The 57,671-nt window shown below is 61.6% G+C and carries 48 protein-coding genes; 22 read left to right on the forward strand and 26 right to left on the reverse strand.

What is annotated here, in order from left to right; all coding sequences use genetic code 11:
• The first annotated feature begins 249 nt into the window (after nt 1-249).
• Both J4G38_RS19935 and J4G38_RS19940 read left to right on the forward strand, forming a co-directional pair.
• The gene (locus J4G38_RS19935) at nt 250-672 is read left to right on the forward strand and encodes a peptidase associated/transthyretin-like domain-containing protein (protein WP_210520771.1); all 423 of its coding nucleotides are present in this window, start codon (nt 250-252) and stop codon (nt 670-672) included.
• A gap of 304 nt (nt 673-976) precedes the next feature.
• Complete coding sequence (locus J4G38_RS19940; RefSeq protein ID WP_210520769.1) at nt 977-1,390, forward strand: hypothetical protein; 414 nt, start codon at nt 977-979, stop codon at nt 1,388-1,390.
• A gap of 77 nt (nt 1,391-1,467) precedes the next feature.
• Here the strand turns inward: J4G38_RS19940 and J4G38_RS19945 are convergent, their stop codons facing one another.
• Both J4G38_RS19945 and J4G38_RS19950 read right to left on the reverse strand, forming a co-directional pair.
• Nucleotides 1,468-5,127, reverse strand: coding sequence for an ABC transporter permease/M1 family aminopeptidase (locus J4G38_RS19945; RefSeq protein WP_210520768.1), 3,660 nt, complete (start codon nt 5,125-5,127; stop codon nt 1,468-1,470).
• 68 nt (nt 5,128-5,195) lie between these two features.
• On the reverse strand, nt 5,196-6,098 hold the full coding sequence (locus J4G38_RS19950) for an ABC transporter ATP-binding protein (RefSeq protein WP_210520766.1): 903 nt from the start codon (nt 6,096-6,098) through the stop codon (nt 5,196-5,198).
• Between the two features lie 262 nt (nt 6,099-6,360).
• Between J4G38_RS19950 and J4G38_RS19955 the strand changes: the two genes are divergently transcribed.
• The 4 genes from J4G38_RS19955 (at nt 6,361) to J4G38_RS19970 (ending at nt 10,383) form a co-directional block, all read left to right on the forward strand.
• Nucleotides 6,361-6,507 (forward strand): hypothetical protein, encoded by a 147-nt coding sequence (locus tag J4G38_RS19955; RefSeq protein ID WP_210520764.1) that lies wholly within the window; start codon nt 6,361-6,363, stop codon nt 6,505-6,507.
• 145 nt (nt 6,508-6,652) lie between these two features.
• Complete coding sequence (locus J4G38_RS19960; protein ID WP_210520762.1) at nt 6,653-6,934, forward strand: LytR/AlgR family response regulator transcription factor; 282 nt, start codon at nt 6,653-6,655, stop codon at nt 6,932-6,934.
• Between the two features lie 81 nt (nt 6,935-7,015).
• On the forward strand, nt 7,016-7,972 hold the full coding sequence (locus tag J4G38_RS19965) for a DUF4249 domain-containing protein (protein ID WP_210520760.1): 957 nt from the start codon (nt 7,016-7,018) through the stop codon (nt 7,970-7,972).
• The gene (locus J4G38_RS19970) at nt 7,972-10,383 is read left to right on the forward strand and encodes a TonB-dependent receptor (protein ID WP_210520758.1); all 2,412 of its coding nucleotides are present in this window, start codon (nt 7,972-7,974) and stop codon (nt 10,381-10,383) included. The genes J4G38_RS19965 and J4G38_RS19970 overlap by 1 nt, the downstream gene beginning before the upstream one ends.
• Before the next feature lie 138 nt (nt 10,384-10,521).
• On the opposite strand, the gene J4G38_RS19975 is transcribed toward J4G38_RS19970, so the two are convergent.
• From J4G38_RS19975 to J4G38_RS19985, 3 genes are all read right to left on the reverse strand, one after another.
• Nucleotides 10,522-13,011: a TonB-dependent receptor domain-containing protein gene (locus J4G38_RS19975; RefSeq protein WP_210520756.1), complete on the reverse strand. Its 2,490-nt coding sequence runs from the start codon at nt 13,009-13,011 to the stop codon at nt 10,522-10,524.
• 344 nt (nt 13,012-13,355) lie between these two features.
• Nucleotides 13,356-13,613, reverse strand: a complete 258-nt coding sequence (locus tag J4G38_RS19980) for a helix-turn-helix domain-containing protein (protein WP_210520754.1) — start codon at nt 13,611-13,613, stop codon at nt 13,356-13,358.
• A 16-nt stretch (nt 13,614-13,629) separates the two neighbouring features.
• On the reverse strand, nt 13,630-14,106 hold the full coding sequence (locus J4G38_RS19985; RefSeq protein WP_210520752.1) for a hypothetical protein: 477 nt from the start codon (nt 14,104-14,106) through the stop codon (nt 13,630-13,632).
• Between the two features lie 158 nt (nt 14,107-14,264).
• On the opposite strand from J4G38_RS19985, the gene J4G38_RS19990 reads away from it, so the two are divergent.
• Both J4G38_RS19990 and J4G38_RS19995 read left to right on the forward strand, forming a co-directional pair.
• Nucleotides 14,265-15,062 carry a 3'-5' exonuclease gene (locus J4G38_RS19990; protein ID WP_210520750.1) on the forward strand — a complete coding sequence of 266 codons (798 nt, stop codon included), beginning with the start codon at nt 14,265-14,267 and terminating at the stop codon, nt 15,060-15,062.
• A gap of 34 nt (nt 15,063-15,096) precedes the next feature.
• Nucleotides 15,097-15,618, forward strand: a complete 522-nt coding sequence (locus J4G38_RS19995; RefSeq protein WP_210520748.1) for a hypothetical protein — start codon at nt 15,097-15,099, stop codon at nt 15,616-15,618.
• 74 nt (nt 15,619-15,692) lie between these two features.
• Here the strand turns inward: J4G38_RS19995 and J4G38_RS20000 are convergent, their stop codons facing one another.
• From J4G38_RS20000 to J4G38_RS20010, 3 genes are read right to left on the reverse strand one after another with little or no spacing between them, the layout of a single operon-like run.
• A complete protein-coding gene (locus tag J4G38_RS20000) occupies nt 15,693-16,745 on the reverse strand; it encodes an NAD(P)-dependent alcohol dehydrogenase (protein WP_210520746.1) in 1,053 nt (350 codons plus the stop codon).
• 52 nt (nt 16,746-16,797) lie between these two features.
• Entirely contained in the window at nt 16,798-17,493 is a 696-nt protein-coding gene (locus J4G38_RS20005) for a DUF1990 domain-containing protein (RefSeq protein ID WP_210520744.1), read from the reverse strand.
• A gap of 19 nt (nt 17,494-17,512) precedes the next feature.
• Entirely contained in the window at nt 17,513-18,094 is a 582-nt protein-coding gene (locus tag J4G38_RS20010) for a DUF1990 family protein (protein ID WP_210520742.1), read from the reverse strand.
• Nucleotides 18,095-18,173: 79 nt separating this feature from the next.
• Between J4G38_RS20010 and nfi the strand changes: the two genes are divergently transcribed.
• Nucleotides 18,174-18,863 (forward strand): deoxyribonuclease V, encoded by a 690-nt coding sequence (gene nfi, locus J4G38_RS20015; RefSeq protein ID WP_210520740.1) that lies wholly within the window; start codon nt 18,174-18,176, stop codon nt 18,861-18,863.
• 436 nt (nt 18,864-19,299) lie between these two features.
• Here the strand turns inward: nfi and J4G38_RS20020 are convergent, their stop codons facing one another.
• Both J4G38_RS20020 and J4G38_RS20025 read right to left on the reverse strand, forming a co-directional pair.
• A complete protein-coding gene (locus tag J4G38_RS20020; protein WP_210520738.1) occupies nt 19,300-20,181 on the reverse strand; it encodes a glutamate--tRNA ligase family protein in 882 nt (293 codons plus the stop codon).
• Nucleotides 20,182-20,202: 21 nt separating this feature from the next.
• On the reverse strand, nt 20,203-20,595 hold the full coding sequence (locus J4G38_RS20025; RefSeq protein ID WP_210520736.1) for a VOC family protein: 393 nt from the start codon (nt 20,593-20,595) through the stop codon (nt 20,203-20,205).
• Between the two features lie 156 nt (nt 20,596-20,751).
• On the opposite strand from J4G38_RS20025, the gene J4G38_RS20030 reads away from it, so the two are divergent.
• From J4G38_RS20030 to J4G38_RS20050, 5 genes are all read left to right on the forward strand, one after another.
• A complete protein-coding gene (locus J4G38_RS20030; RefSeq protein WP_210520734.1) occupies nt 20,752-22,041 on the forward strand; it encodes a serine hydrolase in 1,290 nt (429 codons plus the stop codon).
• Nucleotides 22,042-22,143: 102 nt separating this feature from the next.
• Nucleotides 22,144-23,610, forward strand: a complete 1,467-nt coding sequence (locus J4G38_RS20035; RefSeq protein ID WP_210520732.1) for a complex I subunit 4 family protein — start codon at nt 22,144-22,146, stop codon at nt 23,608-23,610.
• A 134-nt stretch (nt 23,611-23,744) separates the two neighbouring features.
• The gene (locus J4G38_RS20040; RefSeq protein ID WP_210520730.1) at nt 23,745-25,145 is read left to right on the forward strand and encodes an NADH-quinone oxidoreductase subunit N; all 1,401 of its coding nucleotides are present in this window, start codon (nt 23,745-23,747) and stop codon (nt 25,143-25,145) included.
• Between the two features lie 129 nt (nt 25,146-25,274).
• On the forward strand, nt 25,275-26,120 hold the full coding sequence (locus J4G38_RS20045; RefSeq protein ID WP_210520728.1) for a hypothetical protein: 846 nt from the start codon (nt 25,275-25,277) through the stop codon (nt 26,118-26,120).
• Nucleotides 26,121-26,142: 22 nt separating this feature from the next.
• The gene (locus J4G38_RS20050) at nt 26,143-26,802 is read left to right on the forward strand and encodes a M15 family metallopeptidase (protein WP_210520726.1); all 660 of its coding nucleotides are present in this window, start codon (nt 26,143-26,145) and stop codon (nt 26,800-26,802) included.
• A gap of 126 nt (nt 26,803-26,928) precedes the next feature.
• Here J4G38_RS20050 and J4G38_RS20055 read toward each other — a convergent pair whose 3' ends face one another.
• From J4G38_RS20055 to purH, 7 genes are all read right to left on the reverse strand, one after another.
• A complete protein-coding gene (locus J4G38_RS20055; RefSeq protein ID WP_210520724.1) occupies nt 26,929-27,900 on the reverse strand; it encodes an SdiA-regulated/phytase-like domain-containing protein in 972 nt (323 codons plus the stop codon).
• 195 nt (nt 27,901-28,095) lie between these two features.
• Nucleotides 28,096-28,812: a 3-ketoacyl-ACP reductase gene (locus J4G38_RS20060; protein ID WP_210520722.1), complete on the reverse strand. Its 717-nt coding sequence runs from the start codon at nt 28,810-28,812 to the stop codon at nt 28,096-28,098.
• A gap of 58 nt (nt 28,813-28,870) precedes the next feature.
• Nucleotides 28,871-30,712 (reverse strand): penicillin-binding protein 2, encoded by a 1,842-nt coding sequence (mrdA, locus tag J4G38_RS20065; RefSeq protein WP_210520721.1) that lies wholly within the window; start codon nt 30,710-30,712, stop codon nt 28,871-28,873.
• A 42-nt stretch (nt 30,713-30,754) separates the two neighbouring features.
• On the reverse strand, nt 30,755-31,249 hold the full coding sequence (locus tag J4G38_RS20070) for a hypothetical protein (RefSeq protein ID WP_226163592.1): 495 nt from the start codon (nt 31,247-31,249) through the stop codon (nt 30,755-30,757).
• 29 nt (nt 31,250-31,278) lie between these two features.
• Nucleotides 31,279-32,217, reverse strand: a complete 939-nt coding sequence (gene mreC, locus J4G38_RS20075) for a rod shape-determining protein MreC (protein ID WP_210520719.1) — start codon at nt 32,215-32,217, stop codon at nt 31,279-31,281.
• A 139-nt stretch (nt 32,218-32,356) separates the two neighbouring features.
• Nucleotides 32,357-33,382 (reverse strand): rod shape-determining protein, encoded by a 1,026-nt coding sequence (locus J4G38_RS20080; RefSeq protein ID WP_046244199.1) that lies wholly within the window; start codon nt 33,380-33,382, stop codon nt 32,357-32,359.
• A 281-nt stretch (nt 33,383-33,663) separates the two neighbouring features.
• The gene (purH, locus tag J4G38_RS20085) at nt 33,664-35,199 is read right to left on the reverse strand and encodes a bifunctional phosphoribosylaminoimidazolecarboxamide formyltransferase/IMP cyclohydrolase (RefSeq protein WP_210520718.1); all 1,536 of its coding nucleotides are present in this window, start codon (nt 35,197-35,199) and stop codon (nt 33,664-33,666) included.
• A gap of 303 nt (nt 35,200-35,502) precedes the next feature.
• On the opposite strand from purH, the gene J4G38_RS29230 reads away from it, so the two are divergent.
• The 4 genes from J4G38_RS29230 to J4G38_RS20105 all read left to right on the forward strand — a co-directional run bounded on the left by J4G38_RS29230 (nt 35,503) and on the right by J4G38_RS20105 (nt 38,575).
• Entirely contained in the window at nt 35,503-35,838 is a 336-nt protein-coding gene (locus J4G38_RS29230) for a DUF3592 domain-containing protein (RefSeq protein ID WP_210520717.1), read from the forward strand.
• 147 nt (nt 35,839-35,985) lie between these two features.
• Nucleotides 35,986-37,101 carry an acyl-CoA dehydrogenase family protein gene (locus J4G38_RS20095; RefSeq protein ID WP_226163593.1) on the forward strand — a complete coding sequence of 372 codons (1,116 nt, stop codon included), beginning with the start codon at nt 35,986-35,988 and terminating at the stop codon, nt 37,099-37,101.
• A 207-nt stretch (nt 37,102-37,308) separates the two neighbouring features.
• Nucleotides 37,309-37,998, forward strand: coding sequence for a PIG-L deacetylase family protein (locus J4G38_RS20100; protein WP_226163595.1), 690 nt, complete (start codon nt 37,309-37,311; stop codon nt 37,996-37,998).
• Nucleotides 37,979-38,575, forward strand: a complete 597-nt coding sequence (locus J4G38_RS20105) for an SAM-dependent methyltransferase (protein ID WP_210520713.1) — start codon at nt 37,979-37,981, stop codon at nt 38,573-38,575. The genes J4G38_RS20100 and J4G38_RS20105 overlap by 20 nt, the downstream gene beginning before the upstream one ends.
• Here J4G38_RS20105 and J4G38_RS20110 read toward each other — a convergent pair.
• The 4 genes from J4G38_RS20110 to J4G38_RS20125 form a co-directional block, all read right to left on the reverse strand.
• Entirely contained in the window at nt 38,523-39,755 is a 1,233-nt protein-coding gene (locus tag J4G38_RS20110; protein ID WP_210520711.1) for a glycosyltransferase, read from the reverse strand. The genes J4G38_RS20105 and J4G38_RS20110 overlap by 53 nt on opposite strands.
• A gap of 342 nt (nt 39,756-40,097) precedes the next feature.
• The gene (locus J4G38_RS20115; RefSeq protein WP_210520710.1) at nt 40,098-41,348 is read right to left on the reverse strand and encodes a BamA/TamA family outer membrane protein; all 1,251 of its coding nucleotides are present in this window, start codon (nt 41,346-41,348) and stop codon (nt 40,098-40,100) included.
• 118 nt (nt 41,349-41,466) lie between these two features.
• Nucleotides 41,467-41,787 carry a (2Fe-2S) ferredoxin domain-containing protein gene (locus tag J4G38_RS20120; protein ID WP_210520708.1) on the reverse strand — a complete coding sequence of 107 codons (321 nt, stop codon included), beginning with the start codon at nt 41,785-41,787 and terminating at the stop codon, nt 41,467-41,469.
• Between the two features lie 78 nt (nt 41,788-41,865).
• Nucleotides 41,866-42,255 carry an ArsR/SmtB family transcription factor gene (locus J4G38_RS20125; protein ID WP_210520706.1) on the reverse strand — a complete coding sequence of 130 codons (390 nt, stop codon included), beginning with the start codon at nt 42,253-42,255 and terminating at the stop codon, nt 41,866-41,868.
• 101 nt (nt 42,256-42,356) lie between these two features.
• Between J4G38_RS20125 and J4G38_RS20130 the strand changes: the two genes are divergently transcribed.
• A complete protein-coding gene (locus J4G38_RS20130; RefSeq protein ID WP_210520704.1) occupies nt 42,357-43,049 on the forward strand; it encodes a carboxypeptidase-like regulatory domain-containing protein in 693 nt (230 codons plus the stop codon).
• A gap of 87 nt (nt 43,050-43,136) precedes the next feature.
• The gene (locus J4G38_RS20135) at nt 43,137-44,516 is read left to right on the forward strand and encodes an NAD(P)/FAD-dependent oxidoreductase (protein WP_210520703.1); all 1,380 of its coding nucleotides are present in this window, start codon (nt 43,137-43,139) and stop codon (nt 44,514-44,516) included.
• Nucleotides 44,517-44,602: 86 nt separating this feature from the next.
• Here the strand turns inward: J4G38_RS20135 and J4G38_RS20140 are convergent, their stop codons facing one another.
• From J4G38_RS20140 to J4G38_RS20160, 5 genes are all read right to left on the reverse strand, one after another.
• Complete coding sequence (locus J4G38_RS20140; RefSeq protein WP_210520701.1) at nt 44,603-45,892, reverse strand: M16 family metallopeptidase; 1,290 nt, start codon at nt 45,890-45,892, stop codon at nt 44,603-44,605.
• Between the two features lie 137 nt (nt 45,893-46,029).
• Complete coding sequence (porV, locus tag J4G38_RS20145) at nt 46,030-47,253, reverse strand: type IX secretion system outer membrane channel protein PorV (RefSeq protein ID WP_210520700.1); 1,224 nt, start codon at nt 47,251-47,253, stop codon at nt 46,030-46,032.
• Between the two features lie 49 nt (nt 47,254-47,302).
• A complete protein-coding gene (gene porU, locus J4G38_RS20150) occupies nt 47,303-51,316 on the reverse strand; it encodes a type IX secretion system sortase PorU (RefSeq protein WP_210520698.1) in 4,014 nt (1,337 codons plus the stop codon).
• Nucleotides 51,317-51,462: 146 nt separating this feature from the next.
• Nucleotides 51,463-52,197 carry a CDP-alcohol phosphatidyltransferase family protein gene (locus J4G38_RS20155; protein ID WP_210520696.1) on the reverse strand — a complete coding sequence of 245 codons (735 nt, stop codon included), beginning with the start codon at nt 52,195-52,197 and terminating at the stop codon, nt 51,463-51,465.
• Between the two features lie 104 nt (nt 52,198-52,301).
• A complete protein-coding gene (locus J4G38_RS20160) occupies nt 52,302-52,943 on the reverse strand; it encodes an MBL fold metallo-hydrolase (protein WP_210520695.1) in 642 nt (213 codons plus the stop codon).
• A gap of 170 nt (nt 52,944-53,113) precedes the next feature.
• On the opposite strand from J4G38_RS20160, the gene J4G38_RS20165 reads away from it, so the two are divergent.
• On the forward strand, nt 53,114-54,190 hold the full coding sequence (locus tag J4G38_RS20165; RefSeq protein ID WP_210520693.1) for an NAD(P)/FAD-dependent oxidoreductase: 1,077 nt from the start codon (nt 53,114-53,116) through the stop codon (nt 54,188-54,190).
• 191 nt (nt 54,191-54,381) lie between these two features.
• Nucleotides 54,382-57,651: a PD40 domain-containing protein gene (locus J4G38_RS20170; RefSeq protein WP_210520691.1), complete on the forward strand. Its 3,270-nt coding sequence runs from the start codon at nt 54,382-54,384 to the stop codon at nt 57,649-57,651.
• The last annotated feature ends 20 nt before the right edge of the window (nt 57,652-57,671 follow it).

A 57,671-nucleotide genomic window follows, 5' to 3' on the forward strand; every position in this document is an offset into this window, starting at 1 on the left:
CCTCCACGAACAAGCGCGTGTCCTTGGCCGTCACGCCGCAGGCATTCGCTTGGCCCGGCAAGAGTGGCGAAAGGCGTTGCCAGTGCGGGTCGGTCAGGAATGTGCGGTCTTTTTGCATCTTCAAAGCTACCTTAATTGTTCACACGTCCTAGAATAAAGGTGAATTTATTTTGATAAATAGTTGCAAAGTGACTGAGCGCAACCTTATGTTTGTATCATTCAATTTAAAATACTATTAGTACAATAGACATGGCTTCCCGCCTGACCTCCGCAATTGTTGCATTCGGCTTGCTGTTGAGCGCCTTTCCCGGCCGGGCACAGTATGCTTACACCCACGTAGCGCTTCCGAACGGAGAAGCTGCCGGGCGTGACCCCGAGGAAGGGGCCAAAAACGGAGTGACGTACAAAGTGGTGCATGGCGTGGTTCAGGGCAAGGAGGGCACCTTGCCCGGTGCCACCGTGTGGCTGCACGGCACCCGTACCATCGTGGTTACCAATTCCGAAGGTGAGTTTGAGCTGCGTGTACCGGCCAACGCCAAAGTAGTGGAGCTAACCTGTGGCTACGGCGGCCTGCAGGAAGAAGTGGTGAGCCTGGAGCCTGTTCAAGCATTGGGGTCGGTTTACCTGCTCCGCGCCAAAGGCGAGGGCACGAATCAACTGGCTGGTAAGTAACTAACACCAGCATTTTTATTATCAGAGCACCTTTTTCACACATTTCCGCACGCATCTTTTTTCTGCATTATTTACTTTCCAGCTGAAAAAACCCTGGCCCTAAAGGACCAGGGCTTTTTGTTCCCGCGCAGGTACAGATTATTCATTGCGTCGTTCACTGATTTGGCAGGTGGTGCTGTCCACCGGCTGATTGCCACAGTTGGGCAAAGTAGGCGGTTGCTGGCTTAGGTGCAAGTCTACATTTGTATCGTTCAGCAACACCACCGCTACTTATCATTGATGCGCTCTCGCCACGCGCTTTGCCTTGCTCCTGACGGTTGCTTCTTTTCTCACCCGTACCCTTGGCTTCACCAGTGTCCAGGCGCAGGAATTTGCCAGTAGCGCGGCTTATGCTCCAGGCATCGGCGGCACCACCCCGGCCGCTTCGACGGAAAAAGTGGTGCCTGTGGGCAAAATCAATAATTCCGCCGGCGGGCTGCCTAGTACCGTAGTTATTCTGACGGCCACCAAGCAAATGGCCGTGACCAACGCCAACGCCGAATTCGAATTTACGGTACCAGCCGACGCCGGCGCCCTCGATGCGGTGGTGACTTACGCTGCTGCCGACGAGTCGACGGTAAGCCTCACCAACGCCCGGGTTATCGTGATGTCGCGCAAGCAGCAGCTCAAAAAGGCTCACAAGCAAGTAAAGCGTGAGTTGAAGCAGTTTCGTAAGTAATTTCCTGGCCCTCAAGACCAGTGTGCATAAAAAAGGCCCGTGATACGGGCCTTTTTTATGCACACTGGTCTTGAGAATTACAGGTCCTTGGTATTGTCGTCCAATTGCCGGTCGATTATCATATTATAAGGGTCGACGGCGACGGAGGCGGGCTTTTTATTCACCACGAAGCGCAGCTGGTTGTCGCCGGTGCGGAGGTGGCGCTTCTGGAGCAGCAGCGGCGGCACCGGCTTTTTGTCCTGGCCCATTTCGGGGAAGATGGCCACGGGCAGGGCGTCGCGGGTTTGGTCGGCGGGGCGCTGGTTGCCCAGGCTATCGGCGTAGAACTTGGCCGACTTCACCGTGAAATCGACCTGGTAGCGGCCGTCGGGCAGCTTCTTGCTGGTGGCGGCGGTCACGCGGTTGTCATACAGGGTGATGCGCTCGAAGGCATCCGTCAGGTAAGATTGGAGCGAATCCGGCGCGGCCCGGCGCAGGTAGCCGATGAACTCCGGCGAGTTGGTGTAGGGCGGCTGCTGGAAGGCCACGGCGGCCACGTATTGCCTGAGCGCCGCGTTCAGCCGGGCCTCGCCCATGTAGTCCTGCAAGGCGTACATCACCACGGAGCCCTTGCGGTAGTGGATATACTGCTGGTTTTCAACCAGCGCCAACGGCACTTCCTTCTTTTTCTCGAAGGCGCGACCGGTGAGGTAGCGGCTCATGTCGAACTTGAGGAAGCGCTGCATGGCCGTAGGGCCGTTGTGGTGGCTGAGCACCATCAGGGCCGAATACTCGGCCATGGCTTCCGATAGCAGGGTGCTGCCCTGCACGTTGCCGCCGATAACCTGATGCGCCCACCACTGATGCGCCACCTCGTGGGCCGTCACGTAGTAGGGGTAGTTCAGGTCCTCGGGGTTCTTGTCGTCCACATTGGCGATGAAACCGATGCTTTCGGAAAACGGTACCGTGTTGGCGAAGCTTTGGGCAAAGCGCTGGTACTGCGGAAACTCCAGAATGCGCAGCTGCTGGTGCTGGTAGGGCGAGAAGTTGCGCGAACAGTACGCCAGGGCATCTTTGGCGCCCTCGGCCATGCGCTTGAGGTTGTACTCGTGGCCCGGCTGGTAGTAGATGGTGATGGGAATGGTGCGGTGGCCGGCGGGGTCAACCCATTGGGCCTTATACTGCTTATACCGGGCCGAAAGGAATGTGTAGAAGTTAAGCATGGGCCGGTCCATCACGTAGGTGAAGTAGCGGCGGCCGCCTTCCACCCACTCCTTTTTGAGATAGCCGGGGGCGACGGCCGTCTGGTCGGCCTCGGTGCTGACGGTGGTGCGGAAGCGAATCCAGTCGGCATCGGCGCTGATGTAGGTGTTCTGGCGGGCCTTCAGGTCGTTCACATTGGCCATACGGGGCCGGGGTTTCAGGCCGTAGTTTTTGCGGTCCTGGTCGTCGCTCAGCTCGGCTTCTTCGCGGTAGCCCAGGCCGGGCAGGTAGCTGCTGTTGAAGAAGGTGCCATTGTAGACGATGCTGGTGTTGGAACCGGAGTTGGGAAAGCCGCGCTCCTGGTAAAACATATCGAGCGTGAGGTGCAGCGAATCGCCGGGCGCGAGCGGCCGGGCCAGCCGGTAGAGGCGCAGGCCCAGGGTGCTGTCGTTCATCAGCAAACTGGCCTGGCCGGGCGTGCCCAGCGCCAGGGCCCGCACGCGGGGATGGTCCTCCACGGGCAGGTTCACGATGACCGTATCCAGGGCCCGCGCGTGCTTGTTCACCAGCGTGAGCTGGCCTCGGAGCCGCACGGCCCGCGTGCTGGGGAAGATTTCCGTGTTCAGGTCCACGGCCGTGATGCGCGGCTGGGCCACATCCTTGAGGTGGCGGTATTTTTTCTCATACGTCACCTGCTGCTTTTCATCCTGCCTGGGCGTGCTGTACTTGTTGAGGATGTTGGTGTTGTAGAAGATGAAGTAGCCGGTGCCCAGGCTCACCAGCAGGCCCAGGGCGAGGGTGGCGGTGCTGCTGCTGCTCCAGCGGCGACGCGCTTCGCGCAGGCGGCCGGTGGTATCGGTGCCGCGCACCCAGAGCAGGTTGGCAATCAGAATCATGATGACAGCCACGCCGGCCCAGAGCAGCTTGGTCCACCAGAAGGCCGGCAGGAAATGGCCGTAGCCATTCATCGCCGAATACGGCCCCGGTGAGGGGCTGCCGCCGAAACCGAACAGCCGATGCGTGAGGCCGGCCTGGCTGCGGAAAAGGTTGGCGACGTAATACACCACCACCACGGCAAAACCCATGTACTTGTTGTTCACCACCACCTGGGTGAGCATGGCCAGCACGCACCACAGCAGCAGGTACGGCAGCTGGTACAGGAACAGCGTTTCCAGGTACAGGCCGATTTCGTAGCGGAAGTACCCTTTGAAGGTCTGGATGAGGAGCCCGCAGGCCATCACCACCACCAATAGCACCACCTGCACCAGCCACAGGGCGGTGAGCTTGCTCAGGAAGGGCACCCAGCTGGGCACGGGCACGGCATCGGTAATCTGGGCCACGCCGGCCTGGCGCTCGCGCCACACCAGCTCGCCGCTGTAGAAGATGATGATGGCCAGGAAAAACAGGAAGAAGGAGCCGGTGGTCCAGTCCAGAATCTCGCTAGTGACGGGATAAGTGGGCGTATCGAACACCTTGCCCACCTGCGAGGAATTGGCCAGCAGGAAGATGACGCCCGAGCCGGCAATGGCCGCGAAGTAGCGGCTGCGCACGATGCCCCGAAACTCCAGCCGGGTGAGGCTCCACCACTGGCGGCGGCTCATGCCACCCGAAAACACCTGCGTGACGCGGGGCAGGCGCAGGCCACCGGGCTGGGCCGGCCCCGGCTCCACCTCCGCCAGAGCGGCTTCGGCGCTGGCCCGGCGCGTTTTCTTCGATACTTTTTCCGAAGCGAAGGCCGAGAAGCGGAACCGGGCGTAGCAGAAGGCCAGCAGCCCCACGCCCAGCCCCAGCCACACGGCCCGGTTGAGCAGCACGTAGCTGGACAGGGGCAGCAGCAGGCGGTTTTTCTCGGCCGCCGTCCAGTAGCGGGTGGTGAACTCGATGGCGGCGATGCCAAAGGCGTCGAGGGCCGCCACCAGGTGCTCGTTCTTGAGGTCCTGCAAATAGGCCGAGGCTATCAGATAGGCCACCAGCAGCAGCACGGCCCCGATGTAGGTGCTCAGGATGTTGCGCGTGAGCGTGGCCATCACGAAGAAGATGGCCCCCGAAAAGAACAGATTGGGCAGCACCAGCACCACGTAGGGCCACACGTAGGAGCCCGCCGGGGCGCTGGCCAGAAACCGGTCGGCCGCTACCCAGGGCATGACGCCCGCCAGTGCCGCCCCCACCCCAATGCCGCTGAAAACCAGCACCGCAATCAGGTACGAGCCCAGGAAGCGCCCGCCCAGGTAGCCCCATTTGCTGATGGGCGTGGTGTAGAACAGCGGGTGCGTGCGGTACTCGAAGTCCCGGTACACGGGGTTGCCCATCAGCGAGGAGGCGATGATGACGCCGAACACGCTCAGGATGGTGGTGATGATGTTGAGCGAGAACGGGGAATTGATTTTCACCGTCTGCCCGTCGCCGCCGATGGAAATGTTGATGCCCGTGCCGAAGCCGCCCCCGGCGGCCGTCACCAGCAAAAAGCCCATCAGGAGCAGCAACAGGAAGTATATCCAGGTGGCCGGCCGCTTGAGGCGGTATTTAAGCTCGAAAAGAAGTATGGGTAAGAACATGAAGTTTCAAGTAGGAATTGAGAATGTGGCGGTCCTGCAGGACTGTTCAGGGCTGGTTGCATCGCATGCTAGGCCATTACCGCCCCGGTTTTGCTCCGATTCTCATACTGCTGGATTTCCGAGAAATACACGTCCTCCAAATCCGGATTAACGATTTCAAAGCCGCTGTCGGGGGCCGAGTCGCCCAGGACGTGCACCACGGTTTTGCCCGCGAACAGGCGCGAGCTGATGACCTGCTGACTGGCTTGCAGGGCCGGCAATTCGGCTTTCTCAATCAGCTTCTTCCAGATGCGGCCTTTCAGGTTGTTCATCACCGTGAGCGGGTCGCCGGTGAGCAGCACTTCGCCCTTGTTGATGATGGCCATGTGGCGGCACAGGTCCGATACATCGCTGACAATGTGGGTGCTGAGAATTACCACCAGGCTTTCGCCAATCTCCGAGAGCAGGTTGTGGAAGCGGTTGCGCTCGGCGGGGTCGAGGCCGGCGGTGGGCTCGTCCACGATGATGAGGCGCGGGTTGCCGAGCAAGGCCTGGGCAATGCCGAAGCGCTGCTTCATGCCGCCGGAATAGCCGCCGACGTGCTTCCTGCGCACGTCGTAGAGGTTGGTCTGGTGCAGCAGGGCGGCCACCATTTCCTTGCGCTCTTTGCCGTTGGCGATGCCTTTGAGGGTGGCGAAATGGTCGAGCAATTCCTCGGCGCTCACGCTGGGGTACACCCCAAACTCCTGCGGCAGGTAGCCCAGCACGCGGCGCACGGCCTCCTTATCGTGCAGCACATCGATGTCGTCGAGCAGGATGGTGCCGGTGTCGGCGTCCTGCAGGGTGGCAATGGTCCGCATCAGGCTGGACTTGCCCGCGCCGTTGGGGCCCAGCAGGCCGAACATGCCGTTCGGGATGTCGAGGCTGACGTTTTTGAGGGCCTGCGTCCCGTTGGGGTACGTTTTGGAAAGGTTGGTAATGGTGAGGGCCATACTGAACAGAAAAAGGTGAAGGCGTTTGAAGCGTAAATCGGCGGCGGGCGGCCACCATTACACCCACCAAGCTACGGATGCAACCGCGGCGGCCGGGGTTGCCTGGCGGTCCGTTCCTGGCTCAAAGGTGGGAAGGGAGGGTGGGCCATGTGCTTTTATATGACCAGCGACGCGGAAAAATGGCCACCGCCTGCGCGGCGCGGACCAACGCCGTTTGTCATGTTCTTTCGGGGGGCCTGGGGCCAGCACCTAGCTTTGCGGCATGGAAAATTCGCGTTTCCGGGGGCGGCGCGTGGTGCGCCACGGCATCGGCTGGGCACTGGTACTGAGCTTCTTCGTTTTTCTGGTGCAGCAGTCAGGCACGGGCCAGGTGCGCAGTTCGGCCTGCGCTATTCCGCGGCCCTGCTGAGCGTGCTCGCGCTGGCTATCTACGCTCATTACGAGCTGCTCCGCCTGCTGGAACGCCGCCGCTACCTCAGGTACTGATCGGCACGCTGGCCACGGTGCTGGCCGGGGCGGCCGTGCCCGGCGCGTGGCCGCTCCCACCACCGCCTGTGGCTGAAGCGGCCACGGATTCGATTTTCCTGAAAACCGATGCCGGCACCGAGCGGGTGCGCTTCGCCGAACTACTGTTTGTGGAGGGCTACGGCAATTTCGTGAAGTGCCACCTGGCCTCGGGCCGCGCGCTGCTCACGGCCGAAACCATGAAGCAGATGGAAAGCCAGCTGCCGGCCGGGCAGGTCCTGCGCATCCACAAATCCTGCCTCGTGAAGCTGGCCAGCGTGGAGCGCCTCAGCAGCACCTACCGGCAGGACGTGCTGCGGCACCTGAAGTAGCGCTGAGCAGTATTTCGGTGGGCCTTCATACGATTCCCGCAGCCCGCTCCGTTTGTCAGGCGTCAATTCTACCGCCACCCGATGAAAAAACCACCCCAGTGCTTTAACCGGGCACTTCTACCCGCCCTACTGCTGACGCTGGGCAGCTGCGTCGACCAAATCAGCACGGACCTGCCCGCGCCGCCCAAGCGGCTGGTGGTTAACTCCATTCTCACCCCGGACAGCGTCTTTCGGGTGCAGGTGAGCCGCGTGACCAGCACCACGGATGCTTCTTCGCGGCTGCTTTCGTCGGCCCAGGTTTCGCTGCTCACCGCGGGCGGCAGTACCGAAGTGCTGCGCAGCCAGGGCAACGGGCTCTACGCATCCACCAACCAGCCCGCCAGCAGCACGGCCTACACCCTGACGGTGCAGGCGAACGACTACCCCACCGTGAGCGCCACCGATACGGTGCCGGCCGTGGTGCCCATCCGGGAGGCCTGGTACTCCTTCCCCACCGGCACCGACCGGAATCACGAGCTGCTGGGCACCGTGGTGGTCCGGTTCGATGACCCGGCCGCAACGGAAAACTTTTACGAAATTAGCGTCTACCAGCAGAGCTACCGGGCCGCCCAGCAGAGCAACGGCCTGACGCTGGATGCCCGCGGCAACGCGGCAATTGTGGCCGAGGATGAAAGCGAGTTAAATCCCAAGTCCCTGGTCTTTTCGGATAAGCTCTTCAACGGCCGCTCGTTCGAGCTACGCGCTTCCTTCCTCACGGGCGGGTATAGCAGCAGCAGCACCAACGGCCAGCCCCCCGTTCTCACCATCACCGCCGACATCAATCTGGTGCTGCGCTCGGTGAGCCGGGCGTACTACCAGTACCGCAAAAGCTGGACCCGCCACCTCTACAACCAGGGCGTGAAGGACGAAGGCTACGGCTACGACCTGACCCAATTGCTGTTTCTGGGCGACCCCACGGCCATGTATTCCAACGTGGGCGGGGGCTACGGCGTGGTGGCCGGCTACGCCAAGCAAAGCCTGATTCTCCCGCTCCGCTAATGCGCCGGCTCCCTATCTACCTCACGGCTTCCCTCCTGCTGGGCGGGGCCGCCACCGGGCGGGCGCAGGGCGGGCGCGTCACCTTCAGCGGCACCGTGCGCGATGCCCAAACCGGCGAAAAGCTGCTGGGTGCCGCCGTGTACGTGGCCGGCGGCCAGCTCGGCACCACCACCAACGCGGCGGGGTTTTATTCCCTGACGCTGCCGGCGCAGGATTCCGTCCGGCTGCTGGCCAGCTACCTGGGCTACCAGCGGGCCAGCCGCACCCTGCCGGGCCGGGCCACGGCGGCGTACGCCTTTGCCCTAACGCCGGATAACCAGCTGGGCGAAGTGCAGGTCACCGGCAGCCAGGATGCGCCCCTGGAACGCCGCGTGGAAATGAGCACCGTGCAGATTCCCATCGCGCAGCTGCGCCAGCTGCCCGCCCTGCTCGGCGAGCCCGACGTGCTGCGCGCCTTCCAGCTGATGCCCGGCGTGCAGGCCGGCCGCGAAGGGAGCGGCGCCCTCTACGTGCGCGGCGGCTCGCCCGACCAGAACCTGACGCTGCTCGACGACGTGCCCATCTACTACGTCAGCCACATCGGCGGCTTTCTGTCCGTGTTCGACGCCAACGCCATCAGCGACGTGCGGCTGATAAAGGGCGGCTTTCCGGCGCGCTACGGCGGGCGGCTGTCGTCTGTGCTCGACGTGCGGCTCAAGGAAGGCAACCACCAGAAGCTGAGCGGCAACGCGGGCGTGGGCGTGCTGGCCACGCATTTTTCGCTGGAAGGGCCCTTGAAGAACGGCAAAACCACGTTCCTTGTCTCGGCCCGGCGCGGCAACCTGGACTTGTTCACGCGGGCGGCCAGCTCGCTTTCCTCAAAGGGCAACAGCGTAGTGGGATATTCTTTCTACGACGCCAGCATCAAAATCAGTCACCAGCTCACGGCCAAGGACCAGCTTTTTGCGGCCGTATACCTGGGCGGCGACCGACTTTTCATCACCCAGAAACCCCAGACAATTGCTATCCCGCAGGGCAATTTGCGCTACCAGAGCGCCAGCGACCTGCGCTACGGCAACGCCCTGGCTTCCTTGCGCTGGAACCGGCAGCTCACGCCCCAGCTGTTCGGCAGTCTCACGCTGGCCGGCACCCGCTTCCGCTACGAAAACGGCCAGACCTACCACGCCCAGGACAGTTCCCCGGCCGCCACCCGCAGCGAAGACAGCGAAGCCGGTTTCAGCTCCGGCGTGATGGACGGGCAGCTAAAGGCCGATTTCGACTACTACCCCAGTCCGGTGCACCACTTTCGGTTTGGGGCCACGGCCATTCACCACGTTTTCACGCCCGGCGTCAACTTTTTCACCACGCGCACCAGCACGGCGGCGGCCGACACCACGTTTGGTAGCCAGCGCGTGGCCGCTCAGGAAGTGGCTGTGTACGGCGAAGACGAAATCCGATTCAACGCCCGGCTTTCCGCAAATCTGGGCCTGCGGGCCGTCCGGTACTTTGTCGACGGCCAGTCATTCGGCAGCGTGCAGCCGCGGGCGCTGGTCACTTACCTGGTGGGCGAGCACACGGCCGTGAAGGCGTCGTACGCGTCCATGCAGCAGTATCTGCACCTGCTTTCCAACAACGGCGCGGGCCTGCCCACCGACTTGTGGGTGCCGGCCACCCGGCGCGTGGCCCCGCAGCGGGCGCAGCAGCTGGCCCTGGGCGTGGCCCACTCCATCCCCGCCTGGGGCCTGGAAGTGAGCGTGGAAGCCTTCCAGAAATCGTTGCGCGACCTGATTGAATTCCGCGAAGGCGCCACGTTTTACAACAGCTCGCAGGACTGGCAGGACAAGGTGGTGACCGGCGGCCAGGGCCGGGTGCGCGGCCTCGAATTCCTGGTGCAGAAGAAAACAGGCCGCTTCACCGGCTGGGTGGGCTACACGCTGGCGCAGAATGAGCGGCAGTTCGACCAGCTCAACCAAAGCAACTGGTACCCATACAAATACGACCGCCGCCACGACGCATCGGTGGTGCTCATCTACGCGCTGCGGCCCCGCATCACGCTGTCGGCAACGTGGGTGTACGGCACGGGCAACGCTCTGACGCTGGCCGAGGGCAACTACAACGTGGTGGAGCAAAGCTACGGGCAGGGCCTGCGCTCCAACGTGGCCCCCGACCGGTATTTCTACCGCGAAGCCGAGATTTACGGCACCAAAAACAGCTACCGGATGCGGGCCTACCATCGCCTGGACATCGGCGCGACATTCACCAAACCCGTGCGGCACGGCGAGCGGATTTGGCGCCTGGGCGCCTACAACGCCTACGGCCGCCACAACCCGTACTACCTCTACTACAGCACCGATTCGAAGGGCCAGAAGCAGCTTTATCAGCTGAGCCTGTTCACGGTAATGCCCGCCATCAGCTACGAGCGCAGCTTTTGAGGGGGTTCTCAAACCGTCATGCAGAGCGCAGCGAAGCATCTCGCGTGCCACCACTAACCAACACAATTGGATTACTGCTGCCCGCGAGATGCTTCGGCTGCGCTCTGCATGACGTTCTAGTGGAAACAACGACAGGCCCTACTGCCCGCCCTGCTTGCTGGCGCCGCCTTTCACGTCGTCGTTCGAGATGGACTTGCGCTGCTTGGTTTGCTGCTGCTGGCCAAACCGGTAGCCGAAGCTGAGGCGGAAGCTGCGCTGGAAGGCGCGGTAGGTGCTGGTTTCGTCGAACGAGGGCGTGACGGTGGTGTTGCGGTAGGCCCAGGAGCCGTTGAAGGGCGAGCCGAAGTTGAGGGTCAGGTCGGCCTTTTCTTTGAGGAAGGTTTTTTTGCCGCCCAGCTGGTAGTAGAGGTTGGCCGGGCCGGTGCCCTGCAAATCGGGCGAGGGCAGCGAGCCGAACAGGAAGCCCTGAATGGTGAAGCCCTTGGGCAATTTGTAGGACGTATTGAAGTTCATGCTGGCCGTGAAACCGCGCCGCTCGATGCCCAGCGTGGGGCTGCGGCGCACGATGTACTGCACATCGGGCCCGCCGCTGAGGTCCCAGCCCTTGGCCGGCTTGGCCGAGCCGTAGAAATTGAGCTGGTAGAAGGCATTGGCCGCCACGTTGGCATAGGTCTGGATGGTGACGCCGGGCGTGCTGGTGGACTGGCGCACGCCCTCGATGGCGTTGCCGGTGCGCCGGGCCGAGGCCGCGATGTTGAGCGAGCCGGCTTTGCCGTTGGTATTAAAGCTCAGCTCATAAGAATCCGTCAGCTCGGGGTCGAGGTCGGGGTTGCCGTAGGAAATGTTCTGCGGGTCGCTGCGGTTCACGAAGGGGTTGAGGTAGTCGATGTAGGGCCGGGTGATGCGGCGGCTGTAGGCCAGGCGCAGGCTGTTGTTGTCGCTGAACGAGTACTGCACGTTGCCGTTGGGCAGCGGCGTGGTGTAGCTGTGGGGCGGGATATCCGAGCCGTTGGTGCGGAAGCTGGCCGTGAGGGACGTGCGCTCCACGCGGCCGCCCAGGCTCAGGTGCAGCTTCTTGCTGGGGGCAAACGAGTAGGTGGCGTAGGCGGCCTGCACGCTTTGGTCGTAGCTGAAATCGGTGGCGCGGCGGGTGGCTCGCACGAAATCGCTGTTCACGAGCGGGTTCAGCGTGTCCACGTCGGCCACCGAGCCGGTGTGCCGCCAGATGGCTTTGAGGCCGGTTTCGAGGGTTTGCTTCTCGCCGAAGGGCTGCGTAAAATCGGTCTGGAGCGTGTATTCGTGGCCGGGCGTACGGCCCTGGCTGCGCTCGCGGTAGCTGGCCTGCCCGTGGTCCAGGGTGGTGTAGGAGTTCTGAAACTGGTCGTAGTCGTAGCCAAAAGTGCTGCTGTTGTTGGCGTACTGGCCCAGGATGCTCCACTCGCGCTTGGGCTGGGCGAAGGTCTTGGTATAGGTGCCGGTCAGCTCGCCGTTCACGCCGCTGAAGTTATTGACGGTGCCCCGGCTGAACAGCTGGTTGGCGCTGGTGGGGGCGGTGTAGGTGCTGAACAAATTGCTGGTATTATCCCCCAGATACCCTTGCACCGACCCGGCCAGCGACAGGCTCTGGTGCTCGCTCAGGTCGTAGTCCATGCCCAGCGTGCCGTAGTACCAGTGCCCGTTGCTCTTGCCCGCGCTGTTCTGGGTCAGGGCCGAGCCGTCCTGCTTGCCGTAGCGCGCCCGCTCAAACTCGTTGGGGTTGTACCAGGTGCCCGTGTTGGCCGAGGACGTGAACCCGAGCTTGCCCTTCTTGAAATTGAGCGCGGTATTCAGGCTGGTGTTGCGGTTGCCGCCCGAGGCGCCCACCCGGCCGTTCAGGCCCCGGTCCACGCCCTTTTTCAGCACAATGTTGATGATGCCGGCCGTGCCCTCCCCGTCGTACTTGGCCGGGGGCGTGGTGATGATTTCGACGCTCTTAATCTGGTCGGCGGGGATGCTTTTCAACGCTTCGGCCAGGTTGCTGGCCAGCGTGGGCGAGGGCTTATTATTTACCAGCACCTTGAAGTTGCCCGAGCCGCGCATGGTCACTTTGCCGTCGCCATCCACGGCCAGCAGCGGGGCCTTGCGCAGCACGTCGGCGGCCGTGCCGCCGGTGTTGGTCACGTCCTGGTCGGCGTTGTATATCATGCGGTCGGGGCGCATTTCCACCACCGGCTTCGTCCCCACGATGACGGCCTCATCGAGCGCGGTGCCGGCCACGGGCAGCCGGAACGTGCCCGCATCGGTAGCGCCGGCCGTGATGGTCACGGCCCGCGTCTGGGTGCCGTAGCCCACGTAGCTCACCCGCAGACGGGCCGGGCCGGGGGCCAGTTTAGTCAGCGAAAACTTCCCGTTGTCATCGGCCGCCACGCCCGTGATGGGCTTGTCGTTGGGGGCGGGCGGCAGCAGCACCACCGTGGCGTAGGGCACGGCCTCTTTCTTGAGGGAGTCGAGCACGGTGCCGGTGAGCGAGCCCGTGCCGGAGGAGGCAGCCGGGGCGGCCGGCAGGCTGGGCTGCTGGGCCCGCGCCGGGCAGTACAGGGCGGACGCGGCCAGCAGCAGCGCCGGCAGCAAATGGTAGCGGAAAGTCATGCGCAGAAAGGGAAAGGAAAGGTTTTGTGGGATAAGGAGCCAAAAAGTACCCCTGCGTTGCAGCCCGTGGTGTTACGGCTGGGTTGTATTTGAATGGCGGGCCTGGCTAAACGCAGCTACTTATCGTTTTATGGCCGGAATTATTACAGGGCATCCCGCTTTATTTATTCCCGAATACCGCCGACGGCCCCATTCGTTACAGGCCCGTCGTGAATTTTATTGCGCGGCTGCCTGCGCACACTGGCGGTCCCAGGCCGGGCATGAATGTTCAGGGAGACGACGGCTCAAAGGTTGCTTCGCCACCAGCGCCCAGCGCTCCACTTCACGCTTTGGGACGTCCCAACCTATGATTTGGGCCGTGCTACTGCGCCCGGCGGGTGGCCCGCCAGCTTCTTAAACACCCGGTTAAAGGTTGATTTTGAATTGAATCCGCTCTCCAGTGCCACGCCTACCAGCGAGTAGTGGGCAAATTGTGGGTCGGCCAGCCGGCGGCGGGCTTCGGCTACGCGGCAGGTGTTCACGAAGTCGTTGAAGTTCTGCCCGCAACCCGTGTTGATGACCTTGGACAGCGGGCCGGGCGTGGTGCCCAGCTGTTGGGCCAAATCAGCTAAGCTCAACTCAGGCTCCAGCCAAGGCTGTGCGGCCGCCATGTGGGCCAGCAGCCGCTCCTGGAACCGGGCCAGCTCGGGCGACAAGGGCAGCCTCAGGTGGCTGGCTGGGCAGCGGGACTGTGACAGCCAACGCCCCCGATGCAGGAGCTGCCTCATCGGCATTGTAGGGTTGTCGGGGCATCACCGCAACCGACGCTACTGCTTGGCGCCGCTCCACTGTAGCGGCGTAGCTCGCCTGCAGCCCCACCACCGCCAGCCCCAATACCAGCCCGCCCCGCACGGCAAACGCATACCAGATTTCGGCGTAGTTAAACGGACCAAACCAGGCATCCAGCGCCACATAGCTCAGCCCCAAACCCAGCAGCAACAAGCCGGGCGTGGCCCGCCCGCGCCTGGCTCCGGCCGCCAGCAGCAGCGCCAAGGCGGCCACTAGCCCGGCCAGCGGCAACAGAAAAACAGCATAGAGAAGGGGATAGAAGACCATGGAAACCGAGCCAGGCAAACGGCTCAGCAAAGAAAAGTCCTGGCCAGTAATCCGGCCCGCCGGGCTGGGCTGAAAACGGTGCCCACTGCGCCGGGTTGCCCAACTGTGTCCTGCCGCTGTATCTTCGGTTACCCGAACCGTTTTCGCCCCTTTCTGCCATGCAGCACCTTCACCGCACCCCACTCGACCAGCTTTTCGTTATCGACATTGAAACGGTGCCCTGCGTGGACTGCCACGACAGCCTCGACGAGATGCTGCGCCACCTCTGGGAACACAAAAGCGAGAGCCTGCGCCGCCAGCAGGGCTACACCGGCCGCCCCCAGGCTCCCGAGCCCCTGCCCGACCACCTCACCGCCGCCAACCTGTTTGAGCAGGCCGGCATCTACGCCGAGTTCGGCAAGGTGGTGTGCGTATCGGTAGGCTATTTCGTGATTGACAAGCAAGAAGAATTGACGCGCTTCCGGGTGAAAAGCTTCGCCGACCACGACGAAAAGCAGCTATTGCGCGACTTTGCCGGCCTGCTGGCGCACAAGCCGCATTTCACGCTCTGTGCCCACAACGGCAAAGAATTCGACTTTCCCTACCTCGGCCGCCGCCTCCTGGTCAACGGCTTAAAGCTGCCGCCGCAGCTCGACCTGGCCGGCAAAAAACCCTGGGAGGTGCCCCACCACGACACCATGGAGCTGTGGAAATTCGGCGACCGGAAATCCTACACCTCGCTTAACCTGCTGGCCGCCATCTTCGGCATCCCCACGCCCAAGGACGACATCACCGGGGCCGATGTGGCGCGGGTGTATTGGGAAGAAAACGACCTGGCCCGCATCGCCAAATACTGCCAGAAGGACATCATCACCACGGCCCGCATCCTGCAGAAATTCCGGGGCGAAGAGCCTTTCAAGGACGAGCACGTAGTGTATGCCGACGAGGCGCCCGTACCCATGCGACGCGTAGTATAAACCCCTTGTATTCATCACCTTTCCAAATTCCATCATGCGCATTTCGCTTTCCGTTCCAGCGGCTACCCTGCTGGCAACGGGGCTATTAGCGGTGGCCGGCTGCTCCTGCCCTCCCAGTGACCCGCCTCCGCCCCAGCTCACGCTGGCTTTCAGCACCGACACCCTGGCTCCCGGGGGCGTGGGCTTCCGACGGGCCGAGATGCGCACGGCGTACCTGGTGCGGTACCGGGCCGCCGATTTTCAGCCCCTGCTCGACACTCTGCGGCAACCAACCGCCGCAACGGTGAATTCCGGCAAGCCGATGTTCTCCGTTTTTTACGGGCCAGGGTACGCGCCGCAGTTCGGTTTGAGCGAATTCATAAGCCAGAACGTGTATGCCCGCAGCTTCCGCCTGGTGGTGCCGGCCGCCGGCCGCACCTACGACATCACCAACGTGGTGCTGGAGCAAGCGGCCGGCAGCGGCCGCTGCGCCGCGCCCCACCTCTCGCGCCGCGAGGCCACCATCAACGGCCAGCTGCGCGATGGGCTGAACAATCCGCCCGAGCTGACCAAATAAGCAGCCCAAAAAAGGCCCTGGCAATCTGCCAGGGCCTTTTTTTATGACCCGCCAACCGGTCATTGGCGGGCCGATTAGTTGTTCAGCGTGGCCAGGTCAATCACGAAGCGGTACTTCACGTCGCCTTTCAGCATGCGCTCGTAGGATTCGTTGATGTCCTTGATGTCGATGATTTCGATGTCGGACACGATGTTGTGCTCGGCACAGAAGTCCAGCATTTCCTGCGTTTCGGCAATGCCGCCGATGAGCGAGCCGGCGATGCGGCGGCGCCTGGCAATCAGGTTGAAGGCGTGGACCTGCGGGGCTTCGGGCGGCACGCCCAGCAGAATCATGGTGCCGTCGCGGCGCAGCAGGTTCAGATAGGCAGCCAGGTCGAGCGGGGCCGAGACGGTGTTGATAATGAAGTCGAAGTAGTTGCGCACCGACTTCAGCTGCTCCTTGTCTCTGGTTACCACAAACTTGTGGGCGCCCAGCTCCTTGGCATCGGCCTCCTTGTTGGGCGAGGTGCTGAGAACCGTTACTTCGGCGCCCATGGCGGCGGCCAGCTTCACGGCCATGTGGCCCAGGCCGCCGAGGCCCATCACGCCCACGCGGTGGCCGGGACCCACTTTCCACTGGCGCAACGGCGAGTAGGTGGTGATGCCGGCGCAGAGCAGCGGCGCCACGCGGGCCAAATCCAGCTTCTCGGATACCTTAAGGGTGTATTTCTCATCAACCACAATCTGATTGGAGTAGCCGCCGTAGGTGGGCCGGCCGGTTTCTTTTTCGGTGCCGCCGTAGGTGCCCACTATGCCGGTGGTTTCGCAATACTGTTCCAGGCCGTCGAGGCAGCTGGGGCAGGTGCGGCAGGAGTCCACCATGCAGCCCACGCCGGCGATGTCGCCCACTTTGAAGTTCTTCACATGGTCGCCCACTTTGGTGATGCGGCCCACGATTTCGTGGCCGGGCACCATGGGAAAAATGCCCGCACCCCACTCGTCGCGGATTTGGTGCAGGTCGGAGTGGCACACGCCACAGAACTGAATATCAATGAGAACATCGTGCGGGCCGACTTCGCGGCGCTCGAAATCAAAAGGAGCTAAGGGGACATTGGCGGCGGGAGCCGCGTAGGCTTTGGCAGGGAGCATTCTTGAGGTGATTGGGGTTGAATGGAGTTGATTGGTGGAAAAAACCAGAAGGTCATGCTGAACTGTCCCAACTAGCCGGAACCGTCACGGCTAGCGGCAATGGTGCGCCAGCTGGCTTGGCGGCCACCAGCTCCCGCATGCGCCGCAGCGATTCGCGGGCGAATTTCCGTTGCAGTGCCCGCCCAAAGAGCTTAAAGCCCACCCAATAGAATGGATTCCGAATCTGGCCGGGCTGCGACACGGCGTGAATGCGAAACTGCACTGCCCCGGAAGTCAGGTTTTTGTGAATGGTGAAGTCAATCTGACCGCGCTCAAAATGGCCTTCCAGGGTGCGGTAGCCGTAGCCCCACACGCGCTCGGGGCCGCCGGGGGTGGCGCGGGCGGCCTCATCGGTCACCTCGCTCACCCGCACGCCGAAGTAGAAGTTGAACACCAAAAAGTGCGCCCGCAGCACCATAATGCGGTTTTCAAGGGGACCTTCCGGGTTGAAGATGCCAGTAATGAGGTCGGGCGGCGGGAAGGCGTAGCGGCGCAGCACGTCCTGGGCCGCGGCAAAAGAGCCATCGGTTTCGGGCGCGCCGGGGGCTTCGGCAGGCAGGTCGGTTTCGTAATCGTCGAGGCGCCAGCCGGTGGCGCCGGTGTACTCCTTCTGGCGCGAGAAGTCGTAGTTGACTTTGGCGTTGGTGTAGGAATCGAGGCGGGCGCGGTACTGCTCCCACAGCGGCGGGGTCGTGCTCGGCGGAGGCATATCTGGCAAGGCGGCGGGCTTATTCACAGCGGCTCTGCTGGGTGTGGCCGGCACGGTCGTGCCGGTCGGTTTCAACTACTACATCGGCCAGGGCCTGGCCCCCGCTGGCCGCGGCTACGCGCCGGCAAAACTCCGTCCAGGTGGCTTCCTGCATCAGCTTGCCGCCGCCGAGGGTGTCGTAGGCTAAGGCCACCAGCCCGTCGCGCGAGCGGGCCGAGGAACGGATTTCAAACCGCAGCGCGTCGGGCCGGCCATCCAGGTAGTGCGTTTCGAAGCGGATGCGGCCCGCCTCGGGGTGGCCTTCGAGGGTGATAAATTCAAAAAAAGTCGCGCCCACGTCGGTCACGCGCACGCTGCCGTCCCACGGGCCCAGTATTTTAATCTGGAATTCGTCGCCGATTTTCAGTGGCCCTTCCTGCCCGTCTTTGCGCTTGAAGTCGGCCAGCAGCTCGGGCGAGAAGCTCGGCAGCTTGGTTTGTACCTCGCTCATTAGCTGGGCGGGAGTGCAACGGGGACGGGCCACATCAATGAAGTAGCGCCGCTCCAGCCACGGCCCGGAACCTTGAGTGACTGGCTGTTCGGAATGCTGGTCGTTTGCCATGGTAGTGTTAGTCAGTGGCAACGTATACGCCGGGCGGCCCCGTAAGATGCTGTATTCCGTTCATTCACTTGCCTCTCCAATGGCTTACTACCGCCCGCCCGGCCCCCCACCCGACCCCGCCCTCGTCCGAACCCTCACCCAGCAGCAGCACGAAATGCGCCAGCGCGTGCGCCTCGGGCCGCTGCCCCGGGAGCCGCGCCTCATCGCGGGCTGCGACTCGTCCTTTCCCACGCCCGACGCCATTCTATCGGTGTTTGTGGTGCTGAAATTTCCATCGCTGGAACTGGTTGAGAAAGTCTATAACTATGGCCCCGTCGACATGCCCTACGTGCCCGGTTTCCTCTCCTTTCGCGAAGCGCCGAACGTCATCCACGCCTTCGCCAAGCTCCAAAACCAGCCCGATGTGATTATGGTGGACGGCCACGGCATTGCGCACCCGCGCCGCATGGGCATCGCCGCGCACCTTGGCGTGCTCCTCGACATGCCCACTTTCGGCGTGGCCAAACAGAAGCTGACGGGCGTTTTCACGGAGCCCGGGATGGAGCGCGGCAGCGTAACGCCCCTCACCGATGCCAAAACCGGCGAGTTGATTGGCGAAGTCATCCGCAGCAAAGACAAGGTGCTGCCGCTGTTCGTGAGCCCCGGCCACCGCTGCGACCAGGCCACCGCCACGCGCCTCACGCTGGCCTGCCTGCGCGGCTACAAACTGCCGGAACCCACAAGGTTAGCTGACCATTGGGCCGAACAATTTAAGAAAGAAGTGCGCTAACTACCGAATCAAAAAACTACCGAATCAAAACTGCCATAACGAGCTTGTCTGGTGCGACTCGCGAACCAAAAAGGGCCGACCGGCACGGCCTGCCCTTTTCCAGGTGATGGCGCTGGAGGGGGCGCAGGTGGCGGCACTAATCCCGCTGCTGTCAACATCGGAATGGCATTCAAAGTCTTCGGTACCAGCATACTGGTGGCTACACGCGTGGGCCAGCCGGGGCCCAGTGCCTTCAGCATGGAGGCCAGCCTGGTGCCCGCTACCGAGGCGGCACACGTCATCCTCCACCAGCTGAAAGGGCGGGCCGAGCTGCTGCTCACTGACCTCAACGGCCGCCAGGCCTGGCCTGGCCATGGGTATCTATCTGCTGAAACCCGCACGCGGGAAGGCAGCGCACGATCCCGCCTCGTGAAAGAACAGGCATTTTTCCTACGCATCATCGCGGTGCGGGAAAGTGGTGCACGGCCTGTTGCAGGGTCGCCAACGATTCCGCCACTGGCGTTGCATGGCAGCCCAGCAATTGGGCCACGGCCGCAAATACGGCTTGCTTCCCTTGTGCCTGCGTCAAAATCCCGGAGTCCAACGGCAGCTGCTGCGACTTGGAGAGCTTCTGGCCGGCTGCGTTGGTCAGCAGCGGGTGATGATAAAACTGAACCCGCAAAGCGTTAAATACGGCCGTTTCCGACAGCTGGCTGGCCAGCCAAAGCTGCGCGGCGGTACTGGGCTTCAAATCCAGTCCGCGCACAATCATATTGGTGCCAAGGCGCAGGTCATCCACCACCGAAGCTACCTGATAAGCCGCTACGCCGTCTTTTTTGCGAATCACGAAGTCCGGCATTAGTGAGCCGAGCGGCACAGTAATTTGGCCCTGCCAGGCATCAGGCAAGCTGATTTCGGTGCCTGGCGCAACATGCGCCCGCCACGCCGCGCCGGGCGTTTCGAGGGAAACGGCTGCTTCCGTTCCGTTGGTGCGCGAGCGCGTGCTGGCCCGCACGAGGCCGGGCCGTTGGGCCAGCCGCCGCAGCACGGCGTTGTAGTCGGGCAGGTGCAGCAGCTGCGAGTGGTGGCGCAGAAAATCATCGGGGCCGGTGGGGCCGTGGTCGTAATCGATGCCCAGCCAGTCGATGACGCGGAAAATATTATCGAGGTACGCCGGGCGCAGGCGGGCGCGGTCCAGGTCGTCGATGCGCAGGTGCAAGGTGCCGCCCGTCCGCCGCGTAAGCAGCCAGGTCAGCACAAAATTCACGGCATTGCCGAGGTGCAGAAAACCGCTGGGCGTGGGCGCGAGGCGCGAAACAACGGGCAGCTTTTCCGGCATTTTCAGCAATAACAAGCCCGGCTACAGGCTCCAATCGGCGTATTGAAGCACCACGCGGTAGCCATCGGGGTCTTCAAAAGTACACCCTTGCAGGTTCCAGTAAGGGTTGTACGATGTCACGGGCGAGTAACCGGCTGCTATCATGCGCTCGACGGCGGCGTGCCAGATTTCGTGGTCGGGCAGGTAGAAAACGAGCAGGTTATCCGGCGTTGGGGCCCGGCCCACAGTGTGGCCGGGCTGGTGCGTGAATTCGAGATGGTAGGGCGCTTGCAGCAGGCCCACCATCACGCCCGAAAACCCGTCGTGGTCAGTGAAAGACATCAAGTGATGCAGGCCCAGGCCATCACAATAAAACCGAAGCAGAGCCGTCAGGTTGTCGGTGGGCCGAGCAACGCGGAGCGTGGGGGTAATCATGGCAATTTGGGAAAAAGGCGCCGATTAACCCGCACCTTCCGAGAGCTAATTAAACCAGAGCCTTAGCACCAGGTCTTCCTAATAATACAACAGACCGCCGTGAAAAATTTTATAATGATGAGAAATACTTTACTTTTTCTAGGATTTTTATTTCTAATGCTGCCCGTTCGCGTCGCAAAAGCCCAACCCTCAGCCCTCTACTTTCCGCCCGCCACGGGCACTACCTGGGCCACCACCACGCCCGCCACCCTGGGCTGGTGCCAGCCGCAGCTCGATTCACTCCTGGCCTTTGCGGGCCGCAAAAGCAGCAAGTCGCTGCTTATCCTGAAGGACGGCCGCATGGTGGTGGAGCATTACTACGGCACCTACACCGCCGATTCGGCCTGGTACTGGGCCTCGGCGGGCAAGTCGCTCACGGCCACGCTGGTGGGCCTGGCGCAGCAGGATGGCATTTTGAGCCTCAACGACAGCACCTCGCGCTATCTCGGCCGCTGGACCAGCGCCACCCGCCCGCAGCAGCGCCAGATTCTCATCCGTCACCAACTCACGATGACCACCGGGCTCGACGACTCGCCGCCCGCGCCCTGCGACAACGAGAGCACCACGCCCGGCTGCCTGCTCTACCTCGCCCCGCCCGCCACGCGCTGGGCTTACCACACCGGCGCCTACCGCACCCTGCAGGACGTGCTGGTGCAGGCCAGCGGCGCGGCCAATATAACCACCTACACCAGCCAGCGCCTGGGCACCCGCATCGGCATGACGGGCCTGTGGGCCAACGATGTATTCTACAGCAAGGCCCGCAGCATGGCCCGCTTCGGCCTGTTCATCCTGGCGCGGGGCTCCTGGAACGGCACCCAAATCCTGACCGATACGGCCTACTTCCGCCGCATGACCACGCCCAGCCAAACCATCAACCGCAGCTACGGCTACCTCTGGTGGCTCAACGGCCAGAGCAGCTACCGCCTGCCCGGCTCACAGTTCAATTTCCCCGGCGCGGTTATCCCCTCGGCCCCGGCCGACATGATTGCCGCCCTTGGCAAAAACGACCAGAAGGTGTACGTGGTGCCCAGCCTGGGACTGGTGGTGGTGCGCCAGGGCAATACCGCCGGGGCCAGCCGCCTGGCCGCCTCGTCGTTTGACAACGAACTCTGGACCAAAATCATGGCCGTGTTCTGCCGCCCCACCGCCACTGCGGCTGCGGCCGAGGCCGCCGGCTTCCTGGCCTTCCCCAACCCCGCCACCGAAACCCTGACCCTGCGCCAGCCGGCCAAAACCGCCGCTGCCGTGCGGCTGCTCGACGCCCTGGGCCGCGAAATAGTGCACCAATCAACGACCGGAGCAGAAACGTCCGTTTCGGTCGCCATGCTCGCCCCCGGCCTTTATACCGCGCAATGGCTGGATGGCAGCGGGCGCATCCTGATGAGCCGGAAGGTGGCGCGCCAGTAGAAGTTCCACAAAAAGGGCGGTGCCTTGCTGGTCAGTGCGTAAGTTTGCGGTCAATTTGCGGGCCGGTTTCCCGGCCCCGCTGCTGCCCTCCTGCTATTGCCGATGCTGACTGCTGTCCTGCTTTTCCTCCCTTTGGCCGCCGCGCTGCTGCTGCTATTCGTAAAGGGAGCCGCCGCCCGCGCCCTTGCTTTCGGGGCCTCGCTCCTTGAATTCGTCGTCGCGGCCTACGCCGCTTTCGACTTCACCCGCCACGGCTCAGCCGCCTATAACCTCAATTATAGCTGGATTCCGTCGGCCGGCATCACCTTCCACATCGGGCTCGATGGGCTGAGCCTGTTGATGGTATTACTCACCACGTTCCTGGTTCCGCTGATATTGCTGTCGGCCTTCAAGCGCGACTACGACAACCCGTCGACCTTCTACGCCCTCGTGCTGTTCATGCAGACGGGCCTGCTGGGCGTGTTTCTCTCGCTCGATGCCTTCCTGTTCTACTTCTTCTGGGAAGTGGCCCTCATTCCGATTTACCTGCTGGCCGGGGCCTGGGGCGGCGAGCGCCGCATCGCCATCACCCTCAAGTTTTTCCTTTATACCGTCGTCGGCTCGCTGCTGATGCTGGCCGGCTTCGTGTACCTGTACCTGCAAACCGGCCCCGCCGCCGGCTCGCTGGCCCAGCACTCGTCGGAGCTGTCGGCTTTCTACAGCCTCAAGCTCAGCGCCTCGGAGCAGTCGTGGCTGTTCTGGCTGATTTTCGCGGCCTTCGCCGTGAAGATGCCCATCTTCCCCTTCCACACCTGGCAGCCCGATACGTATACCGAAGCGCCCGCGCCCGCCACCATGCTGCTCTCGGGCATCATGCTGAAAATGGGCATCTACGGCACCATGCGCTGGCTGCTGCCGGTGGTGCCGCTCGGCGTGAGCCAGTGGCAGAAGCCGGTTATCATCCTCTCCGTCATCGGCATTATCTACGGGGCCATCATCGCCATTCGCCAGCGCGATGTGAAGCGGCTCATGGCCTACTCGTCCCTCTCCCACGTGGGGCTGATGGCGGCCGGCGTGTTCTCGCTCACCCAAATCGGCCTGCAGGGCGCGGTGATTCAGATGCTGGCCCACGGCGTGAACATCGTCGGCATGTTCTTCGTGGCCGATGCCATTGAGCGCCGCACCGGCACCCGCCACATCCCCGACCTCGGCGGTCTCACCCGCCGCACGCCCATTCTCTCGGTGTGCTTCCTGATAATGCTGCTCAGCACCGTGGCCCTGCCCCTCACCGGCGGGTTTGTGGGCGAGTTCCTGCTGCTGGCCGGGATGTACCAGTACAACGCCTGGGTGGGTGCCATTGCGGGCCTCACCATCATTTTCTCGGCCGTATACCTGCTGCGCATGTTCCAGCGCGTGATGCTCGGCCCCGATTCGTCCTTCTCCGAAACCATCACCGACCTCACCGGCGGCGAGCTGCTGATTATGGTGCCGCTCATCGTGCTGGTGTTCTGGATTGGTTTGTTTCCGAACACGTTCCTGCACATCTCGGAGCCGGCCGTGACGAATATCCTGGCGCTGGTCGGGCGGTAAAAGAACGTCATGCAGAGCGCAGCGAAGCATCTCGCTCGTATCGTTGAACGATTAAATTACTACCCCGAGCGAGATGCTTCGCTGCGCTCTGCATGACGTTCGCCGTCAGTCGGACGTTCTTATTTGAAGCCAACATGACCTCCATCATTCTCCTCTCCGTCTTCGGCATTCTCAACCTGTTCCTGGGCTTTTTGCGCTCGAATAAGGTGCTGCTGCCCGGCGCCATGCTGCTGCTGCTGGCCGTGTTCGGGGCCAATTATGCCGACTGGAACGTCGTGCACGCCCCCTACTTCAACAACATGCTGGTGGTGGACAACTACACGGTGGCCTTCACCGGCATCGTGCTATTGACGACCATCCTGCTGCTGCCCTTCTCGCGCAGCTACGTGGTAGCGGGCGAGCCGAACCTGGCCGAATACTACGCCCTGCTCCTCTTCTCGCTGGTTGGGGCCATCATGATGATTGGCTACGACCACCTGCTGATGCTTTTCGTGGGCATCGAAATCCTGAGCATCAGCATGTACGTGCTGGCCGGCAGCAACAAGCGCGACTCGCGCTCGAATGAAGCCGCGCTGAAATACTTCCTCATGGGCGCCTTTGCCACCGGCATTCTGCTCTTCGGCGTGGCGCTGCTGTATGGCGCCACGGGCACGTTTGTCCTCTCGCAGCTCGCCACGGCCGTAGCTAATCCGGCCAATGCCAGCCTGCAACCAATGCTCTACATCGGCATTCTGATGATGATTATCGGTATCGGCTTCAAGGTCTCGGCCGCGCCGTTCCACTTCTGGACGCCCGACGTGTACGAGGGCGCGCCCACCTTCTTCACCGCCTTCATGAGCACCGTGGTGAAAACGGCTGGTTTCGCCGCCTTCCTCAAGCTGCTGGCCGTGGCCCTGCCCGCCGCTCAGGGTTTCTGGATGCCCACCATTCAGGCCATGTGCGCCCTCACGCTGCTGCTCGGCAACGTGGGCGCGGCCGCCCAAACTAATACCAAGCGCATGCTGGCCTACTCCAGCGTGAGCCACGCCGGCTACCTGCTCATCGGCCTCGTGGCCAGCAAGGGCGTGCTGACTGGTGATGCTGCCAGCGGCATTTTCTTCTACTCGCTGGCCTATTCCATTGCCACGGTGGCCTCGTTCGGCGTGCTGAAACTGGTGAGCGACCACCGCCGGCACGACGGCTACGCCGGCCTCAACGGCCTGGGCAAAACCAACCCGCTGCTGGCCTTCGTGATGACGGCGTCCATGCTCTCGCTGGCCGGCATTCCGCTCACGGGCGGCTTCTTTGGGAAGTTCTTTTTGCTGGCGGCGGCCGTGGGCCAGGGCTACATCGGCCTCGTCGTGTTCGCCCTCATCATGAGCATGGTGGGCCTGTACTACTACCTGCGGCCAATTATCGCCATGTACATGCAGCCCGCGCCGGAGGATGCCACGCCCGTTCCGGTGGATGGGATTCAGACGGTGACGCTCGTGGTGCTGGCCTTGCTCACCATTGCGCTGGGCATCGTACCGGGCTTTATGAGCGGCATTTTGTAGAATCGAATTTCGATTGAATAAAAAAGGCGACCTATTCGGGTCGCCTTTTTTAATTTGTTTGGGGTTGTTCTAAAGTCCTGGAAGCACCTACCTTCAGACCTGATTTCGACAACAAACCGGCTGCTTCTGATGCTTCGTCTACCCCTTCGCGCTCTGACAGGAATCCTGCTCATCTGGTCGTTAGCAGTTGGCTGCGAAAGCAAGAAAGCTCCGGTAACTACTGAAACACCAGCTTCGGCAGCTGCATCGAAGCTGCTGACCGATACCATTGCCGCTGCTCCCGTCACTACTGCTGATACGGTAACTGAAGTGGCGCAGGAATCCCCTTCAGGCGATGTGCCCGCACTGCATATCCCGTTTGAGGAACGCAAGACGGTAGCGCCGGGCCTGGTCGTTATTGTCAAGTCTATCCGCCCGGCGGATACGGCTATTATTCGTGAGCCGAGCGACTTGAAACTGACTTTTACCATCAAGCGCAATAACAAGGTTGTCTACCGCGACACTGCTAATGACGGCTTGATGTACGATTACTATGCGATGCCGAGCACCAAGAAGCTTTATCCAATCTGGGTATCAACTGGTGAGGGCAATGGTGAACTACTCGTTGCTTTCAACAACCGTCCATCCCTTGAATTAGCCCGACGTTTCTACATTCTCAATGGCCAGGTAGCAAAAATTGATACGCTGCCGGCATTCAATGGTCCTGCTAAGGACTGGGACCAGGATGGTAAGCTGGAATACAATGGAATCGAGGATTCCGGCGAAGTATGGGCCGATGAACAAGGGCACCATCGGATTGCGTACAATCCTGCACTGTATTATGAAATCCGCCCTGTAGGTCTAGTGCTTGATTCGGCCCTTACGGAACGTAAAGCGCGGGCAGACTACGGCGTCTTTCAAGGATTTCATTACGCTGGAAGTCCTGGCGTTTTATTCAGCAAACTGCCCAAGAATAGCCGCTTGCGGCAACCATGAATCAACGGAGAAACAAGCTTAAATGGAAACCAGTCACGCCATTTTTCGACAACTATGGCTGCTGGGCGTCCTCAGCCTCTTCAGCAGCTGTGCTGCCCGGCCGCCGCACGAAACCGGAACATTCACAACTTCGGAGCTGGTGGAATTGCAACGGCTCGACCCCACCATTCGCCTGGATATTCGCTACGCGACCAGCAATAATTTTGCCGGGCGGGCAGTGTATTCTGAAGCGCGGGCCTTTCTGCAGCGGCCTGCGGCCGAAGCGCTGGTGGCGGTGAATGCGGAACTGGCGCCGCTGGGCTATCGGCTGCTGGTATTTGATGGATACCGGCCGTGGAGCGTCACCAAGCTGTTTTGGGACGTTACGCCACCGCAGAAAAAGGAGTTTGTGGCCGACCCCAGGAAAGGCTCGCGCCACAACCGGGGTTGCGCCGTGGACCTGAGCCTTTGGGATGTTGCCGCCGGGAAAGAGGTGGCCATGCCGGGCGAGTATGATGAGATGAGCCCGCACTCCTACGCGGCCTACGCCGGGGGCACGCCGCAGCAACGGGAATTGCGGGATTTACTCCGTAGCAAGATGGAACATCACGGCTTCACGGTGCTCCCGGCCGAATGGTGGCATTTTGACTATCAGAACTGGCAGTCTTATCCCATTCAGAATATTCCTTTCAATAAACTTTGACCAACCCAAAGCGCCCCCGCAACTCAGGTTACGGGGGCGCTTTGGTGTCCGCGAAAGCCCCGCGCCATCTGCACCTTGTCGGGGCATGCGGTTCCACCGCGCGCCAACAAAAAACTAACGGAACGTCTATTGCGGCAGCTGGAAGACGTGGATGCTTTGTTCCTTGTACTGCTGGTAGCTGGGCTGCGAGCTGTCGGCTTTGTCGCTGACGCAGACCAGGGTGCTGGCGTCAATCCAGCTCACGCCTTCGATGTTGCCGTAGAGCACGTTGGTACCGGCGCCCACCGTGCCGGTGCTGCTGCCCCGCGGGAAATCGTAGACGCGGCCGGCATCGGTGAAGCTCCAGGTGGTGCTGCTCAGGGTGCCCACCCACAACTGGCTGCCCTCCTGAGTGGTGATGGCCACGCGGCTGCCCCAGATGTCGATGTCGCTGTAGTCGGGGAAGGCCACGGGCACGGCCAGGGTGGCCTGTGTGACCCAGCCGCTATTGGTTTTCTTTAGGACTTTAATCTGGCCGGTGCCTTCGACGAGGCCCAGCAGGTAATCGTCGGAGCCGCGCCGCACGTAGGCCGCGCCCTCGAAGCCTTTGTTGCTGTTGGCGCTGCTGAAAGCCACGTCGGTCCAGAGGCTGCTTTGGTAGCCCAGGCTGGCATCGTACTGGCGCACGCGGGGGTAGTAGGCCCCGTTGTGCGACACGGTTTCCTCCGTCACGTAGTAGTGCGGGGTGTTGTTGGCATCGTAGGTGATGGCCTCGAAGTTGGACGAGCCCGAGCCGCTGCCGGTGAGCGTATTCTGCGAGCTGTTTTCGGGCAGGCTGCTGGCAATTGAGCCGATTTTGTAGCGGTTGTCGAACACCACGTAGTAGCGCCCACCGCTGGTGTACACGCCGCTGCCCTCAAAGTCATCGGAACTGTCGTAACCGCTGAACAACTTGTAGAACTTCTTCTCGGCCAGCGGGCCAATAAGGGTGCCGGCGGCTGTGGCATTGGCCGCGTGGCTAATGGGAGCGGGTTGCGGGGCGGCCTCGCGGTCGGTGGTGCAGTGGGTAAGCGAAAGTGCCGCACCGGCGCAGGCAGCGAGGAGTAAAGAATGCTTCATTATGGGGGATTGGGTAAGGTTATGCAAAGCTCGCTTTTCCAACATTACCCCTACATAACCAAATCATTACACCGCTCGATAGCATTTTCGGCGCGCCGATAAACCTAAAGCAAAACGTCATGCTGCGACAACGCGCAGCATGACGTTTCAGGCATTTTCAGATGGCTCGGGGTACGCTCCCGCGCCATCCGGTCATTACGGATTGGTGGACCACATGCCCGCTTCTTTAATAAAAATGCGGCGGTTCAGTTTCAGCTGCGACACCATGAACTCGGCCAAATCCTCGGGCTGCATCACCTTGTCGGGGTTGCCGTCGGTGAGGCCGTTGTTCATGGCCAGGGGCGTGGCCACGGTGCTGGGCGTGAGCACCGACACGCGGATGTTGTGCTTACGCACTTCCTGCATCAGGGCTTCGGTGAGGCCCATAACGGCAAATTTGGAGGCGCTGTAGGCGCTGCTGCCGGCGGCGGCGCGCAGGCCGGAGGTGGAGGAAATGTTGATGATGTCGCCGGTCTGGCGCGCAATCATCACGGGCAGCACGGCGCGGGTCACGTAGTAGGTGCCCATCACGTTCACCTGGATGATGTGCTCCCACTGCTCGGGCTCCATCTCCAGAAACTTGGCGAAAGTGCCGATGCCGGCGTTGTTGATGAGGATATCAATCGGGCCGAGTTCCTGGTGGATTTTGGCCACGGCCAGGTTCACGGCGGTGCGGTCGGCCACGTCGGCTACGGCGGTGAGGACGGTACCACCGGCGGCGAAGATTTCGGCGGCTACTTCGAGCAGGTCACTTTCGGTGCGGGCCAACAAGCCAACGTGCACGCCTTCGGCGGCCAGAGCCAGGGCCACGGCGCGGCCGATGCCTTTGCCCGCGCCCGTGACGAGGGCGACTTTTCCTTGGAGGGATTCCATGTGCTTAAGAGGTTGTGAGGCGGTAGAACCGGGGGTGGGGGCGAAAGGTTGGGAGAGGTTACATCGAGTGCAAATGCTTGGTGAAGTCGCCGTACGTCACCCAATCTTCCCAGCGCTTGCGGCTGGGCGCTACTTTGCCGCGCAGGTACTTCTCAATCATGAGGCCGGCGGCGGGGGCGGCGCTGGTACCGCCGAAACCGCTGTTTTCGATGAACACGGCGATGGCGATTTTGGGGTCATTCACCGGGGCAAAGGCGGCGAAAGTGGCGTGGTCGTAGCCGTGAGGGTTTTGCACGGTGCCGGTTTTACCGGCCATCGTGATGCCGTATTGCGAGAGCGAAGCCAAATTGCCGGTGCCGCCGTTGCCGTCCACCACCATCTCCATGCCGGGGATGATGTACTTGAACAGCGTGGTATCCACGGCCGTGTAGTGCCGCTCGCGGTATTGGGGCAGTGGGCCGCCAGCGCCAATGCCACGCACGAAATGCGGCGTATAGTACCAACCGCGGTTGGCAATGGTGGCCAGCACGTTGGCCATTTGCAGCCCGGTAATGCCGATTTCGCCCTGCCCGATGCTGAGTGAATACACGGTTTTGAAGTTCCAGTGATGGTAGCCACGCAGCTTGTCGTAGAAATCAGGCGAGGGAATGAGGCCGCGTTTCTCCTGCGACATATCCACGCCCAACTTCTCGCCGAGGCCGAAGGACTTCACCATTTTCTGCCACTGGCCCAGGCCCAGACGGGCGTCCTCAAACTTATTGGGCGACTGCCCGCGCACCACCGCAGCGCGCAGCACCTGGTAGAAATACGGGTTGCAGCTGTTTTTGATGGCCAGGCTCACGTTGGCTGGGTATTCGTGGCGGTGAGTGCAGTGCACCAGCTTCTGGTTGCATTCAAACCCAGTGCCGGGCGTGACGACGTGGAGCTGCAGCGCCACCAGCTCGTTCACCAGCTTAAACACCGAGCCGGGCGGATAGGTAGCCATCAGCGGGCGGTCGAACAGCGGGCGGTCGGGGTTGTTGAGCAGGGCCATGTAGCGGTTGCCCGAGCCCTTGCCCGTGAGCAGGTTCGGGTCGTAGTGCGGGGCCGAGACGAAGGCCAGAATCTCGCCCGTCCTGGGGTCGATGGCCACGATGGAGCCGCGCCGGCCGGCCAGCAGTTTCTCGCCGTAGGCCTGCAACTCGGCGTCGATGCTCAGGTGCAGGTCCTGCCCGGCCACCGACAGCGTATCGAACTCGCCGCCCCGGAACTTGCCTTTCTCAATGCCGCGCACGTTCACCATTTTGTACTGCACGCCGCGCCGGCCCATCAGCGTGCTCTCGTAATAGGCCTCCAGGCCCGAAATACCCACGTTTTCGCCGGGCTGGTACTTGGCGTACTTCGGTTTTTCGAGGAAAGCCGGCGTAATGGCACCCACGTAACCCAAGGCGTGGGCCAGGTTTTCGGTGCGGTAAGCCCGCGCCATACGGGCCTGAATGCGGAAACCCGAAAAGTCCCCTAGCTTGTCCAGAATGGCCGCCAAATCCGGCGTGGTCAGGTTCTGAACAATGGGCGACGGCTTGATGCGCGAATACTTTTTGGCCGCCAGCAGGCTGGCCCGCAGGTCCTCCAGCGGAATCTGGAGCAGCTCGCAAAAGCGGGCCGAATCGAGCTGTTTCACCTCGCGGGGCACCACCAGCAGGTCGTACACCGGCGTATTCTGCACCAGCAGCTGGTTCTTGCGGTCGTAAATCAGGCCCCGATACGGAATCTGCACGAGGCGTTGCAGCGTGTTTTTATCCGCCGCCAGCTTGTAGGTGCCATCCAGCACCTGCATGAAGAACAAGCGGGTAAGGAAGATGAGGGCCACCAGCAAAAAAATGCCTTGCACAACGTATTTGCGGCCTTCGAGGTATTGCATTTTCTAATTCAGAAATAAGACGGGCAGCTTGACCGTCAACCATTAATTCCGCCCTCTGCGAACCGGGAAAAACAGCAGCTGCACAATCAACAGCGCGAGACCGGTAAAGAGTGCGCTGACCACCATTTTCCCCATGGTCATGCCGAAATGGTGGAAACTGCCCAGTTCCAGCAGGAAAAAAGCCGCGTGGTGCAGCAACACCAGCAGCGTGAGGTACACGCCAAACCACTGCCAGCCCATCTGGTGCACGTTCACGGAGTCGCCGCTGTCGTAGCCATCGCGCGGGGTGAGCAAGCGCAGCACCCACGGCCGCAGAAAGCCCAGAAACACCGCCGCCGCCGCGTGCAGCCCGCCGGTGTCGTAAAAAATATCCATCGTCAGCCCCATCCCGAAGGCCAGCAGCAGCTGCACCACAATGGGCGTGGCCAGCGGCAGAAACAGCAAGAAGCCCAGGTAGAAGAAGCACCAGCCCAAATCAAACAGCACCAATCGGCTGATTATCAAAACGTGCAAGCCGGCGTACAGAGCAAAGCGCAATGCCTGCACAAAAGCAAATCGCAAGCCACTCATGGGCGCTTCCCTCCTTTCGGCAGCATGCCCGTGTGCGCTTCCAGTGTGTCGCGCTCGGCCTTGTTGCGGTTGGTCACCACGTACACATAGGTCAGGTTGGTGAAATTGACGCCCAGCTTCACCCGCACCGTCCAGAAGTTCTTGTCCGGCTCCTTCACAAAAGACTCAATCGTGCCGATAAAAATACCTTCGGGAAATACCGAGTTGTAGCTCGACGTCACCACCGTGTCGCCCTGCACCAGCTTGGTTTCGCGCAGCACGTTGTCGAGCAGGGCGTGGGAGGGGTCGTCGCCCAGCCACCGAACGGTACCAAAGGTGCCATCGCGCTTGATTTTGGAAGCAATGCGGGTTTGCGAGTGCAGCAGGCTGGTGACGGTGGCGTAGTGCTCGCTCACCACTTTCACGCGGCCCACTACCCCGCCGGCCGCCACCACTCCCAGGCCCGCCCGCACGCCATTGGCACTGCCCACGTTCAACGTGAGGAAGTTATCCACATTATACAGGTTATTGTTGATAACTCGGGCCGGAATAAGTGGATAACTCGGGTCGCGGGCCGGCAGGTGCTGCTGGCCCAGCAGCAACGTATCGGGCCGGGAAGCGGGGCGCTGGTAGCGGATGCGCCGCAAGGAGTCGGTACGGGCCGGGGGCAGCGCCACCGAGTCGGCTTCGCGGCGGGTCGTATCGGTCGGGTATAATTGCTGGCGCAGGGCGGCGTTTTCGGCGGCCAGCTGCTGGTTTGTTTCGGCCAGGCGGAAGTAGTCCGTTATCTGCGTGCGGCGGGCTAGCACGGTGCCCGCATACCCGTTGGCCGAATTAAAAAACGCCGCCCGCTGATAGGAATTATTGGTAATAAATAAATACAGGCTAATCACTTCCAACAAGCCAAATACCAGCGCCCCGCGAAAGCGAAATAGAAATAGAAATAAATTCCGCACGGGGGTTAGTTTAATTACACATAGAACGTCATGTCGAGCGCAGCCGAGACATCTCGCGTGGAGCTGGAATTAATTACCATTGCACGCGAGATGTCTCGGCTGCGCTCGACATGACCGTTCTTCTATTTCACGCCTGAAATTACGTCAGCAACACGCCTTTAAACGCCTGAATGTCCTTGATTGCCTTGCCCGTACCACGCACCACGGCACGCAGCGGGTCTTCGGCAATGTGAATGGGCAGCTTGGTTTTAGCGGCCAGGCGCTTGTCGAGGCCGCGCAACAGGGCGCCGCCGCCGGTGAGGTGAATGCCGTTTTCATAAATATCGGCCGACAATTCGGGCGGCGATATTTCGAGGGCTTTTAATACAGCTTCTTCAATTTTGGCCACCGATTTATCGAGGGCAATGGCAATTTCCGAGAACGTTACTTTAATAACTTTCGGAATGCCCGTCATCAGGTCGCGGCCGCGCACTTCGTGGTCGGGCGGCGGCACGTCGAGCTCGGTGAGGGCGGCACCGACTTCAATTTTGATGCGCTCGGCCGAGCGCTCACCGATGAGCAGGTTGTGCTGGCGGCGCATGTAGTCGAGGATGTCCTGGTTGAACACGTCACCGGCCGTTTTGATGGACTGGTCGCACACAATACCCGACAGCGCGATTACCGCAATCTCCGTGGTGCCGCCTCCGATGTCGATAATCATCGAGCCCACGGGCTGCTCCACGTCGATGCCGATGCCGATGGCGGCGGCCATGGGCTCCTGAATCATCCAGACTTCCTTGGCCCCGGCGTGCTCGGCGGAGTCACGCACGGCACGTTTCTCCACTTCGGTAATGCCCGATGGGATGCAGATGACCATGCGGTGCGAGGGCTGGAACAGCCGCGTCCGCGTGTCAATCATCTTAATCATGCCCTTAATCATTTCCTCGGCGGCGTGGAAATCGGCAATTACCCCATCCTTCAGCGGGCGGATGGTGCGGATGTTGTCGTGCGTTTTCTCGTGCATCTGCTGGGCCTGGCGGCCCACGGCGATGACTTTATTCGTGGTTCGGTCTTTGGCGATGATGCTCGGCTCGTCCACCACGATTTTGTCGTTGTGAATGATGAGCGTATTGGCCGTACCCAGGTCGATGGCGATGTCGCTGGTCAGGAAATTAAAGAAACCCATTGAGTTAGCTGCAATAAGGCGGAGCCCGGGTTTAGGGCCGGGCAAAATAATGGGCAAAGGTACGGAAGGTTTGGGCGGAGGACGGATATAATATCCGGGCCGATTGCGGCGGCAGGAGCAAGTAGCACGCGGCAAAAACCGGATACGTAACAAAGCAGCACGTCATGCTGCGTTTGCCGAAGCATTGCTACCGCGAAGAGTAAATCAATTACTTCTGCGGTAGCGATGCTTCGGCAAACGCAGCATGACGTGCTGGTTGCTATTCGTTCAGAACTGCCCCTTTAGTGCTTGAAGTGGCGCACGCCCGTGAGCACCATGGCCATGCCCAGCTCGTCGCAGGCGCGGATGCTGTCGGCGTCCTTAATAGACCCGCCGGGCTGCACCACGGCGCGGATGCCGGCCGCACCGGCAATTTCCACGCAGTCGGGAAAGGGGAAAAAGGCATCGGAGGCCATCACGGCGCCGTGCAGGTCGAAGCCGAAGGTGCGGGCCTTCTCAATGGCCTGGCGCAGGGCGTCGACGCGCGAGGTTTGGCCGACGCCGGAGGCCAGCAGCTGGCCGGCACGGGCCAGCACGATGGTATTGCTTTTGGTGTGCTTACAGATTTTGCCGGCGAACACCAGGGCCGCCGTTTCCTCCTCCGTAGGGGCCGATTGGGTCACGGTGCGGAAATCAGCGGCGGTTTCGGTCTGGCGGTCGGCATCCTGCTCGATGATGCCGTTGAGCAGGGTTTTGACTTGCTTCTTCGGAAACTCCACCGGCTTTTGCAGCAGCAGAATCCGGTTCTTTTTGCTTTGGAGCACCGGCAGGGCATCGGCAGCAAAGCCGGGCGCGATGAGCACTTCAAAGAAGAGCTGGTTTAGCTCAGCGGCGGTGGCCGCGTCTACCTCCTTGTTTACGATGATGACGCCGCCAAACGCGGAAGTCGGGTCACAGCTCAGCGCGTTCACGTAGGCCTCGCGCAGGGTGGCGGCCTGGGCTACTCCGCAGGCATTGGTGTGCTTGAGGATGGCACAGGCGGGCTCGCCGTCGGTGAACTCGGCCATGAGGGCCACGGCGGCGTCCACGTCCACCAGGTTGTTGTAGCTCAGCTGCTTGCCATGGAGCTGGTCGAACAGCGCGGTGAGGTCGCCGTAGAAAGTGCCGGCTTGGTGGGGGTTCTCGCCATAGCGCAACGGCGTGGCGGGCTGGGCGCTCAGGCGCAGGACAGAACCGGCCACAGCGGTGTCCTGGCTCACATATTTGAAAATCTCGGTGTCGTAGTGCGAGGTGGTGGCGAAGGCGGCGGCGGCGTAGTGGCGACGGTCCTCCAAATCAGTGGCGCCGTTTTTGGCGGTGAGCAGCTCGGTTACGGCGGCGTACTGGTCGCGGCTGCTGATTACCAGCACGTCGCGGAAGTTTTTGGCGGCGGCGCGCAGCAGCGAAATGCCGCCGATGTCAATTTTTTCGATGACATCCTGCTCTTCGGCCCCGCTGGCCACAGTCTCTTCGAAGGGATATAAATCAACCACCACCAGGTCGATGGGGGGAATGCCGTGCTGCTCGGCCTGGGCGAGGTCGCCCTCGTCGTGGCGTCGGTGCAGAATGCCGCCGAACACCTTGGGATGCAGCGTCTTCACGCGGCCGCCGAATACTTCCGGGAAGCCGGTCAGGTCTTCCACGGCGGTTACTTCCGCGCCTTCGTCTTCCAGAAATTTCTGGGTGCCGCCGGTGGAGTACAGGGTCACGCCGTGCTGCCGCAGCACCTGCACCAGGGGCGCCAGCCGGTCTTTGTGGTACACGGAAAGCAGGGCGGCGCGAATGGGGCGAGACGACATAAAAGTTTGTTTTTTGCAGGAAAAAGCAGAGCACTATTGCCGCCGCAAAGGTACGACTGCTCCCTGGCGGCATCCCAAAAGCTATGTTACCGAAATGTTATCAGCACTCCGGCGGGTATCAACCCCAGACTCTGGGCGTCCCAAAAACTGCCTTTCGTCGCGTGCCAATGCCAGATAACTGCGGCTTTCCGAAATCTGCGCCAACCAGGAACTGCTCTAAATTGCGCCTCATGGAATACGTAGTAGCTGGCATTTTTCTGGCCGTCTTTGCTCGGGTGGCATCTCGGGTGTTCTACGCTGCACGTGCGCGGCATCCGCACTGCCGGAACCATTGTCGAAGTGGTGCGGGACGCTTCCGGTGAAGGCGGCGACACTTTTAAGCCGGTGGTGGCTTTCACTACGAAACAGGGTACCCAAATAGTGGCCGAAAGCTTCTACGGAACAGCCGAAGCCGGCTCGTATTTCCGCATCGGACAGCAGGTTGACATTCTCTACTCCGCTAGAAACCCCCGGTTTTCGCTATCGCGGGATACGACGTTTCAGCCCTGCTCATCCTGGGTTTACTGGCGGCCGGGGTTTTCGGAGTGCTCTATTATCACAGCATCAAATAGCTCGATACCGCCGAAGCTGAACACCTGACTGCACTTGGGAGTATAGCCTCACACCTAGCGCTTCTTCTTTGTTGCTTACCTAATGGCCCCTTCCTCCTCTCTCGTCGACTTACCACTTTCAGCTATAGCACCCAAGCCTGCGCCGATTAATACGCTTACCGTATTCAATCCGATTTTGTCGGCTGAAGATGCAGTAGCCGTCGCCGCGCAGTTAGCGCCACAGCTTTTTGCCCAAGCGGCCGAAACCGACGTGGAAGGCGGATTTCCCACCCAGGAATTTGGCTGGCTGCAGGCGGCGGGCCTGCTCACAGCAGTGTTGCCGCCCGCGCTAGGCGGCGCAGGACTCGATGCTCCGGCCGCTACGCTGCCGCTGCTGCAGGTATTGCAGCACGTTGGGCGGGGCAATCTGGCCGTGGGCCGCGTCTACGAAGGCCATGTAAATGCCTTGGTGCTCATTCAGCAGCTGGGCAGCCCGGCGCAGGTGAAGCAATATGCGGCCGATGCCCGCGCCGGGCGTCTATTTGGTGTGTGGAACACCGAAGACCCGGCCCAAGGCGTGCACCTCGAAGCCCTGCCCAACGGCCGCTACCGCCTGCGCGGGGCCAAAACCTTTGCCTCGGGGGCCGGCCACCTGGCGCGGCCGCTCATCACCGGGGCCTTGCCCGACGGGCAGGGCTGGCAACTATTCGTGCTGCCCGCCAACCACCAGCCGCCAGCGCTGGACCGCTCCTTCTGGCGGCCGCTGGGCATGCGGGCCACCGCCAGCTTCCGGGCCGATTTGACGGGGCTGGAAATTGGGCCGGAGGACTTGATTGGGCCGCCGAATGCGTATTATCAGCAGCCGGCCTTTAGTGGCGGGGCCATCCGGTTTGCAGCCGTGCAGTTGGGCGGTGCCGAGGCTCTTTTTGAAGAAACCCGCGATTTTCTGCGTGGCCTGGGCCGTATCGATGACCCTTACCAGCGCCAGCGGCTGGGTGAAATGGCCATTGGCCTGGAAAGTGGCCGCCAGTGGCTGCGCGGAGCCGCCGGGCACGCCGCCCGCGCCGGCGCCACCGCGCCCGAAGGGGCCGAAGCCACGGTGGCTTACGCCAATATGATGCGCACCGCCATCGAAAAAATCTGTCTCGATATGCTGCAGCTGGCCGAGCGCAGTGTGGGGGCCCGCGGCCTGCTCCAGCCGCTGCCCTTCGAGCGCCTGCACCGCGACCTGACTCACTACCTCCGCCAGCCCGCGCCGGATGGGACCCTGGCCGACGTGGGCCGGTTTGTGCTGGAAGGCAGGAATTTCTAAGTAGTCGTTCAACAGTAACCAGGTCATCAGTCGCTGGTTGTTAGTTATTGGTCAATGAGTCGTCTAAACACCAACATCTAATAACCAATAACTTAATCGGACTTATTGTTTCATTTATGCTTCGCCATGACTGAAAATGCACCTCCTTTTGCTTCCTGCCCGTTATGCCCCAAAAGCTTCGTAACAGGTTTAGGTTCAACGGTGGTTGTGGCCCCGCACCCCGACGACGAGACCCTGGGCTGCGGCGGGCTCCTGGCGTTGCTGCGCCGGGCCGGCCAGCCCGTGGCTGCGGTGCTGGTGAGCGACGGCAGCATGTCGCATCCTGCTTCGAAATTATTTCCGGCCCCCGCCCGGCAGGCCGTGCGCGAAGCCGAATTTCACCACGCCCTCCGCATTCTAGGCCTTGCTGAGGGTGCACCGCTCCTGCTGGGCCTGCCAGATGGCCAAGTGCCCGGCACTGCCAGTGAACCCGGTTTTGTGCCGGCGGTGGCGCGGCTGCGCGAGTTTCTGGAAATCCACAAAGCCACCACCGTATTGGTGCCCTGGCGGCGCGACCCGCACCCCGACCACCGCGCTACCAGCCAGCTGGTGCAGGCGGCGCTGGCCGTCCTGCCGCACTCACCGCGCCGTATTGAGTACGTGGTGTGGGCCTGGCAACGGGCCGCCCCGGAGGACTTGCCCACGGCCGCAGATGCGGTACGTGGCTTTCGACTGGATATTGGGACGGTAACGGCGTTGAAGCAACGGGCCATTGCCGCGCACCGCTCGCAGGTAGCCCCCGGCGTGTTCACCGATGACCCCGCCGGCTTTCTGTTATCAGACGAAATGCTGGCGCATTTTGCCATTCCGTACGAAGTGTTTTTTGAAGCCTTGAGCCATGAATCAGAATCAGCCTAACACTCTGCCGCCGGAATATTTCGACCAGGTGTACCAAGCCAATCGGGACCCGTGGAATTTTGAAACCAGCCTTTACGAGCGCGAGAAGTACGCCGCTACTCTGGCGGCCTTGCCGCGCCCGCAATATCCTGAAGCCTTTGAAATCGGGTGTTCGCTGGGGGTGCTCACGGCGCAGTTGGCGCCGCGCTGTGGCCACCTGCTGGCAGTGGATGTGAGCGAGGCGGCGCTGGCGCAGGCCCGCACGCGTTGTGCCGGCCTGGCCCAGGTAGAGGTGCGGCTGATGCGGGTGCCGGAGGAATTCCCCAGCCAGCAGCTCAACCTGATTGTATTGTCGGAAGTGGGCTACTACTGGTCACCAGCCGACCTGGCCCGCGCGGCCGACCAAATTGTAGCAGGGCTACTGCCCGGCGGCCAGCTGCTGCTGGTGCACTGGACGCCACCCGTGCACGACTACCCGCTGACCGGCGATGACGTGCACGAATTCTTCCTGGCCAAAACTGACGAGAGCGGCCCCCTACGCCACCTCACCGGGCAACGGCACGAAAACTACCGGCTCGACTTACTGGAAAAACGCTGACCTGCGGCAGCGAAATGGCTGCCGGCTCATCTGGCTGCGGCTCGTAGTGTTTGATGAGCCGCGGTAGCTCCCGCAACGCCAGCGACAGGGGCACCGGCAACACGCGGGGCACCTGGCCGTTTTCCACCACCCAGTCCCAGAGCTTGCCAAAGGCCTCCGTACGCCGCACCCGCGCCAGCAGGACGGCAGCTGGCAGGCCCAACCGGGCAGCCAGCGCCCCGGCCTGGTGCGTGGGCTGGCTGGCCCAATACGCCCGCAGCTGGCGGCGCACCAGCCACAGCACCGCCAGCTGGGCGGGGTTATCAACGTGCGGCTCACGCTGCTGGCGGCTCATGTTCAGCCATTCGCGCAATTGCCACGACAGCCCCACCTCAACCCGGCCCTGCCGCCGCGCCGAGGTGAGCACCTGCACGTGCGGGCTGTGGCGAAGGCCCAAATCGTGTCGGCGCAGGGCCTGGCACAGGGCTTCGTCTTCCAGAAACCGTACTTCGGGCAGGCCGCCCACCTGGCGGTAGGCGCGGGCCGTGAGGGCCAGGCTGGCCCCAAAATGCTGGTGGTGGCGGGGCCAGGGGTCGATGGCCGCCGGGTCGAGCAGGTCTTCGAGGCGGGCACACAGCTGGCGGTAAGCCGCGTCGCGCACCTGAATCCGGCGCAGCGGCAGCAAAGCCCGGCCGCTGATTTCGGCGAGGATGCGGCCGCCCACGGCGTCGGCCCCCGCCATAATTTCGGCTTGAATAGCGGCCAGCCAGGTGGGGGCTACGCGGGTGTCGGCATCGGTGCTGGCAATGACGCCAGCGGGGCGGCCCACTTGCTCCAGGCGGGCACAGGCTTCGTCCATCAGCAGGCGGCGGGCACGGCCCACGTGGGCCTTGGCGGCGGGCAGGCACAGCTCGGCGGCATGCAGCACCAGATGCGGCAACCGCTGCGCCTGCTGGCGCACCACGGCCGCCGTGGCATCGGTGCAATTATTGGCCAACACAATGACTTCGAAACTGGCCGGCGGCAAGGGCTGGCCCCGCAAACCGGTTTGGGCCGCTAGTGCGGCCAGGGTGGCGGGCAGGTTCGCTACTTCGTCTTTGGCCGGGACAATGACGCTGATTAGCAGTTCGGGGTGGGGTGGTGGCAGCTGCTGGTGCAGCAGGGTGGCGCAACGGCCCCGGCGCAGCCCCACAGGCAACACAGAAATGAGTGGAAGACTGGGAGCGGGAGCCGTGGCCTCGTGAGCAGAGAGGAAACGGGCAGGCGAAGCATGAGTCATTGGCCCGGTGTACGCTGCATTCCGCGAAAGGATAAAGCGCTGCTTATAGTTGCGGAAGGGCCTTTTCAACCCAATGCAACCTCGGCTTCCGGCTCGCTTCTCATTATCAGCGGGAATTCCGGGATTGCGGCGGCGCTTAACTAAACTGCCTCCCTCACATTTATTTTTTCGCGGGCAACCGGCACCGGGGGCCGGCCTTCAATCCCACAAAAAAGCCCCTTCCTGAAAGACAGGAAGGGGCTTTTTAAATTAGCCTGCCACAAGTTAAAAGGCCTCGCCAATGGCAAACAGGATGCCCGGCGAACTGCCCGTGCCGCCGGCATAGTCGAGGCGCAGGTTCACCCGGTCGCGCCGGATGAAATTGAAGCGAATGCCCGCCCCACCAGCGTATTTGGTGTCGCTGAGGCTGAACTTATCGATGTATTGATTCACGTTGCCGACGCCGCCAAAAACAGCGCCATCGATGCGCGTCAACACTTTACTGTTGGAGTTTGGAAACAGTTTCTGGCGAATTTCAGCCTGAAACATAATCATCTGGCGGTCACGAAAGCGCTGCTCGTAGATGCCGCGCAGCAGGTTGGCGTTGTTGTAGAGCGTGCCGCCCAGGTTAGCGCCCAGGCCGGCCAGCTCCCGAAAAGGAACGTCGCCGGTTTGGAATTGCCCCAGGAACTGCAGCGCCAGAATAGTCTTGGTCGACACAATGGGCTGGAAGTGGCGGGCATCGAGCTGGTAGCGCACGAAGCGGTAGTCGGACCCCAGGCCGGAACCGTTGAAAGTGGCCCCAAAATCCAGCAAATCGCCGTGGAAGGCAGCCAAAGGCACATCACGCGTGTCGTAGGTGATAACCGGCCCCAGGCCCGAGATGCGCGTGTCGTGCCGCTCCCGCTCCGTAAGGCGCAGGTCGGTGTAGAATACGTTGGGCGTGGTCCCATCGGTGGCTTTGGTAGGCGCGCTCACCTGGGTGATGTTGGTTAGCCGGTACTGCGCGCCAAAAAACAGCTTGGGCGCAATCTGCTTTTGCAGGCGTTGGTTGATGATGAACAGCTTATAGTCCGTCTCCGACTCGTTGGCACTGGTCGATTTCGGCCCCGTGCCGTAGTAGTACAGCAAAATATCATAGGCGCTGATTTCGCCATTGAGGTAGAATTTTTCGCCGGGCGTGTACACCGAATGCACCAATTGTATCAGCGACTGGCCTTTTTGGGTTGTCCAGTACTGAACCCGGGCGTTGGAGGGCCGGGTGAGGGTGTCGGCCGAAAAACGGCCGCTCAGCAAAGCTCCCAAGCCGTAGCCAAAGCCGGTTTCGGCCTGATAAAATATCACCGGAATGGGCAGCAGGGTCAGCGTCTTGTTTTTCCCAATCTGACCAAATGACTTGGTGCCACGCGGTTGCAGAGCCAGCGGAGCGGGGCCTGTGCTGGGGGCCTTAACTACTGAATCGGGGGAAGCCGCCGGTTGGGCAGCAGCAGTGAAAGCCAGCCCGGTCAGAAGCAGGGCTGCGAGAGAAAATCGCATGAGAGCAGAGGGATGAAAAACAAATGAATTGCCTTATCAACGGATTACGCCCCCTTACGGTTGGAGTATCACGCGTATTCCCAACGGCCAGCCATGGCGTGTCGTATGCTTTTTCGGGTTATTCGTCAATGAGCAAGCGTTTTAGCGCGTGCCCGCGGCCCAGGTGTTCGGCCACCAGCTCGGCGGCATCGGCGGGGCGCACGTTGCCATATACCGTGCCTTCGGGGTACACGATAAGGGCCGCACCGTGCCCTTTTTTGCACTGCCTGCAGAGGTCGAGGCAATCGCAGGTTTGGATTTGGGTGCGCTGCTTGTGGCCGTCGACCACTTGCTTCTTCAGGCCCTGGTGCTTCACCTCCTTCTTCAGGGCTTTGGCCACGGCCTCGCCCACGCCCGATTTCTGGTTGACGCACACGAAAAGGCGACGGTCAGTATTCATCAGGAAATAAAAATGTAGAATGCCCCATACCTAGCCCGGCTCCTGCCTTCTATGTCACGACGAAGGGCGGAGCTGGGCCTACGCGGGCCCGTGCCAGTGCCGGTTTTGCAGCTTATACGCGGCCAGCTCGCGGTTCGACCACAGGGTTTGGTACACCTGCTGGTCGCGGAGCAGCTGCGGGTCTTTTTCCATAAAGCCGAGCAACTCCTGCAGCAATTCAACCGCCTCTTCCTTCAGAAAGTAGTACATCCAGTTGTCGAGGCGGCGCACGTTCACCAAACCTGCATTCTTTAAGTACGATAATTGCCGGCTGGTTTTGGTTTGGGTGAAATCCAGCACTTGTTCCAGGTCAGCCACCACCATTTCGTGGTTGCGCCACAGCAGATGCAGGATGCGCACGCGGCTTTCGTCGCCCAACGATTTAAAAAGTTGCTGCCCAAAAGCAACCGTGAAATGTTTCAAGCGCATCTGCTGTCTGGGAAGGGAGTTCCGGCCTTCGGTTCTTTCCACCCAAAGTTACAATCGACCCCGAACCCGGCGCCGTATATTTGTCCTTCCGCTCCCTGAACATGCCTGATTTCTTGCGCCTTCGATTCCCTTCTTTGTTTTTTGCCGTGGCCTTGCTGGGCGTGCTGTTTTTGGCAGCGCCCTCGGCCCATGCCCAGGGCAAGCGTAAAATCATTCAGTTCACGGGCATCGTGGCCACCGGCGACAGCCTGCTGGGCGTGCCCGGCGCCACCGTGTACGTGCCCAAAGCCGGCCGCGGCACCACTTCCAATGCCTACGGCTACTTCTCGATGGCCGTGCTGGCCGGCGACAGCATCGTGATTCGCTCGCTGGGCTACGCCAACCAGACCATCATTATTCCGAAGGATTTCCAGCGCCAAAGCTACTCCGTCATCATCACGCTCAAAGAAGATGTCACCGTGCTGCCCGAGGTGCGCGTGTTTCCCTACACCACCGAGCGCGACTTCAAAAAGGCCTTCCTGGCCCTGCGCCTGCCCACCGAGCGCGGCAGCGCCGCCGCCGACAACCTGAACCAGGAGCTGATGAACCGCATTTTCCGGACCCAGCCCGTGGGCGCGGTAGCCAACTTCCGCCAGACCATGCAAACCCAGGCTTACGACCAGGACCGGCGCAACGGCATCGCCCCGAACCAATACTCCAACAATCCGCTGCTGAACCCCTTCAGCTGGCTGCAATTGATTCAGCAGGTGAAGAAAGGCGAGTTCAAGAAAAAGAACACCGACGACGACTACTAAGCCGGCCGCGGGCAGGTTCATTGGCTGCACAGCAACCACTGCCCCCCTTTTCCGGTTACCATAGGGTTTGACCTTTGCTTCAACTCTATGGATACCAATCTTCCGGTTTCGGCTCAGCCGCGTGTGGTGATTATTGGCTGCGGCTTCGGCGGCCTGCGGCTGGCCAAGGCCCTGCGCAAAGCCCCCGTGCAGGTAGTGGTGCTCGACCGCAACAACTACCACAACTTCCAGCCGCTGCTGTACCAGGTAGCCACCGGGGCCCTTGAGGCGGACAGCATTGCGTACCCCATCCGCAAGATTTTTGCGGGCCAGGAGAACTTTTTTTACCGGATGGCCGACGTGCAGCGCGTCGACCCGGCCAGCAACACGGTGATAACCAGCGTGGGCGACGTGCACTACGACTACCTGGTGCTGGCCACTGGCTCGCTCACCAATTTCTTTGGGCTGGAAACCATTGAGCGCAACGCGATGCAGATTAAGAGCATCCCCAACGCGCTGAACCTCCGAAGCTTCATTTTCCAGAATTTCGAAAAAGCCCTGCTCACCAGCGACCCCGCCGCGCGGCAGGCGCTGCTCAACATTGTGGTGGTGGGCGGCGGCCCCACCGGCGTGGAAATCAGCGGCTCGCTGGCCGAAATGCGCAAGCACGTACTGCCCAAAGACTACCCCGAGCTGGACTTGCGGGCCATGCAGATTTTCCTGGTTGAGGCCGGACCGGCGTTGCTGGGGCCCATGTCGCCGGCCTCGCAGGCCGACGCCAAGCGCTACATGGACGAGTTGGGCGTGCTGGTGCGGCTCAATACGTCCATCAAAAGGTACGAGGAAGGCAAGGCCTATTTCTCCGAAACGGAGTTTATTCCGACCGATAACCTGGTGTGGGCGGCCGGCGTGAACGGCGCCGAAGTGCCCGGCCTGCCCGCCGAAACCGTGACCCGCAACAAGCGCATCACCGTGAATAGCTGGAACCAGGTGCAGGGCCAGCCCAACATCTTTGCCATCGGCGACGTGGCCAACATGGTGACCGACGACATGCCCAAGGGCCTGCCCATGCTCGCGCCCGTGGCCCAGCAGCAGGCCGACCACCTCGCCGACAACCTCCGGCGCCTGATGCGCGGCGAAACGCCCCAGGCTTTTGTGTACAACAACAAGGGCTCGATGGCCATCGTGAGCCGCAACAAGGCCGTGGTCGACCTGCCCAAAAACATTCATTTCCGGGGTTTCTTTGGCTGGCTCACCTGGCTGTTTGTCCACCTGATGACGCTGGTGGGCTTCCGCAACAAAGTGGTGGCCCTCGTGGACTGGGCCTTCAGCTATTTCAGCTCCGACCAGGCGCTGCGGCTCATCATCCGCCCCTTCCATCGGCACGACGTGAAAGACGACCGCGGCAAGAAAAGCGCGGAGCACCGCGCCGCCACACCCGAGTATAACGCGACGCCGCCAGCCATTCAGACGCCGGTGAATAGCTGACCGGAAACGTAACAAAACTGCTACAAAAAGCCCCCGTGCGATGGCGCACGGGGGCTTTTTGTAGCAGTTTAATTTAATTCAGGCCTCTAATTGCCGGGGCCGGCAATCACAATTTGCATGGCTTCCGGCGTCAGATACTGCTGGGCCAAATCGCGCAGCGTCTCGGCGGTGGCGGCTTCGGTTTGCTGCACAAAGTCGGGGTAGTAATTGGCGGGTAACCCCATAAAAATGAGATTTTTGTATTTGTCGCACTGCTCAAAAACGGTGGACAGCTCGTTGGCAAATTTGCCCAGAATGTAGTTTTTCACCGTTGCCAGCTCTTCGGCCGGAATCAGCTCTTCCTGCAGGCGGCGCAGCTCCATCTGAATTTCGCTCACCGCGAAATCCGCGCTTTCGCCTTTCACATCGGTGCCGATAACGAAGGAGGTGCCGTGCTCACGCGGGGCCACGCTCGCGTGAATGCCGTAGGTCAGGCCTTTATCCTCGCGGATGTTCCGCATCAGGCGCGAGCCAAAATACCCGCCCAGCACATTCACCAGCAGTTTCAGGTGGTGGGTTTCGGGATGGGTAGGGGCGGGCCAGGGGCGGCCCATCCGGATGGACGACTGCAAGCTGCTGGCCATGGCCACGCGGGCGGGTACGGACGTGGTGGCCGCATCGACCCGGGCAGCAGCGACAGCAGTTGAGGCCGCAAGGCCGTTGCCAGCCGGAACTCCGCTGAACGCCTGGGCTACTAAATCCTGGTCGGCGGCCACATCACCGCAGAGAAATACTTCGGCGTTGCCAAACGAGTACACGGCCTGGTGGAAGGCCTGCGCCTCGGCCGCCGTGATGGCTTGGTAAGCAGCGCTGTCGAAAGGCCGGCCGTACGCCGTCTCAGCCCCAAACAGCAATTCGTTGAACCGTTCGGAGGCCAGAAAGCCGGCCTTCTGCCGTTCTACGCGCACATTCTGGATGGTGCGGGTTTTCAGCTGCTCCAGTTCGGCAGCCGGAAAAGCCGGGTTGGTGAGCACATCCGTCACCAGCGGCAGCAGCGTGGGCAGGTGCCGGGTGAGGCAGTAGAGCGTGAGCGTGGAGCGGTCGAAACCGGCGTCGCACTCCAGTGAGGCGCCGTAGAACGCCACGGCATCGGCAATTTGGCGGGCGGTGCGGGTGGTGGTGCCTTCCAGCAGCATCCGGGCCGTGATGGATGCCTGGCCGGGGCGGGTTTCGGCCACTTTGCCGGCCCGGAACACCACTTGCAGCCGCACCACGGGCTGGGCATCGTTGGCCAGCACGTGCAGGCGGGCGCCACCGGGCAATACATGAACGTCGGCCGCGGGCAGCGTAACGCGGGCCAGCGGCTGAACGGGAGGAGCGACGGTACGGTCGAGCATTGTTGTTGAGTTCATAATTACTGGATGCATTGCCGGGGATGGGAAGGCGATGATGTAAACAAAAAGAACGTCATGCCGGACACCCCCGGCATGACGCTCTTCAGGTCAATACATTAGCACATTAACCAATCAGCAAATTAATTCGAGGGCGCGTCGCCGCTGGTGCCACCGGCGCCGTTCTCGTCAAACGCCTCGGAGAGCTTGTTTAGGTTAAAGTGCAGCGATACGCGAATGGTTTGGGCCAGGGGATTGGCCTGGTTGTTATCGCCGGTGGGCACCAGGTAAGTCCCGTCGATGCCGAATACCTGGTAGCGGATGCCCAGGCCCAGGCTCACGTACTGGCGGCCGCCTTTGTCGGCAGCTTCGTAGAAGTACCCGCCCCGCGCATACAGCAGGTCGTTGTAGTTGTACTCCAAACCAGTCGACAGGTTGATTTCGCGCAGCTCTTCCTTGAAGCCGCCGGGGGCATCGCTAAACGAAGAGAACAGGGCACCGACGATGTTTTGCTTGTTGCGGTCGACGTTAATTTGCTTGATGCGCGGGTCGCTGGACGGCACGCCGTCCTCGTAGTACGGCGAGGGCACCAGCAGCTTGGTTGCATCGAACACCAGCGTGATTTTATTGTACTGGTCAATCTCGCGGGTAAGGGCCGTGCCCAGCTTCAGGCTGGTGGGCAGGAAGCTGGGGTTGGTGGGGTCGGAGTAGGTGATTTTGTTGCCGATGTTGGCAATGGAAGCACCGAACGCCAGGTTGTACAACCCGGTGCCGATGGTGGCATCCTTGGAATAATAGGCTCCGATATCAACGGCGGCGGCGTTGCCGGGCTGCGCATCGTTGCCGCTGTAGGCCCCCACCAGGTTGGAGCGGATGTAGCGCGCCGAAATGCCCAGGCCGAAGTTGTCGGTGAGCTGCTGGCCGTAGGAAACCGACAAGGCATACTCCTTCGGGTTGAAGGAGCCGGCCGGCAGGTTGGTGCCGGTGCGGTAGTCAATCTGGCCCAAATCGAAATACATGAGCGAGGCCCCCAACGCCGAGCGTTTGCCAATCTTGGCGTAGCCCGAGAGGTACGACAGGCTCATGTCGTCGGTGATGTTGCGCAGCCACGGCGAATACGAAGCCGAAACAGCATACTTATACGGCACAAAGCCGAGCTTGCCGGCATTGAAAAAAGCCCCATTGGCATCGGGTGAAGTGGCCACTCCTGCTTCGCCCAACGACGAGGCGCGCGCATCGGGGCTAAGGGTGAGGATGGGCACGGCCGTGGTGATGGTGTGGGGGCTGACCTGGGCCTGGGCCGTGCCCACCAAGGCCAACAAGCCGGTGGACAGCGCCAGGCGCGAACGGGAAAAGAGGGGCTGCATAGAAGGGGAAAAGGAGGCCTTACGCGGCCCGGGCGCAAATAAAAGCGGATTAATTGAGGATGACGAGTTTTTCGTACTTCGAAGCTGTCGAGCCGTTGTGCTCCGACCGCACACTCAGGCGGTACACGTACACGCCGCGGGCCAGCTGGTCATTGTAGTCGTCGCGGCCATTCCAGGTGATGCTGTGCTGGTGCGCATCGGTGCTGGCCACCACGGCGGAAAGGGTGCGCACCAAATGGCCCGACACAGTAAAAATCTGGACCTGCACGTCGAGATTATCGGGTTCGCCATCGGCCTGGTTGTGGTCGAAGAAGAACGTAGTTGAGTTAGCAAACGGATTGGGGTAGTTCAGCACGTGGTCGAGGGCCAGCTTTTCGTCATGGGCCACCACAAACTGGATTTCCTTTTCCGCCGAGTTGTTATACGTATCCCAGGCTTTGAGGCGTATCGAATGGGCGCCGGTGGCCAGGTCTTTGAACAAGTTGTTTACTTTCCCGGAGCGGAAGTTGCCCACGTTCGATACGTAGCTTTCGTTCAGCACAATCAGCTTGTTCGGGTCGTTGTCGAGTATGGCCGTGATGTCGTGGCCAATGCCGGCGCCGGTCGTGTTGATGCCGCTGGAATCGCTAAGCTGCGCCAGCAGAGTGGTGTTCTGCCCCGTCAGGCCCCCGAAGGCAAACGACAGGTCGTCCATAAACAGCCGGATGTCCGGCGGGGTAGTATCGGCATCCGGGTGCGGATTGGCACCACCCACTTTTTTCAGCTGGTATCCGTTGGCGTCGATGCTATGGGTAGCATCGGACGCGTACAGGCTGATTTTGCCCAGCCCAAGGCTGTAATTGATGTCCTTGGGCACCACGAAGGTGAGATTGAACTGCCCGGCGACCACATCGGCCTGCCCGCCATAAATCACGTTTTCCTGCACCACCACCGGCCGCGGCGAGTCGGGCAACGTCGGGTCATTCCTATCGGGCGACTCGTCGCCGAGCGTCATCACGGTAGTGGGCTTGTCGTAAATCGTTACCTGAGCCCGGCCGGTAAAGGAGGAGTTCAGGGCGCCATTGTTCAGCAACTTGCCGTGCAGGCGAATGCGCGAGAGTGCTTGCAGGGTATCGGCCGTAACCCAAGCCCCGGCCCGGCGCTGCCGGACGCTGTCCAGTACCACAGTTTGCTTGGGGTAAGCCAGGGTCATGCTCGGGTCGGCCAGCAGGGTGTAGTTGCGGTTGTTGATATCGGAGCCCCCGCCGGGCCCGGGGTAGTCGTTTTTGCTCAGCATTACCACGGTGCCGATGCTGGGCATTTTGCCATTAATTGGCCGCAGTACGCGGTTGATGTAGGCGCGGTTCAGGTAGGCGTTCTGGCCGGCGTCCACCACGCGGGTGGTGGTGAAGAGGCCCACCGCGCCGCCCGTGGCGTTATCCGTCAGCGCCTGCTCACCGGCCGAGGTAAAGTCGGGGTTATCGTAGGTGCTGAAATCGCAGGTGCCGGTGGTGAAGAACGTCAGGTTGGTGGGGTTGCGCAAAGCCAGAACAGAAGCGTTGGTCAGAATTTGCTCGTCGGTCCAGCCCTTGGGGCCACCGTGTCCCAGGTAGTTAACAATCAGGGAACCCTGCTCTACCGATTGGTCGATGGCGCGGTTGGTTTCGGGCGAGCGCTGGCCCGCCGATACCGACAGCTGCGGGTTGAGGTCCAGGTACACTTTGTGCACGTTGTACACCGGGTTGTTGGTCTGGATGGCCTGGGCCACAATTTCTGAGCCCTGGCCCACAAATAGGTCGCCGTTGCCATCGTCGGATACGAGCGTAATGCGGTTGCGCCACTTGCCGTAAGCCGCGGTGGCATCGTAGCCAATGATTTTATCTACCACCTGGCGGGCTTGGTCGGCATTGGTGCGCTGGCCCTTGGGGGCCCGCACCGGCAGGCGGCCCACCCCGATGTCCAGCAGCTCGTTAGAACCACCTTGCTCGCTCCACTCGCCTTCGTTATCGTCGAGCAAGGCGTAATAATCGTCCGAAGAATAGCTGGCACCGCCATAAAAGGGCGCCAGCGATTCCCGCGACTCATAGGTAGGCACGTAGTTCTGGTTGAACGCGTCAAAGTCCGCGTCGTTCTTGAACGGCACCCGGTCGCGCCACCACGAGGGCTCCGCGGTTTTGTCGTTGTACGGGTCCGATTTGTAGTCAAACGATGCGTCGCCGAACAGCAGCAGCTGCATTTGCCGGCCCGCCGGGGCCAGGTCGTACAGCTGCTTCATAAAGTCGCGGATGGCCGTCACGTCCTGCCCACCCGAACCGTATTCGTTGTATACCTGAGCCGTAGTCACCACGGCCACGCGCATATTGTCGTGGCTGATGCGATGGCTGGCCAGGCGCATTGCCTGCCCGTAGAACGCCGGATAAGTCACGATAACCAAATCGACCAGGGCATTAGGCGTGGTATTCATGGCGTGCAGGTCCTGGTTCTCAACCTTGCCAAAGGCGCGGGGCGTACCGAAGGTGCCGCCCGGCACCAGGGCCACGAATTCACGCAGAGAATCGGAGTGCGCCACGAAGCTGCCGGTTGCAACATCAAAAGACATGGCCTTAGCCTGACGGGGATTAGTTACTTCCCACACCACCAAGCCGCTAGGAGGTGAGCCTACCACATAGCGGTTCATCGCGGAGGCGGGCCCAATGTTGGTCAGCGAACGAAACTCCAGTTGCGACCCGCTCAGCTTTATCGTGCGTTCGGCATTGATATCCAGGTAATCTAAGTAGGCGCTGGAGTTGGGGTCCCCGCTAGTATAAGTCAGGCCCACGCGCAGTTCGGTACCGGGGGTGGCGAGGGTCAGCTGCTTGGTGTCGACGTTTCCGGTGGCAATGGGCCCGAAATCATAGTTGGCCCGGGCATTTAGGCCCTGTGAGCCCAAGGCATTGCCATTCAATGTAAGCTGGAAAGTGCTGGCTGTGGCCGAATTAGCTATCAATGACGACGTGACGCGCACCTGGCTGCCGGCCACCAAATCGGGAATGCCGCTGAAAGCAAAGTCCTGCTGCCCCCCGGTGCGGAAGCCTTCGCCCACCCAGTTGCGGCCCGAGTGCATGAGGTTGGTCAGGTCGTGTTCGTGAAAGTCGCGGTAGGTGAACGTGGTAATGTTGGGCGTGCCGGCCGGCGCAGTCAGCGCGGCCGCCGTGGGCACCCGCCGCCCGGCCGTGCCATTCACACTCACAAAATAGTAAGTCGTATCCGAGTAAATGTTGTTGCGGTGCCGAAACTGGCCGCCCTGCATTTCCCAGGTGTGCGCGCCGGGCGAATAGAACAGGAAGTATTCGTTGTCGTCGAATACGGCGTCGTTGTTGCTGCTCACAAACAGCACGTTGTTTTCGGCCAGGTCGTCGGGGCGGTACACGCTGTTGGCCTGGGGCAGCACGCCCATCGAGTTGCCGTAGACGTGCAGGTTGTTGGGATTAATGGTTGCCGGGTTGAGACCCATGTTGCGCAACGTGGCTTTGTCGAGCTTGTAAACGCCGCTTTCGGCCACGCCCATCTTGTACCAGTCGCCGGTGCGCAGCACCGAATGCGGCAGGTGGGTGCGGGAGGTGGCCGTGCTGCGCGCGGTCGCACCGCCGCCCGGCGTGTAGTTGTAATCGAACGACATCAACCGCTCGGGCTGGCCGGTTTGCGGGTTGCGGCGGATGGGGCGCAGGCTCAGGTGCGTCACCAGCTGCTTCATCTCGGTGCCCGTCACCAGCTGGGGCTCGGGGCCGGCCGGCAGCTTGCTGGTATTGAACATCCTGGCATCGGCCGCCGAAAAGGCCTCGTACACCATATTGGCCAATTCACCCTGGCTCACGCCGCCCTGCAGCCGCAGGCTGAACCATCCCACCTGGTCGTCCACCACCTGGCGGGCTTCGCTGAAAGTGGGCACCCTTTGCTTGCGGGAGCCCTTGGTGGGCACTTCAGCATAACCGCCCCAGGTGATGGTGCCGTGGGCCGTGGCCGGCCCGCCCCCCTGGGCCCGGGCCGGCACCCCAGCTCCCACTATTAACCCCGCGAACGCAATGAAGAGAAAAAAAGGACGCATACACGTTATGTTTTGGGCACCTAGTTTTTACTTTGCGAAACGCCACACGGTGGTTCCGCAACAGCACCGTCGAGCATCAGGTTCACCCGATAGTGCCTTCTTAACAACCAAATAATCTATTTATTGTAGCTGTTGCAACGAATCTATTACCGGGCCGCCGTCTTTGGCACCGACAGCAGTACGTAGAGCAGCACCACGAGCGGCACCGCAGTGGCTCGCAGCGCTAGCAATAATCCTGCCGCCAGCAACAAAAACAGGAAGCGCCGCCGATTATCCGCCCAGCGCAAGGTCTTAAATTTCAAGGCAAACAACGGTAATTCGGCCACCAGCAGTCCTGACAACAGCGCCGTGAGGGCCACTAAAAACCAGGGATTTAGAATAACATCCTTCAGCCCAAACTGGTCGTGCGCCAGAATGAGCGGCAGCGAGGCTACCACCAGCGTGCAGGCCGGGGTGGGCAGACCGATAAAGGAAGTCGTCTGCCGGGTATCGTTGTTAAACTTGGCCAGCCGCAGGGCCGAGAAAATGGTAACTAGGAAGGCCAGGAACGGTGCATAATGCGCCACGGCCGGCCACTCCATACTGATAGATGGCGGCCAACTGCTGCCCGCCCCGAGCAATCCCACTTGCAGTAGCTTGAACAGGATGGCTCCCGGCACCACGCCAAACGAAACCATGTCGGCCAGCGAGTCCAGGTCTTTGCCAATGGCCGATGATACGCGCAGCGCCCGCGCCAACAGGCCGTCGAAAAAATCAGCTACGGCCGCAGCACCGACGAAATAGGCCCCCATCGTAAGGTCGCCGTTGAAAATGGCCGTCAGTGCGAAGCAACCAAATAATAGGTTGAGGCAGGTAACGGCGTTAGGCAGGTGTCGTTTCAAATGGGAAAGAGGAATGAGGAATGAGGAATGAGGAATATTTTCAATGAACAGCGAGGCATTGAGAACGGGATACCACCCAATTCTTCATTCCTCATTCTTCATTCTTAATTCAAAAACGGGTTGCCGCGCCGCTCCTCCCCTATCGTGGTGGCGGGGCCGTGGCCGGGGTACACCACCGTGGCGTCGGGCAGGTTCAGCAGCTCGGTTTCGATGCTGTGCAAGAGCTCGGCATGGTTGCCGCCCGGCAAATCCGTCCGGCCGATGCTGCGCTGAAACAGCACGTCGCCCCCGATAACGGTGGCCGTGGGCGCGTGGTAAAACACGACGTGGCCCGGCGCGTGGCCCGGCGTGAAGCGCACTTCCAGCCCGGTTTCGCCAAAAATCACGGGCTGGCCGGCCACCAGCTCGCCGGTGGGCTCGGCCGGCTGGTACTCCGGAAAGCCGTAGTTGGCCGCGTAGGTGGGCACGGCGCGCAGGGTGGGCAAGTCCAGCCGGTGCAGCAGAAACGGGGTGCCGGGCCAGGTGGTGAGCACAAACTGGTTGCCGAGAACGTGGTCGATGTGCGCGTGGGTATTGAGCAGCAGCGCTACGTGCAGGTCATTGGCAGTGATGTACTCCCGCAGCGCCTGCTGCTCGGCCGGCGCGTAGCAGCCGGGGTCCACGATGGCGCACTGCCGGGTGGCCTCGTCAATCAGCAGGTAGGTATTTTCAGAAAAAGCATTGAACGTGAAACCGGCGACCGTCATACAAAACAGGGTATCTGATGCAATGCGGAAAGGTACGACGCGGTGGGTAATGAGGAATTGAGAACAAAAACCAAGCTTCTGCCAACTTCGGATATTTATAAATAATATTTATTCATTATTAACCCTTAAATTCCTTAGCAAGCGCGGCGATATTCCTTACCTTGCCGGCCATGACGGACTGTGATTTTCTGGTGGTGGGCCACGGCATTGCGGGCGCTACCCTGGCTTATGTATTGCGCCAGCGGGGGCACCAGGTAATGGTGTACGACCCCGGCCAGGAGAACTCGGCCTCGAATGTAGCCGCCGGCCTCATGAATCCGGTGGCCGGCAAGCGCTTCGCCCTCACCTGGCGCGCGGCCGACCTGCTGCCGTTCGCTGCCACGTTTTATCGGGAGCTGGAGCAGCGCTTCGGCCAGCCGTTTTTTACCGAAACGCCCATTCTGAAATTATTTGGCTCGCTTGAAGAGCAGAATGCCGTGCTGACCCGCAGCGCCGACCAGCCCTGGGGCGATTTTGTGGCCGGCCTCGTGACCAGCGACCCCGGCCTGCCGGGCGTGAACGGGCCGTTTGGGGGCGCGTGGCTACGGCACGGCGGGCACCTGGCCGTGCGCACGCTGCTGGCCGCCCTGGCCGCCGAAGGCACCCGCGACGGCTGGCTGCGGCGCGAAACTTTTGACTGGACCCGCCTGGCTACCAGCGCAGCGGGCGCGACTTACGCGGGGCGGGTGCGAGCGCGCCACGTCATCTGCTGCGAAGGTGCGGCGGCCGTGCGCAACCCATACTTCGGCTGGCTGCCCCTCACCCCCAACCAAGGCGAGGTGCTGGACGTGGATTGTGCCGATTTGAGCACGGCGCAGGTCCTCAATCGGGGCGCCTACGTGGTGCCGGTGGGGCCGGGCAAATTTCGGGTGGGGGCAACGTACCGGTGGCCGCCTTTTTCGGAGGTGCCCACGGCGGTGGGGCGCGAAGAGCTGGCGGCCCGCCTCACCATTATTACCGACCTGCCGTTTACTGTGACGGGGCAGCGGGCGGGCGTGCGGCCCGCCGTGCGCGACCGCCGGCCGCTGCTGGGCCCGCACCCCACCGTGCCTTCGTTAAGCTTTTGCGGCGGCTACGGCTCCAAGGGCGTGATGCTGGCCCCGCGCCTGGCCACGCTGCTGGCCGACTGGCTGGACGGGCACGGCGAAATATGGCCGGATGTGAGCCTGCAGCGCTACAACACCTTGCGCCCGGCCAGCGTAATTTGAGTACTATTAAAACCGGGGCCGTCGTTACCGTTGTTTCGTTTACCTGATTTGTTAAGCGCGGCACTGCAACAATTTCGCATTAACCACCTTTACCTTGACACGCACCGGCGGCCGAAAAGCCCTTGGTGAGTCCCCACAAATTTTTTAGCGCTTCGGCGGATTTATTTTCGCATTTGCTCGTTGCTCCTCCTATGACCATTCCACTATCCGCGAAGCGCACGCTGGGAGCCCTGGCGCTGCTGTTACCCTTGCTTGGCACGCCCACGGCCCGGGCCCAGACGGCGCAGGAGCCGTTTGGGCGGGTTCGCATTCAGTACAAGCCGTTTCACTGGCAGCAGCTCAGCACCCAGAATTTCAACGTGATGTACTACGACGGCGGCGAGGCCAGCGCCCGTCGCGCGGTGGAGTACGCGGAGAAGGAGTTGCAGCGCATCACGGCGCTCATCGGCTACTACCCCTATTCCAAAACCACGCTGCTGTTCTATAACTCGGTGGGCGACCTGCGGCAGAGCAACATCGGCCTTACGGCCACCCAGCAGCAGATAAACGGCGGTGAAACCCCGCTGGCCCGCATGAGCAAGGTGCAGATTGCCTTCAGCGGCCAGGAAACGGAATTTAAGCGCGAGTTGAGTACCCAGATTACGGAGGTGCTGCTGAACGACATGATGTACGGCGGCTCGCTGAAGGAAGTGCTGCAAAGCAGCTACCTGCTGCAGTTGCCCGACTGGTTTATCGGGGGGGCCTCGGCCTACGCCGCCGAGGGCTGGAGCGTGGACATGGACGGCTATATGCGCGACATGACCAAGCAATACCCCACCGGCAACCGCACGGCCCCGTTTTTCCTGCGCAACTCGACCCTGGCCGGCCAAAGCATGTGGAACTACGTGGCCGAGCGCTACGGCTACACCACCATCCAGAACATCCTGAACCTGACGCGCATTACCCGCGACGTGGAGGTGGGCATCAGTTCCTCGCTGAACGTGCCGTTTAAGGTCTTTTTGAAAGACTGGCTGACGTACTACCGCGAGCTGAACGGCCAACCCACTGCCACGCTGGTGGAGCCGGACAAAAAATTCCGCCAGGGCGGCCGCAACCGCCACGCCGACGTCTTCTCGCAGCCCGTCATCAGCCCCAACGGCCAACTGGTGGCCTACGCCCGCAACGAGCAGGGCCGCTACCACGTGATAGTGGCCAACCGCGACGGCTCGCACCGCCACAGCCTGAGCAATGGCGGCTACAAAACGCCCGACCAGACGGTAGAAACCCGCCTGCCGATACTAGCCTGGCGCGGCAACTCCCAGGTGGCGGTGGCCGAAATGAGCCGCGGCGAGATGGCCCTGCACCTGCGCGACGCCACCGGCAACGGCCTTCTGAACCGAGTGCGCGAGGCCATTAAGTTTTCGCGGCCCGCATCGCTGTTTGCAGCCTACGACCAGATACTGAGCATGAGCTACTCGCCCGATGGCAAGGCCCTGGTGTTTAGCGCCGTGCGCAATGGCCAGAACGATATCTACCTGCTGCGTGCGGGCAGCCGCAAAACCGAGCAGCTCACCAACGACCTGTTTGATGACGTGCAGCCGGTGTTTTTGCCCAATGGGCAGGGCATCGTATTCAGTTCCAACCGCTACCTCGACTCGCTGGGCCAGGCCCGGCCCGCCACCTTCCAGAACGTGGTCAATAACTACGACTTGTTCGTGTACCACCTGGACGGGCGGCCTACCCCGGTGGAAACGCTGGTGAGCACCATTTCGAACGAAACCCGGCCCCGGGCTATTTCCGACGATGAAATCCTGTACCTCGGCGAAGAAAGCGGCGTGCGGGCCCTGTACCGCTACTCGCTGAAAACCAAGCAGCGCACGCCCCTCACCAGCTGGCTGCCCAACACCCAGGACTTTGACTACAGCCCGGTGACTTCGGCGCTGGTATTTGTGGCGCCGGCACAATCGCGCGACATTCTCTACCTCTACCCCGAATACCCGCTGCCCGCCACGCTGCCCCTCACCAAAACCGCCCGCCAGCAAACGCTGGAGGACCGCTCGGCCGCGCCCCGCGCCGCCGCGCCGCCCAAGCCCGCCGCTGCCCCCGTTTCGACGGCGGCTCCGGCCGACTCGACGACGGCGCCCGCCCCTGCCGCTACCCGCCGCGAGCGCCGTAAAGCCAGCGAAACCGTGAATACCAGCGACTACCAGTTTGAGGAAGATGAACCGGTGCAAGCCTCCGCCCCAAAACGGCGGCGCCTTACGCCCACGGCGGCCTCGACGGCTGCGGCCGCAGCTTCACAGGCCCAGGCCACCACGCCCCTCACCGGCCCCTTCCGCTACGACACCCGCTTCATGGCCGACAATGTTTCGACGGCCCTCTACATGGACCCGCTGCTGGGCGTCGGCCTGCAATTCAAAGCCGCGCTGACCGATGTGCTGGAAAACCAGCGCATTGACGCCAGCTTGTTTGGCTTGTTCGATTTGCGCACCAGCAACATTCGCGCCTCCTACACCAACCTCACCAAGCGCTACGACTGGGGCATTGCCTACCAAAAACAGGCGTACTTCTTCGACCTCAACAACGGCAGCTACCGCTACGGCCGCCACGAGGTAGCGCCCAACATCGCGTACCCGCTTACCCACAACCTGAGCGTGCGCGGCGGCCCCCGGTTTGTGAACATTTCCAGCACCCGCCTGGGCGACGTGTCCACCGTCGACGACCAAAGCACCAACTACCTGGGCTACAACGGCGAACTGGTATTTGACAACAGCATCACCACCGGCGTCAACATGGTTTCGGGTACCCGCCTGAAAGCCAGCGTGCTGAACCTGACCAATGTGAACGACAAAGGCTTGAGCTTTGGCAAGTTTGTCATTGACTTGCGCCACTACCAGAAAATCAGCCGTTCCATCGTGTGGGCCAACCGGGCCAGCTACGGGCAGTTCTTCGGCAACCGGCCGCAGCTGTTCCGCCTGGGCGGCATGGACGACTGGATTATCAACGCCAACTACGCCGGCAACCGCTTCATCACCGGCTACACCGCCGCCGACCAGGTACTGAATCAGGAGTTCGTTACCAACCTGCGGGGCTTCGACTACAGCGCCCGCACCGGCCCGCGCTATGTCCTGTTCAACAGCGAGCTGCGGGTTCCTATTGTGCAGTATTTTGCCCACCGGCCCATCTATTCGGGGTTCTTCCGCAACCTGCAGCTTACCGGCTTTGTCGATGCCGGCACCGCTTATTCAGGCACCAACCCCTTCGGCACCGACAACTCATCGAACACCGTGCTCACGGGTGGTAACGGCAATTTCTTCTCCGCCACCGTCGTCAATTTCCGCAACCCCTTCCTGGTGGGCTACGGGGTGGGTGCCCGCACCACCCTGCTGGGTTTCTACGGCAAAGTTGACATGGCCTGGGGCCAGGAAGATTACGTGACTCACGGCCCGAAATTCTATTTCACCCTGGGCTACGACTTCTAATTGCGGATTCAGCCGGTTTT

The sequence above is a fragment of the Hymenobacter terricola genome, assembly GCF_017921975.2.
Classification (GTDB): domain Bacteria; phylum Bacteroidota; class Bacteroidia; order Cytophagales; family Hymenobacteraceae; genus Hymenobacter; species Hymenobacter terricola.

Coding starts and splice junctions, on each gene's coding strand:
- J4G38_RS19935 (WP_210520771.1), top strand. CDS start 250: ATGGCTTCCCGCCTGACCTCCGCAATTGTTGCATTCGGCTTGCTGTTG.
- J4G38_RS19945 (WP_210520768.1), bottom strand. CDS start 5,127: ATGTTCTTACCCATACTTCTTTTCGAGCTTAAATACCGCCTCAAGCGG.
- J4G38_RS19950 (WP_210520766.1), bottom strand. CDS start 6,098: ATGGCCCTCACCATTACCAACCTTTCCAAAACGTACCCCAACGGGACG.
- J4G38_RS19955 (WP_210520764.1), top strand. CDS start 6,361: ATGGAAAATTCGCGTTTCCGGGGGCGGCGCGTGGTGCGCCACGGCATC.
- J4G38_RS19965 (WP_210520760.1), top strand. CDS start 7,016: ATGAAAAAACCACCCCAGTGCTTTAACCGGGCACTTCTACCCGCCCTA.
- J4G38_RS19970 (WP_210520758.1), top strand. CDS start 7,972: ATGCGCCGGCTCCCTATCTACCTCACGGCTTCCCTCCTGCTGGGCGGG.
- J4G38_RS19975 (WP_210520756.1), bottom strand. CDS start 13,011: ATGACTTTCCGCTACCATTTGCTGCCGGCGCTGCTGCTGGCCGCGTCC.
- J4G38_RS19985 (WP_210520752.1), bottom strand. CDS start 14,106: ATGGTCTTCTATCCCCTTCTCTATGCTGTTTTTCTGTTGCCGCTGGCC.
- J4G38_RS19990 (WP_210520750.1), top strand. CDS start 14,265: ATGCAGCACCTTCACCGCACCCCACTCGACCAGCTTTTCGTTATCGAC.
- J4G38_RS19995 (WP_210520748.1), top strand. CDS start 15,097: ATGCGCATTTCGCTTTCCGTTCCAGCGGCTACCCTGCTGGCAACGGGG.
- J4G38_RS20000 (WP_210520746.1), bottom strand. CDS start 16,745: ATGCTCCCTGCCAAAGCCTACGCGGCTCCCGCCGCCAATGTCCCCTTA.
- J4G38_RS20005 (WP_210520744.1), bottom strand. CDS start 17,493: ATGCCTCCGCCGAGCACGACCCCGCCGCTGTGGGAGCAGTACCGCGCC.
- J4G38_RS20010 (WP_210520742.1), bottom strand. CDS start 18,094: ATGGCAAACGACCAGCATTCCGAACAGCCAGTCACTCAAGGTTCCGGG.
- nfi (WP_210520740.1), top strand. CDS start 18,174: ATGGCTTACTACCGCCCGCCCGGCCCCCCACCCGACCCCGCCCTCGTC.
- J4G38_RS20020 (WP_210520738.1), bottom strand. CDS start 20,181: ATGCCGGAAAAGCTGCCCGTTGTTTCGCGCCTCGCGCCCACGCCCAGC.
- J4G38_RS20025 (WP_210520736.1), bottom strand. CDS start 20,595: ATGATTACCCCCACGCTCCGCGTTGCTCGGCCCACCGACAACCTGACG.
- J4G38_RS20030 (WP_210520734.1), top strand. CDS start 20,752: ATGCTGCCCGTTCGCGTCGCAAAAGCCCAACCCTCAGCCCTCTACTTT.
- J4G38_RS20035 (WP_210520732.1), top strand. CDS start 22,144: ATGCTGACTGCTGTCCTGCTTTTCCTCCCTTTGGCCGCCGCGCTGCTG.
- J4G38_RS20040 (WP_210520730.1), top strand. CDS start 23,745: ATGACCTCCATCATTCTCCTCTCCGTCTTCGGCATTCTCAACCTGTTC.
- J4G38_RS20045 (WP_210520728.1), top strand. CDS start 25,275: ATGCTTCGTCTACCCCTTCGCGCTCTGACAGGAATCCTGCTCATCTGG.
- J4G38_RS20050 (WP_210520726.1), top strand. CDS start 26,143: ATGGAAACCAGTCACGCCATTTTTCGACAACTATGGCTGCTGGGCGTC.
- J4G38_RS20055 (WP_210520724.1), bottom strand. CDS start 27,900: ATGAAGCATTCTTTACTCCTCGCTGCCTGCGCCGGTGCGGCACTTTCG.
- J4G38_RS20060 (WP_210520722.1), bottom strand. CDS start 28,812: ATGGAATCCCTCCAAGGAAAAGTCGCCCTCGTCACGGGCGCGGGCAAA.
- mrdA (WP_210520721.1), bottom strand. CDS start 30,712: ATGCAATACCTCGAAGGCCGCAAATACGTTGTGCAAGGCATTTTTTTG.
- J4G38_RS20080 (WP_046244199.1), bottom strand. CDS start 33,382: ATGGGTTTCTTTAATTTCCTGACCAGCGACATCGCCATCGACCTGGGT.
- purH (WP_210520718.1), bottom strand. CDS start 35,199: ATGTCGTCTCGCCCCATTCGCGCCGCCCTGCTTTCCGTGTACCACAAA.
- J4G38_RS20105 (WP_210520713.1), top strand. CDS start 37,979: ATGAATCAGAATCAGCCTAACACTCTGCCGCCGGAATATTTCGACCAG.
- J4G38_RS20115 (WP_210520710.1), bottom strand. CDS start 41,348: ATGCGATTTTCTCTCGCAGCCCTGCTTCTGACCGGGCTGGCTTTCACT.
- J4G38_RS20120 (WP_210520708.1), bottom strand. CDS start 41,787: ATGAATACTGACCGTCGCCTTTTCGTGTGCGTCAACCAGAAATCGGGC.
- J4G38_RS20125 (WP_210520706.1), bottom strand. CDS start 42,255: ATGCGCTTGAAACATTTCACGGTTGCTTTTGGGCAGCAACTTTTTAAA.
- J4G38_RS20130 (WP_210520704.1), top strand. CDS start 42,357: ATGCCTGATTTCTTGCGCCTTCGATTCCCTTCTTTGTTTTTTGCCGTG.
- J4G38_RS20135 (WP_210520703.1), top strand. CDS start 43,137: ATGGATACCAATCTTCCGGTTTCGGCTCAGCCGCGTGTGGTGATTATT.
- J4G38_RS20140 (WP_210520701.1), bottom strand. CDS start 45,892: ATGCTCGACCGTACCGTCGCTCCTCCCGTTCAGCCGCTGGCCCGCGTT.
- porV (WP_210520700.1), bottom strand. CDS start 47,253: ATGCAGCCCCTCTTTTCCCGTTCGCGCCTGGCGCTGTCCACCGGCTTG.
- porU (WP_210520698.1), bottom strand. CDS start 51,316: ATGCGTCCTTTTTTTCTCTTCATTGCGTTCGCGGGGTTAATAGTGGGA.
- J4G38_RS20160 (WP_210520695.1), bottom strand. CDS start 52,943: ATGACGGTCGCCGGTTTCACGTTCAATGCTTTTTCTGAAAATACCTAC.
- J4G38_RS20165 (WP_210520693.1), top strand. CDS start 53,114: ATGACGGACTGTGATTTTCTGGTGGTGGGCCACGGCATTGCGGGCGCT.
- J4G38_RS20170 (WP_210520691.1), top strand. CDS start 54,382: ATGACCATTCCACTATCCGCGAAGCGCACGCTGGGAGCCCTGGCGCTG.